This window comes from Streptomyces sp. NPDC040432, from assembly GCF_055595445.1.
In genome coordinates this window covers 508,916-564,370 of record NZ_JBVIVP010000001.1, presented here as the reverse complement: position 1 = coordinate 564,370, position 55,455 = coordinate 508,916, and the positions used below count along the sequence as shown (strand labels likewise).

General features: G+C 73.5%; 55 protein-coding genes (2 of these 55 only partly in view). 27 read left to right on the top strand and 28 right to left on the bottom strand.

All coding sequences use genetic code 11. The annotated features are described in order from the left end of the window. The 3 genes from ACZ58N_RS02575 to ACZ58N_RS02565 all read right to left on the bottom strand — a co-directional run. Positions 1-399, bottom strand: partial view of a phosphatase PAP2 family protein gene (locus ACZ58N_RS02575; protein WP_471154676.1) — the 5' portion only. The gene continues 276 nt to the left of window position 1, outside the view; only the first 399 of its 675 coding nucleotides appear in the window; the start codon lies at positions 397-399; the stop codon falls past the left edge of the window. A gap of 33 nt (positions 400-432) precedes the next feature. After that, positions 433-1,371: a M56 family metallopeptidase gene (locus tag ACZ58N_RS02570; RefSeq protein ID WP_471154673.1), complete on the bottom strand. Its 939-nt coding sequence runs from the start codon at positions 1,369-1,371 to the stop codon at positions 433-435. Between the two features lie 119 nt (positions 1,372-1,490). After that, positions 1,491-2,048: a DUF5134 domain-containing protein gene (locus ACZ58N_RS02565; RefSeq protein WP_471154671.1), complete on the bottom strand. Its 558-nt coding sequence runs from the start codon at positions 2,046-2,048 to the stop codon at positions 1,491-1,493. Between the two features lie 146 nt (positions 2,049-2,194). On the opposite strand from ACZ58N_RS02565, the gene ACZ58N_RS02560 reads away from it, so the two are divergent. Further along, a complete protein-coding gene (locus tag ACZ58N_RS02560; protein ID WP_471154668.1) occupies positions 2,195-2,734 on the top strand; it encodes a GNAT family N-acetyltransferase in 540 nt (179 codons plus the stop codon). 71 nt (positions 2,735-2,805) lie between these two features. On the opposite strand, the gene ACZ58N_RS02555 is transcribed toward ACZ58N_RS02560, so the two are convergent. Both ACZ58N_RS02555 and ACZ58N_RS02550 read right to left on the bottom strand, forming a co-directional pair. Then, complete coding sequence (locus tag ACZ58N_RS02555; protein ID WP_471154666.1) at positions 2,806-3,489, bottom strand: glycerophosphodiester phosphodiesterase; 684 nt, start codon at positions 3,487-3,489, stop codon at positions 2,806-2,808. Positions 3,490-3,740: 251 nt separating this feature from the next. After that, the gene (locus ACZ58N_RS02550; RefSeq protein WP_471154665.1) at positions 3,741-4,403 is read right to left on the bottom strand and encodes a PadR family transcriptional regulator; all 663 of its coding nucleotides are present in this window, start codon (positions 4,401-4,403) and stop codon (positions 3,741-3,743) included. Positions 4,404-4,452: 49 nt separating this feature from the next. Here ACZ58N_RS02550 and ACZ58N_RS02545 point away from each other — a divergent pair, with 49 nt between their 5' ends. The 5 genes from ACZ58N_RS02545 to ACZ58N_RS02525 all read left to right on the top strand — a co-directional run bounded on the left by ACZ58N_RS02545 (position 4,453) and on the right by ACZ58N_RS02525 (position 9,697). After that, positions 4,453-5,574, top strand: coding sequence for an LLM class flavin-dependent oxidoreductase (locus tag ACZ58N_RS02545; RefSeq protein WP_471154662.1), 1,122 nt, complete (start codon positions 4,453-4,455; stop codon positions 5,572-5,574). A gap of 197 nt (positions 5,575-5,771) precedes the next feature. After that, positions 5,772-7,178, top strand: coding sequence for a DUF6421 family protein (locus ACZ58N_RS02540; protein ID WP_471154659.1), 1,407 nt, complete (start codon positions 5,772-5,774; stop codon positions 7,176-7,178). A 26-nt stretch (positions 7,179-7,204) separates the two neighbouring features. Then, positions 7,205-7,966 (top strand): SDR family NAD(P)-dependent oxidoreductase, encoded by a 762-nt coding sequence (locus ACZ58N_RS02535; RefSeq protein WP_471154657.1) that lies wholly within the window; start codon positions 7,205-7,207, stop codon positions 7,964-7,966. 11 nt (positions 7,967-7,977) lie between these two features. Beyond that, the gene (locus ACZ58N_RS02530) at positions 7,978-9,039 is read left to right on the top strand and encodes a threonine aldolase family protein (RefSeq protein WP_471154656.1); all 1,062 of its coding nucleotides are present in this window, start codon (positions 7,978-7,980) and stop codon (positions 9,037-9,039) included. Between the two features lie 58 nt (positions 9,040-9,097). Continuing rightward, a complete protein-coding gene (locus ACZ58N_RS02525; RefSeq protein ID WP_471154654.1) occupies positions 9,098-9,697 on the top strand; it encodes a transglutaminase-like domain-containing protein in 600 nt (199 codons plus the stop codon). Here the strand turns inward: ACZ58N_RS02525 and ACZ58N_RS02520 are convergent. Next, complete coding sequence (locus ACZ58N_RS02520; protein ID WP_471154652.1) at positions 9,633-10,868, bottom strand: MFS transporter; 1,236 nt, start codon at positions 10,866-10,868, stop codon at positions 9,633-9,635. The two genes, ACZ58N_RS02525 and ACZ58N_RS02520, sit on opposite strands and share 65 nt — an antisense overlap. 96 nt (positions 10,869-10,964) lie before the next feature. Here ACZ58N_RS02520 and ACZ58N_RS02515 point away from each other — a divergent pair, with 96 nt between their 5' ends. Further along, complete coding sequence (locus ACZ58N_RS02515; RefSeq protein WP_471154650.1) at positions 10,965-11,564, top strand: CGNR zinc finger domain-containing protein; 600 nt, start codon at positions 10,965-10,967, stop codon at positions 11,562-11,564. 127 nt (positions 11,565-11,691) lie between these two features. Here the strand turns inward: ACZ58N_RS02515 and ACZ58N_RS02510 are convergent, their stop codons facing one another. From ACZ58N_RS02510 to ACZ58N_RS02500, 3 genes are all read right to left on the bottom strand, one after another. After that, complete coding sequence (locus ACZ58N_RS02510; protein WP_471154648.1) at positions 11,692-12,474, bottom strand: oxidoreductase; 783 nt, start codon at positions 12,472-12,474, stop codon at positions 11,692-11,694. Positions 12,475-12,560: 86 nt separating this feature from the next. After that, complete coding sequence (locus tag ACZ58N_RS02505; protein ID WP_471154646.1) at positions 12,561-13,139, bottom strand: TetR/AcrR family transcriptional regulator; 579 nt, start codon at positions 13,137-13,139, stop codon at positions 12,561-12,563. Between the two features lie 171 nt (positions 13,140-13,310). Next, complete coding sequence (locus tag ACZ58N_RS02500) at positions 13,311-14,033, bottom strand: lysophospholipid acyltransferase family protein (RefSeq protein WP_471154643.1); 723 nt, start codon at positions 14,031-14,033, stop codon at positions 13,311-13,313. 315 nt (positions 14,034-14,348) lie between these two features. Here ACZ58N_RS02500 and ACZ58N_RS02495 point away from each other — a divergent pair, with 315 nt between their 5' ends. The 5 genes from ACZ58N_RS02495 (at position 14,349) to ACZ58N_RS02475 (ending at position 18,901) form a co-directional block, all read left to right on the top strand. Further along, positions 14,349-14,648: a thioredoxin family protein gene (locus ACZ58N_RS02495; protein ID WP_471155207.1), complete on the top strand. Its 300-nt coding sequence runs from the start codon at positions 14,349-14,351 to the stop codon at positions 14,646-14,648. 262 nt (positions 14,649-14,910) lie between these two features. Continuing rightward, positions 14,911-15,429 (top strand): flavin reductase family protein, encoded by a 519-nt coding sequence (locus tag ACZ58N_RS02490; RefSeq protein ID WP_471155205.1) that lies wholly within the window; start codon positions 14,911-14,913, stop codon positions 15,427-15,429. Positions 15,430-15,630: 201 nt separating this feature from the next. Further along, positions 15,631-16,416 carry an electron transfer flavoprotein subunit beta/FixA family protein gene (locus tag ACZ58N_RS02485; protein WP_471154641.1) on the top strand — a complete coding sequence of 262 codons (786 nt, stop codon included), beginning with the start codon at positions 15,631-15,633 and terminating at the stop codon, positions 16,414-16,416. A gap of 59 nt (positions 16,417-16,475) precedes the next feature. Then, entirely contained in the window at positions 16,476-17,438 is a 963-nt protein-coding gene (locus tag ACZ58N_RS02480; RefSeq protein WP_471154639.1) for an electron transfer flavoprotein subunit alpha/FixB family protein, read from the top strand. Between the two features lie 164 nt (positions 17,439-17,602). Further along, positions 17,603-18,901, top strand: coding sequence for a DUF6986 family protein (locus ACZ58N_RS02475; RefSeq protein ID WP_471154636.1), 1,299 nt, complete (start codon positions 17,603-17,605; stop codon positions 18,899-18,901). Positions 18,902-18,974: 73 nt separating this feature from the next. Here ACZ58N_RS02475 and ACZ58N_RS02470 read toward each other — a convergent pair whose 3' ends face one another. Beyond that, positions 18,975-19,964: a LacI family DNA-binding transcriptional regulator gene (locus tag ACZ58N_RS02470; protein WP_471155203.1), complete on the bottom strand. Its 990-nt coding sequence runs from the start codon at positions 19,962-19,964 to the stop codon at positions 18,975-18,977. Between the two features lie 196 nt (positions 19,965-20,160). On the opposite strand from ACZ58N_RS02470, the gene ACZ58N_RS02465 reads away from it, so the two are divergent. Further along, a complete protein-coding gene (locus ACZ58N_RS02465; RefSeq protein WP_471154634.1) occupies positions 20,161-21,198 on the top strand; it encodes an NUDIX hydrolase in 1,038 nt (345 codons plus the stop codon). A 19-nt stretch (positions 21,199-21,217) separates the two neighbouring features. Here ACZ58N_RS02465 and ACZ58N_RS02460 read toward each other — a convergent pair whose 3' ends face one another. Both ACZ58N_RS02460 and ACZ58N_RS02455 read right to left on the bottom strand, forming a co-directional pair. Beyond that, positions 21,218-21,919, bottom strand: a complete 702-nt coding sequence (locus ACZ58N_RS02460; protein ID WP_471154632.1) for an MBL fold metallo-hydrolase — start codon at positions 21,917-21,919, stop codon at positions 21,218-21,220. A 169-nt stretch (positions 21,920-22,088) separates the two neighbouring features. Further along, a complete protein-coding gene (locus tag ACZ58N_RS02455) occupies positions 22,089-23,453 on the bottom strand; it encodes a M20/M25/M40 family metallo-hydrolase (RefSeq protein WP_471154629.1) in 1,365 nt (454 codons plus the stop codon). A 394-nt stretch (positions 23,454-23,847) separates the two neighbouring features. Here ACZ58N_RS02455 and ACZ58N_RS02450 point away from each other — a divergent pair, with 394 nt between their 5' ends. Beyond that, positions 23,848-25,062: a geranylgeranyl reductase family protein gene (locus tag ACZ58N_RS02450; RefSeq protein ID WP_471155200.1), complete on the top strand. Its 1,215-nt coding sequence runs from the start codon at positions 23,848-23,850 to the stop codon at positions 25,060-25,062. A 304-nt stretch (positions 25,063-25,366) separates the two neighbouring features. On the opposite strand, the gene ACZ58N_RS02445 is transcribed toward ACZ58N_RS02450, so the two are convergent. Beyond that, a complete protein-coding gene (locus ACZ58N_RS02445) occupies positions 25,367-25,825 on the bottom strand; it encodes a nitroreductase/quinone reductase family protein (protein WP_471154626.1) in 459 nt (152 codons plus the stop codon). Positions 25,826-25,975: 150 nt separating this feature from the next. Here ACZ58N_RS02445 and ACZ58N_RS02440 point away from each other — a divergent pair, with 150 nt between their 5' ends. Next, positions 25,976-26,674, top strand: coding sequence for a TetR/AcrR family transcriptional regulator (locus tag ACZ58N_RS02440; RefSeq protein ID WP_471154624.1), 699 nt, complete (start codon positions 25,976-25,978; stop codon positions 26,672-26,674). 204 nt (positions 26,675-26,878) lie between these two features. Next, the gene (locus tag ACZ58N_RS02435; RefSeq protein ID WP_471154622.1) at positions 26,879-27,886 is read left to right on the top strand and encodes a spherulation-specific family 4 protein; all 1,008 of its coding nucleotides are present in this window, start codon (positions 26,879-26,881) and stop codon (positions 27,884-27,886) included. Between the two features lie 37 nt (positions 27,887-27,923). On the opposite strand, the gene ACZ58N_RS02430 is transcribed toward ACZ58N_RS02435, so the two are convergent. Together ACZ58N_RS02430 and ACZ58N_RS02425 are read right to left on the bottom strand one after the other, a co-directional pair. After that, entirely contained in the window at positions 27,924-28,190 is a 267-nt protein-coding gene (locus tag ACZ58N_RS02430; protein WP_471154620.1) for a DUF6332 family protein, read from the bottom strand. Between the two features lie 195 nt (positions 28,191-28,385). After that, entirely contained in the window at positions 28,386-29,129 is a 744-nt protein-coding gene (locus ACZ58N_RS02425) for a maleylpyruvate isomerase family mycothiol-dependent enzyme (RefSeq protein ID WP_471154617.1), read from the bottom strand. A 37-nt stretch (positions 29,130-29,166) separates the two neighbouring features. Between ACZ58N_RS02425 and ACZ58N_RS02420 the strand changes: the two genes are divergently transcribed. Together ACZ58N_RS02420 and ACZ58N_RS02415 are read left to right on the top strand one after the other, a co-directional pair. Next, the gene (locus tag ACZ58N_RS02420; RefSeq protein WP_471154614.1) at positions 29,167-29,835 is read left to right on the top strand and encodes an alpha-ketoglutarate-dependent dioxygenase AlkB family protein; all 669 of its coding nucleotides are present in this window, start codon (positions 29,167-29,169) and stop codon (positions 29,833-29,835) included. Between the two features lie 47 nt (positions 29,836-29,882). Next, positions 29,883-31,193, top strand: coding sequence for an ROK family protein (locus tag ACZ58N_RS02415; protein WP_471154611.1), 1,311 nt, complete (start codon positions 29,883-29,885; stop codon positions 31,191-31,193). Between the two features lie 70 nt (positions 31,194-31,263). Here the strand turns inward: ACZ58N_RS02415 and ACZ58N_RS02410 are convergent, their stop codons facing one another. Then, positions 31,264-31,806: an ATP-binding protein gene (locus ACZ58N_RS02410; protein WP_471154608.1), complete on the bottom strand. Its 543-nt coding sequence runs from the start codon at positions 31,804-31,806 to the stop codon at positions 31,264-31,266. Positions 31,807-32,084: 278 nt separating this feature from the next. On the opposite strand from ACZ58N_RS02410, the gene cds1 reads away from it, so the two are divergent. Continuing rightward, complete coding sequence (gene cds1 / locus ACZ58N_RS02405) at positions 32,085-33,227, top strand: L-cysteine desulfhydrase Cds1 (protein ID WP_471154605.1); 1,143 nt, start codon at positions 32,085-32,087, stop codon at positions 33,225-33,227. A 60-nt stretch (positions 33,228-33,287) separates the two neighbouring features. Here the strand turns inward: cds1 and ACZ58N_RS02400 are convergent, their stop codons facing one another. The 6 genes from ACZ58N_RS02400 to ACZ58N_RS02375 form a co-directional block, all read right to left on the bottom strand. Then, entirely contained in the window at positions 33,288-33,836 is a 549-nt protein-coding gene (locus ACZ58N_RS02400) for an SRPBCC family protein (RefSeq protein WP_471154603.1), read from the bottom strand. Between the two features lie 171 nt (positions 33,837-34,007). Next, positions 34,008-36,458 (bottom strand): right-handed parallel beta-helix repeat-containing protein, encoded by a 2,451-nt coding sequence (locus ACZ58N_RS02395; protein ID WP_471154600.1) that lies wholly within the window; start codon positions 36,456-36,458, stop codon positions 34,008-34,010. 134 nt (positions 36,459-36,592) lie between these two features. Next, complete coding sequence (locus tag ACZ58N_RS02390) at positions 36,593-37,204, bottom strand: Rv1733c family protein (RefSeq protein WP_471154598.1); 612 nt, start codon at positions 37,202-37,204, stop codon at positions 36,593-36,595. A gap of 347 nt (positions 37,205-37,551) precedes the next feature. Further along, positions 37,552-38,376, bottom strand: coding sequence for an MOSC domain-containing protein (locus tag ACZ58N_RS02385; RefSeq protein WP_471154595.1), 825 nt, complete (start codon positions 38,374-38,376; stop codon positions 37,552-37,554). Positions 38,377-38,511: 135 nt separating this feature from the next. Continuing rightward, the gene (locus ACZ58N_RS02380) at positions 38,512-39,021 is read right to left on the bottom strand and encodes a DUF6643 family protein (RefSeq protein WP_471154592.1); all 510 of its coding nucleotides are present in this window, start codon (positions 39,019-39,021) and stop codon (positions 38,512-38,514) included. 246 nt (positions 39,022-39,267) lie between these two features. Next, a complete protein-coding gene (locus tag ACZ58N_RS02375; RefSeq protein WP_471154589.1) occupies positions 39,268-40,440 on the bottom strand; it encodes a glycosyltransferase in 1,173 nt (390 codons plus the stop codon). A gap of 298 nt (positions 40,441-40,738) precedes the next feature. Here ACZ58N_RS02375 and ACZ58N_RS02370 point away from each other — a divergent pair, with 298 nt between their 5' ends. Both ACZ58N_RS02370 and ACZ58N_RS02365 read left to right on the top strand, forming a co-directional pair. After that, positions 40,739-41,539 (top strand): glutamate racemase, encoded by an 801-nt coding sequence (locus ACZ58N_RS02370; RefSeq protein ID WP_471154587.1) that lies wholly within the window; start codon positions 40,739-40,741, stop codon positions 41,537-41,539. Between the two features lie 177 nt (positions 41,540-41,716). Continuing rightward, the gene (locus tag ACZ58N_RS02365; protein ID WP_471154584.1) at positions 41,717-43,006 is read left to right on the top strand and encodes a hypothetical protein; all 1,290 of its coding nucleotides are present in this window, start codon (positions 41,717-41,719) and stop codon (positions 43,004-43,006) included. Between the two features lie 68 nt (positions 43,007-43,074). On the opposite strand, the gene ACZ58N_RS02360 is transcribed toward ACZ58N_RS02365, so the two are convergent. Next, positions 43,075-43,995 carry an ADP-ribosylglycohydrolase family protein gene (locus ACZ58N_RS02360; protein WP_471154582.1) on the bottom strand — a complete coding sequence of 307 codons (921 nt, stop codon included), beginning with the start codon at positions 43,993-43,995 and terminating at the stop codon, positions 43,075-43,077. A 495-nt stretch (positions 43,996-44,490) separates the two neighbouring features. On the opposite strand from ACZ58N_RS02360, the gene ACZ58N_RS02355 reads away from it, so the two are divergent. The 3 genes from ACZ58N_RS02355 (at position 44,491) to ACZ58N_RS02345 (ending at position 47,240) form a co-directional block, all read left to right on the top strand. Beyond that, positions 44,491-45,006, top strand: coding sequence for a hypothetical protein (locus ACZ58N_RS02355; protein WP_471154579.1), 516 nt, complete (start codon positions 44,491-44,493; stop codon positions 45,004-45,006). A 105-nt stretch (positions 45,007-45,111) separates the two neighbouring features. After that, complete coding sequence (lnt, locus tag ACZ58N_RS02350; RefSeq protein WP_471154576.1) at positions 45,112-46,752, top strand: apolipoprotein N-acyltransferase; 1,641 nt, start codon at positions 45,112-45,114, stop codon at positions 46,750-46,752. Continuing rightward, positions 46,749-47,240 (top strand): NUDIX hydrolase, encoded by a 492-nt coding sequence (locus tag ACZ58N_RS02345; protein WP_471154573.1) that lies wholly within the window; start codon positions 46,749-46,751, stop codon positions 47,238-47,240. The genes lnt and ACZ58N_RS02345 overlap by 4 nt, the downstream gene beginning before the upstream one ends. Before the next feature lie 29 nt (positions 47,241-47,269). On the opposite strand, the gene ACZ58N_RS02340 is transcribed toward ACZ58N_RS02345, so the two are convergent. Further along, a complete protein-coding gene (locus tag ACZ58N_RS02340; protein ID WP_471154570.1) occupies positions 47,270-48,055 on the bottom strand; it encodes a trypsin-like serine peptidase in 786 nt (261 codons plus the stop codon). Positions 48,056-48,271: 216 nt separating this feature from the next. On the opposite strand from ACZ58N_RS02340, the gene ACZ58N_RS02335 reads away from it, so the two are divergent. After that, complete coding sequence (locus ACZ58N_RS02335) at positions 48,272-49,090, top strand: alpha/beta hydrolase (RefSeq protein WP_471154568.1); 819 nt, start codon at positions 48,272-48,274, stop codon at positions 49,088-49,090. Between the two features lie 15 nt (positions 49,091-49,105). On the opposite strand, the gene ACZ58N_RS02330 is transcribed toward ACZ58N_RS02335, so the two are convergent. Then, positions 49,106-50,581, bottom strand: a complete 1,476-nt coding sequence (locus tag ACZ58N_RS02330) for a glycosyltransferase family 39 protein (protein ID WP_471154566.1) — start codon at positions 50,579-50,581, stop codon at positions 49,106-49,108. Between the two features lie 159 nt (positions 50,582-50,740). On the opposite strand from ACZ58N_RS02330, the gene ACZ58N_RS02325 reads away from it, so the two are divergent. Both ACZ58N_RS02325 and ACZ58N_RS02320 read left to right on the top strand, forming a co-directional pair. Next, entirely contained in the window at positions 50,741-52,030 is a 1,290-nt protein-coding gene (locus ACZ58N_RS02325; protein ID WP_471154564.1) for an ATP-binding protein, read from the top strand. 324 nt (positions 52,031-52,354) lie between these two features. Then, positions 52,355-52,705: a DUF6191 domain-containing protein gene (locus ACZ58N_RS02320; protein WP_471154562.1), complete on the top strand. Its 351-nt coding sequence runs from the start codon at positions 52,355-52,357 to the stop codon at positions 52,703-52,705. Here the strand turns inward: ACZ58N_RS02320 and ACZ58N_RS02315 are convergent. The 3 genes from ACZ58N_RS02315 to ACZ58N_RS02305 form a co-directional block, all read right to left on the bottom strand. After that, positions 52,683-53,324: a hypothetical protein gene (locus ACZ58N_RS02315; protein WP_471154560.1), complete on the bottom strand. Its 642-nt coding sequence runs from the start codon at positions 53,322-53,324 to the stop codon at positions 52,683-52,685. The two genes, ACZ58N_RS02320 and ACZ58N_RS02315, sit on opposite strands and share 23 nt — an antisense overlap. Continuing rightward, entirely contained in the window at positions 53,321-54,958 is a 1,638-nt protein-coding gene (locus ACZ58N_RS02310) for a serine/threonine-protein kinase (protein ID WP_471154558.1), read from the bottom strand. Before ACZ58N_RS02310 ends, ACZ58N_RS02315 begins: the two co-directional genes overlap by 4 nt. A 124-nt stretch (positions 54,959-55,082) precedes the next feature. Further along, positions 55,083-55,455, bottom strand: partial view of a Tm-1-like ATP-binding domain-containing protein gene (locus ACZ58N_RS02305; protein ID WP_471155198.1) — the end only. 884 nt of this gene lie beyond the right edge of the window; the window shows 373 of its 1,257 coding nt (coding positions 885-1,257); its start codon lies beyond the right edge, outside the window; the stop codon is at positions 55,083-55,085.

Genomic DNA, 55,455 nt, shown 5'->3' with positions numbered 1-55,455 from the left:
GTGCCCCGAGGGGTAGGCCGCGTACTGCGCGGAGTCGACGGGATCCGGCCACTGCGGGCGCTCCCGGCCGACGGCGGCCTTCAGGCCCTGCTGCACCGCCGAGGCCACCAGCGTGCCCGCCGCCACGCACACGGCGCGGACGCGGTCCCCGTGCCACCACAGCCAACCGAAGGCCACCGCGGCCAGGGCCCGCATGGTCCAGGGGTCCCAGATCCAGTCGCTCAGTACCCGCATCAGGCCGGTGACCGCGGTGTGGGAGACGGCGTACGGGTGCAGCGCCCCCGCGACCTCCTCGTCGAAGCCGATGAGCGGCTGCCACCCGACCACCACCAGGCAGGTCAGTACGGCCGCGGCCGACGCGCAGGCCGCCCCCGCTTTTCCCAGCACGTTGTTCCGCATGCCCCGATCCTCGCAGCAAGCGGAACTCCTCCCTCACCTCAGCGCGCTGAGTCCCGGTACGAAGGCGACCAGCAGCGGCACCGCGGGCACCAGGGTGGCCAGCGCCGTGAGGCGCAGCCGGCGGCTCGGGGACAGCCGGGGCGAGGCCGACAGCAGCCGCCGCACGCGCTGCGGCACGTGGGCCTGCGCGGTGGGGGAGGGGCCGAAGACCCCACGGTCCTCGTTCAGGCCGACCAGCGCCAGCGCGATCGTCAGGCGCCCGTAGCGCCGTGAGGCCACGTCGTCGGCGGCCAGCTCGACCAGCCGGTGCATCTCCGCCTCGAACGCCGCGAACACCGGCACCTGCGGGAACCCCCGCGACAGCGCCCGCGAGCAGTGCAGCAGCCAGTCGTGCCGGGCCGCCGCGTGCCCCTGCTCGTGCGCCAGTACGGCGTCCAGCTGGCTGCCCTTGAGCCGGCCCAGCGCCGCCGTCGTCACCACCAGCTGCGGTACCGCACCGGGCTGCCACCAGGCTTCCGGTCGCGGCCCCTCCAGGACGACGAGCCGACCGGCCGCCGGCTCCTCGCCGGGCAGGAGCGGCGCACGGACGGACAGCTCGGCGTCCCGGGCGCGCCGCCGGGCCCGGGCCCGCAGCACCTCCCGGGTCAGCATCGCGCCGGTCCACAGGCCCCCGCACGCCAGTGCCAGGGCGGTGCCGGTGGCCCACGGGCCGCCCGCCGCCCCCAGCGCGTAGGCGTCGACGACCCCGTGCGGGGCCGCCGCGAACAGCCGACCTCGTACGGCCTGCCAGGCGGCGGCCGCGCTCAGCAGCATCGACAGGGCCAGGCACAGGAGCGTCGCGCCGACCACGCACTGCCACGCCCACAGCGCGACGACGGGTTCTCGATCGGGCCATTGGGCCCGGGCCAGGAGTCGGGGTGCGAGCACCGCGGTCAGTGCGCCGAGCAGGAGGAGAACGGCGGGGACCATCATGGCCGCCAGCCTATGAGCGCACCCCCGCCCGCCGGTACGGTCCTGGGGTATTGGTGACGCAGGACACGTCCCGGGTCGCGCCGGCACCCCGTGACCCGCGGCCCCCCGCGGCGAGGCCGTCACATCGTCAGCAGCATCGCCAACATCCCCGTACCCATGGCGAGTCGACACGCGGGGATGAGGTCCCCGGGGCCGCCCGCCGGCACGACGGACCGCTCGCCGCCGGCCGCGCCGACGGGCTCGCCGTCCCCGGCCGCCACCAGCCGGGCTCCGCCCAGCAGCACGTAACCCGCGTAGTAGAGGAGCAGGGCGCCCGTCACCGCCGGCAGTCCGGCCCGGCCGTGCCCGTGCCCGGCGGTCATCGACAGCGCCATGTAGGTCATCGCCAGCGAGCCGACCAGGTGGTGCGCGTGGTGGGCCCCGCCGCGCAGCATCCACAGGGCGTGCAGCGTCGCCCCGCCGAACACGCCGAGGAGGATCCCGGGCCCCCACGCACCTGTCCCCGAGGGCACGGCCATCGCCGCCATCCCGAAACCCATCACGGCCTCGCCGGCCGCCGGCCCGCGCTCGGGGCGTCCCGCTCTGCGCGCCCGCAGCAGACAGTACGCACCGCTCACCGCGCACAGCAGCACGAGCAACCAGGCGGACAGCGCGGAGGCGGAGGAGGAGAACGGCATGGCGGGACCGTGCACGGCGGAACCTCCCGGTTCGTCGGCGTCACGGGAAGGAATGCCCGCCCGACACCGCGCTCACGCCGCTCCGCGCTACGCTCTCCGTGCCCCACCAGGCATGTCATATGCCACCGCGTCGAACGGAGCGCCCGATGTCCACCGCACAGCCCGCCGCCCTCAGCTTCCGTGCCGCCGTGGAGGCGGACGTACCGGAACTGGTGACGCTCGTCGAATCCGCCTACCGCGGCGACGCCAGCCGGGCGGGCTGGACCACCGAGGCCGACTACCTGGACGGGCAGCGCACCGACCCGGAAGGGGTTCGCGCGATCATCGAGAACAAGGACGGCGTGCTGCTCGTCGTCGAGCGCGCGGGCGGGATCGTCGCCTGCTGCCAGCTCGAACACCGCGGGGAATACGCCTACTTCGGCATGTTCGCCGTCCGCCCGGGCCTCCAGGGCGGCGGGCTCGGCAAGGAGATCCTGGCCGAGGCGGAACGCCGCGCCCGCGAGATGTGGGGGGCCGAGGAGATGCGGATGACGGTGATCAACGTACGGGAGGAGCTCATCGCCTACTACGTGCGCCGCGGGTACGTGCGCACCGGCGAACTGAGCCCCTTCCCCTACGGCGACGCGCGCTTCGGCGAGCCGCGCCGCGACGACCTGGCCTTCGAGCTGCTGGTCAAGTCGCTCTGAGGCACTGCGGGTCCGAGCCGTCCCGTGGGCCGGCCGTTCCGTTCCACGGGCCGTGCGGTCGGGCCGTCCGGTCAGGCCGTGAAGCGGCCCGTGCTGCGGATCTCCGGGAGGCCGGTGACGGCGCCGTCCAGTTGCAGGGCGCGCGCCAGCCGTAGCCGGTCCAGGGTGTCGACCGTCCAGCCCGTCACCCGCAGTCCGGCCGCGTGCGCCGCCTCCACGGTCTCCAGGGTGACGCGGCGGATGTCGAGGTCGAGCGTCCGCGCCCCCGCGGCCAGGCCCCGATCGACGACGTCCGCCCCGTGCCGCTCCGCGTGCAGCACCGTCCGCACGCCCGGCGCGAGATGGGCCACGGTGGTGAGCACCGCTCCGTCGCGTGAGGCCACCTCCACCCGCGAGGTCAGGTCCCGGCGCACCAGGAGCTCCGCGAGCGCCGCCCCGGTGCGCTGGTCGGGCACCGAGATCCGCAGCGGGACCCCGACCGCGTCCAGCACCTCCTCCGGGAGGGGCGGGCGCTCGCCCTGCCCGGCGTCCAGGGCGCGCAGCTCGGCGAGGGTCAGGTCGGCGACGGCGCCGGTGCCGTCGGTGGTCCGGTCCACTTCCGCGTCGTGCAGGACGACGAGGGCGCCGTCCTTGCTGAGGCGCAGGTCCAGCGCGATGACGTCCATCCCGCAGCGTTCCGCGCGGACGAACGACCGCAGGGTGTTCTCCGGTTCGACACCCATGACCCCGCGATGACCGATGGTGAGGAAAGTCAAGGTTCTCTCGCTTCCGTCGACGGCGGCTCCCCGCGCGGTCGCGGTGTCCCGACCGGCCGCGCGCGGTGAGGACGCATGCTAGTGCGCCCGGCCCGCGAAGGGACCGGGCGTGCGGGGGCCCGGATCGGCCGTCCGGCCGCTTCCCGCCGGGGCCGTGCGCGCCGGGGCGGGCGCGTGCCGCTCCGCCGCGTCACCCGGGCGTGGGCGCGTCCCCGCCGGCTTGACGGACCGCCGCGCGGGGGCGGCGTAGGTCACCCCTGCGCGGCTGTTCCATCCGTCCGGGGGAGGGGTTCTCCGGGCTGCTCCGGGCCCTGCGCCGGCTGCGGGTTCCGGCCTTCACCCGGGGCCGGCGCGGCGAGGTCGGCCAGCAGGGCGCGGGCCAGGTCCAGTTCGGCCAGGTGCTGACGTTCGCTCCAGCGCAGGACCAGCGTCGGGAAGGCCCACTCCGCCACGTCCGCCGCGTGCTCCATGGCCTCCCGTACGGCGGCCAACTCCCCCCGGGTGCGCTCCATGTGGTCCGTCACCATCGCGCGCAGCCGCTCGGGCTCCGCCAGGTGCCCCAGCCAGATCCGCAGCAGCAGTCCGTGCTTGAGCACCGGCGGGCCCGCCTGCGCGGTGTCGCCCGCCCAGCCGGTGAGGGCCTCGCGGCCCGCGTCGGTGATCGCGTAGCGGCGTTTGGCGCGCGCCTCCTCGGGTCCCGAGCGCACGGAGACCGCGTACCCCAGGTCCTCCAGTCGCCTCAGTTCCGCGTAGATCTGGCTGATGGCGGGTGACCAGTAGAAGAAACGGAGGGAGGAGTCCGCCCACTTCTTCAGCTCGTACCCGGTGCGCTCGCCGGGGAACGACAGCAGACCGAGCACCGCCCACGCGGTGGGCGGGAGGTCTTGCTTCTTCGGTTCCTGACTACTAGTCATATTCCGAATCGAAGTGAGACCGGGCACGGGACGCAACCCTGGAGGCATCGTGAAATTCTCCGTGATCTTCGAAGCGCAGTTGGCCGACCCGACCGTGGAACGGGAGCACCAGGTCATCCGTGACTGCGTCGAGCAGGCGGTACTGGCCGAACGCATGGGATTCGACCGGATCTGGGCCGTTGAGCACCACTCGCTGAAGTGGTACGCCCACATGAGCGCACCTGAGATCTTCTTGACGTGGGTAGCGGCCCGGACGCACACCATACGCATCGGGCACGGAGTCGTGTGCATGCCGTTCAACTTCAACCATCCGGTCCGGGTCGCCGAGCGCGCGGCCATGCTCGACCTGCTGTCCGGGGGTCGGCTCGACCTCGGGGCCGGGCGCGGCGGGACGGAACAGGAGACCTCACTGTGCGGGGTCGACCGGGAGCGGACCACCGCCGAGGTCGAGGAGGCGCTGCGGATCATCGGACGGGCCTGGCAGGAGGAGGAGCTGGAGTACCACGGCGAGCTGCTCGACATCGCGCCGCACCCGATCCTGCCGCGTCCGGCCCAGGCCCCCCATCCGCCGCTGTTCCTGGCGTGCAGCCGGGGCGAGACCCTGGTGCGGGCGGCCGAGCTGGGGATCGGGGCGCTGGTGATGGGCTTCGCGGGGCCGGAGTCGATCGCGGGGATGCGGGCCGTCTACGACGCGGCGATCGCGGGGCGGGACGGCAGCGCCTTCGTGTCCACGGTGGTCAACGACCACTTCTCGGTGCTCTGCCCGACGATCGTGCTGGAGGACCCGGAGGAGGCCCGCCGGGTGGGGATCCGGGGCCAGCGGTTCTTCGCGCAGTCCATCGGGCACTGGTACGGGGGCGCCGGTGTCCCGGACGAGGCGGTGGAGGCGGGCGCCGACGAGGAGGCCGGGATGCGCCGGGCCGCGGAGCAGGTCGTGGCGCGGTTGCACGAGCTGGACATCCCCGTCCGGCCCACGGCGACGGCCACCTTCAACCCCGACCACGCCTACGGCGGCGCGGGCGACGCCATCGCGTACGTGGAGCGGTTGGAGGCCGCCGGCGCGGATGAGGTGATGTGTCTCATCCAAATGGGCACCGTGCCGCAGGAGGCGTGCTTGGAAACCATTCGACAGTGGGGCGAAAAGGTCATTCCACACTTCTCCGGTCGCTGAGTGCGAACAAGGGGACACGCGCTGCTGCGCGGAGCCGCGTCAAAAGATGCGGAGTGATGGCTTCCATGCTCGGTGACGGGAAGAATTCCGGTAAGGAAGGGGGTGGCGCAGGATAATTTCCTGAGTTTCCTCTTGAGTGGGAGAGCCTCCCATGCCTACCCTGTGCCGACGTGAGGTTCTCCCGTGGAGGAAGTGACATGACGGAAACTCTTGTGCCGGGTGCCGGCGGTGCCGTGATAACCGCTGGCGCGCGGGTGGTCGACCACCCGGCGTGGCCCGAGCTCAAGGCCGCCGTGGAGGAGATTCGTCCCTGGCAGAGCGCGGACGGCTCCATCGACTTCGAGGCGGAGGGGGCGCACGCCCGCGCCACCGTCATGGCCGCCGTGGAGCGCGTGATCGCCGCGGTCGAGACGCTGTCGCCGCTGCTCCCGCACGCCACCGCGTACCACGAGGCCCTCGTCGCCGACCTGCGCAAGTGGGCCGCCGACGACTTCCGCGTACCGGACTTCCTCGACTCCCTGCTGGCCTTCCAGCCGGCCGCCGAGCGCGCCGACGGGCTCCAGCACCTCGTGGTGTTCCCGATGTACACGCAGAACGGCAACCCGGACCGCAACCTGGAGGCCGTCGCGCTCAAGATGGTGTGGCCCGACTGGCTCGCCGAGCTGGAGCGCACCCGCTACGACAACCCGCTCTTCCTCGGCATCACCTTCGAGGACTTCACCCCGGGCTACGACACCAACTCCGCCGTCCTCTTCCCGGAGACCATCGCCGTCCGCGAGGCCCCCGAGCGCTTCACCTGGGGCGGCATCTTCTGTGACCGCGAGGCCGCGCGGTACCGCAAGGTGACCGCCGCCGCCGTGGACATCCTCGGCATCGAGCTGCCCGAGGACATCGCCGCCATGGTCGAGGACCAGGAGCGCTGCGAGAAGGCCTTCGTCCTGTGGGACATGGTCCACGACCGCACCCACAGCCACGGCGACCTGCCCTTCGACCCGTTCATGATCAAGCAGCGCCAGCCGTTCTGGATGTACGGCCTGGAGGAGCTGCGCTGCGACCTCACCGCCTTCAAGGAGGCCGTGAAGCTGGAGTCCGAGGGCAACGAGCACGGCCGTGACGTGCAGTACGCCGTCCTCTTCGACCGGATGTTCCGCTTCCCGGTGTCCGGCGACCGCAACCGCAACTACGACGGCCTCGGCGGCCAGCTGCTCTTCGCCTACCTCCACAAGCACGACGTCGTGCGCTGGACGGACAACAAGCTGAAGATCGACTGGATGCGCGCCCCGCAGGTCACCAACCAGCTCTGCGCGGAGATCGAGGACCTGTACCGGGCCGGCATCGACCGTCCGAAGCTCGTCCACTGGTTCAAGGCGTACGAGCTCGTCTCCACCTACCTGGCCCCCCACCCGGGATCCAAGTGGGCCAAGGGCCCCGACGCCCTCGACACGACGCAGCCGCCGCGCAAGCTCGTGGACGACGTGCTTCCGGACGAGTTTCCGCTCAGCATGTTCTACGAGGCCCTCGCCAAGAAGCTCAAGGGTGTGATCGCCTCCACCAAGGGCATCACCGCCCTGAACGCCGAGACGGCCGCCCGGGCCGCCGCATGAGCACCGCTCCGCAGGAGGATGCACAGATGAACGGCTCCGTGAACGGCAACGGCAAGCTCCACGGAGCGGTGGTCGCGGTGGCGGGCGCCGGCGGCCCCGCCGGACGCGCCACGCTGCTCCGCCTCGCCGAGGCGGGCGCGGTGGTCGTGGCCTCCGACGCCGATCCGGCGCGCCTCGCCGAGGCCGTCGACGCGGCCCGCTACGCCCACGGCGGCGCCACCATCACCGGTGACACCGTCGACCTGCTCGACCTGGACGCCACCAAGGCGTGGGCCGAGCACACCGAGAAGGAGTTCGGCCGCCTCGACGGGGTCGTCCACCTGGTCGGCGGCTGGCGCGGCAGCAAGACGTTCACCGACGTGGACCTCGCGGACTGGGACTTCCTGGAGAAGCTCCTCATCCGCACCGTCCAGCACACCTCGCTCGCCTTCCACGACGGTCTGCTGCGCAGCGACATCGGCCGGTACGTGCTGATCAGCCAGTCCGGCGCGCACAAGCCGGTCGCCAACAACGCCGCCTACAACGCCGGCAAGGCGGCCGCCGAGGCCTGGACCCTCGCCATGGCGGACTCCTTCCGCAAGGCGGGCGGCGAGGACGGCCCGCAGGCCGCGGCTGCGATCCTGGTCATCAAGGCACTGGTGCACGACGCGATGCGCGCGGAGCGCCCCACTGCGAAGTTCGCGGGCTTCACCGACGTCACGGAGCTGGCCGAGGCCATCGCGGGCGTGTGGGAGCGGCCCGCCTCCGAGGTGAACGGACAGCGTCTGTGGCTCACTCCGCAACCGTGAGGACCGATGTCGTGAAGACCGACGCGCGACGCCACCACGACCCCGCGGTGCGCGGGTTCGCGAGCGACAACTACGCCGGGGTGCACCCGGAGGTCCTCGCGGCCATCGCCCTCGCCAACGGCGGTCACCAGGTGTCGTACGGCGAGGACGAGTACACCGAGAACCTGCAGAAGGTCTTCCGCAGCCACTTCGGGCCGTACGCGGAAACCTTCCCGGTCTTCAACGGCACGGGCGCCAACGTCGTCGCCCTCCAGGCCATGACCGACCGGTGGGGCGCCGTGATCTGCGCCAAGTCCGCCCACATCAACGTGGACGAGGGCGGCGCCCCCGAGCGCATGGCCGGCCTCAAGCTGCTCACCGTTCCCACACCGGACGGCAAGCTCACCCCCGAGCTGATCGACCAGGAGGCCTGGGGCTTCGACGACGAGCACCGGGCCATGCCCCAGGTCGTCTCGATCACCCAGAACACCGAGCTCGGCACGGTCTACACGCCGGACGAGATCAAGGCGATCTGTGAGCACGCCCACGGCCTCGGCATGAAGGTGCACCTCGACGGCGCTCGCATAGCCAACGCGGCGGCCTCGCTCGACGTGCCGATGCGCACCTTCACGAACACGGTCGGCGTGGACGTGCTGTCGTACGGCGGCACCAAGAACGGCATGATGTTCGGCGAGGCCGTGGTCGTGCTGAACCCGGACGCCGTACGGAAGATGAAGCACATCCGCAAGATGTCGATGCAGCTCGCGTCCAAGATGCGCTTCGTCTCCGTCCAGCTGGAGGCGCTGCTCGCCAAGGACCTGTGGCTGCGCAACGCCCGCCACGGCAACGCCATGGCGCAGCGGCTCGCGGCCGGCGTGAGGGAGACCGACGGGGTGGAGATCCTCTACCCGGTGCAGGCCAACGCGGTGTTCGCCCGGCTTCCGCACGAGGTCACCCGGCGGCTCCAGGAGCGCTACCGCTTCTACTTCTGGGACGAGGCCGCCGGTGACGTCCGCTGGATGTGCGGTTTCGACACCCAGGAGGAGGACGTGGACGGCTTCCTCCAGGCGCTGAAGGAAGAGCTCGCGCGCTGACCTGACCCGGAAATAATCAATAGGCATGCGTCGCGACGCATAGATATGCTCCTGGATCATGGAAATGATCCAGGAGCACGCCGACCTCGCCGCCTATCTCGTGGCCGACGAGGCCGTGGACCACGAACACCCCTTCGTGCGCGAGACCGCCGACGCCCTGTGGACGGCCACCGGCGACGACCGGACCTACGCCGAAGTGGCCTACGGCTTCGTCCGCGACACCGTCGGACACTCGGCCGACACCGGTGACGAGCGCGTCGCCTGGCGGGCCTCCGACGTCCTGCGCACGCGCAACGGCATCTGCCTGGCCAAGTCCCACGCCCTCGCCGCGCTCCTGCGCGCCCGGGGCATCCCCGCGGCCCTCTGCTACCAGCGGCTCCTCGCCGACGACGGCGCCGCGCACGTCATCCACGGCCTGATCGCCCTGCGGCTGCCCGGCGCCATCCGTTGGTCCCGGCTCGACGCCCGGGGCAACAAGCCGGGCGTCGACGCCCGCTTCGACCTGGACCGGGAACGGCTCGCCTTCCCCGTGCGCCCGGAGCTCGGCGAGAGCGACTACCCCCAGCTGTACGCCGCCCCGCACCCGGCCGCCCTCAGGGCGCTCCGGGAGTCCCCCGACCGGACGCGGCTCTGGCGGGCCCTGCCGACGACCCTGTGACGACCTCCGGTCCGGGCCCGCGGGTCGCCACCAGGAGGTGCAGGGCGGCGGCCACGAGCTGGAGCACCGCGATCCCGAGCAGCAGTGTCCACGCCGGGGCGGCGGCCGTCAGCCCCACGAGGGCGGCGCCCGCCGAGGCCGCCGTCAGCTTCAGTCCCGCCCCCAGGGTGAACACCTGGGCCCGCACCCCGTCCGGCGCGTAGCGGGAACGGATCCGCAGCGTCGCCGTCAGCAGCGGACCGTCGCACACCCCCGCCACCGCGAACAGCGCGGCCGTCACGGGCACCGAAGGGGCGATCGCGGCCGCCGCCAGGGCCACGCCCGTCCCCGCCATCGCCCAACGGGCCAGCCGACCCGGCGCCACGGAGGTGATCCTGCCCAGCGTCAACGAACCGGCCAGCGCGCCCACCGCGAAGGCCGTCATCAGGACCCCGCCCGCGCCCGGAGTGCCGAGCTCCGCGGCCAGCAGCACCGACCCGGTCGTCAGCGCCCCGACACCGACGAAGGCCAGCGTCGTCGCAGAGGTGACGGCCCGCAGCTCCCGCACCCGCCACAACGCGGCGAGGCCCGCACCGAGCCCGGCCCGGGGGCCGTCCTGCGGCCGGGCCGCGCCCGGGGCCTCGTACGGGAGGGTCGCCGCCAGGAGCGCCGCCAGGGCGCCGGAGACGGTCAGCAAGGCCATCGCGGGGCCGGCCGATGCCAGTGCCGTGATCGTGCCGACGGCGGCGGGCGCCGTGACCGCCGCCGCGTTGTACGTGGACGCGTCCCAGCCGTACGCACGGTCGCGCCCCGGCCCCTCCGGCACCAACGAGGCGACGAGGCTGGACAGCCCGCCCGTCACCATCGGCCCGCAGGTTCCCCCCAGCACCGCCACGGCCAGTACGACCGGCCACGGGGCCCGCCCCAGCAGCGCGGCCAGCGCGGCCGTCGCGGCCGTGAACCCGGCCAGCGCGCCCACGTGGAACAGCCGCGGCCGCCGGGTGCGGGCGGCGGCGGCGCCCGCGAGGGGCGCCGCCAGGACGTGCGGGGCCAGCCAGGCCGTCAGGACGAACGCCCCGTGCGCCGCGCTCCCCGTGCGTTCCAGGGCCAGCAGCACCACCGCCATGCCCATGCCCTCGGATGCGAACCGCGCCGCCAGCGCCGCCCCCACGTACCTGCCGAACCCGCCCATGCCCCGGACCCCCTCCAGTACCGACCCGCACCGCGTGTAACGTGTTGTCGCAGAAAGACGTTACGTCATGTGGGTGTACGGCGAAAGGATCCGGCGATGGCGGGCGCACGGAACAGCGACGGTCCGGCGGGCGAGGGCTTCTCTGCGGTCCGGCGGCTGATCGCATGCTCGGAGGCGGTCCGCGCCGATCCCGGACTCGGGCGGGACGGTCTCGCGGCCCTCCTGGCCCGGCACGGCGAACACCCGGCCGACCTGACCCCCGAGGCCTTCGGCGAGGCGGACGCGGTCGAACTCCGGGCCGCCGCGCTCCGCATGGCCGGGGTGATCGCCGAGACGGACGAGGACCGCACCGCCGAGGCCCTCAACGTCCTGCTGGAGGAGTGCGGGACCCGGCCCCGGCTGACCCGGCACGACGGCCACCCCTGGCACCTGCACGTCGACCGCGGCGACGGGGCCCACTGGGGCGACTGGTTCCTGGCCTCCGGCGCCCTCGCCCTGGCCCAGTTGCTCACCGAGCACGGGCGCGTCGTCTGGGGGGCCTGCGCCGCCGCGGGCTGCGGCCGGCTCTTCCTCGGGGCGGGCCCCGGCAGCGTCCGCCGCTACTGCTCCTCCACCTGCTCCACACGCGCCCGCGTCGCGGCACACCGGCGCCGCAGGCGCGAGGGGGATCGGGAGGGAGGGGCGGGGGCGCCTTGAGGCGCCGACGCCCCCTACGCCGCGTACGGGACGTCCCGCCGTATCGGCGCACCGGGGGCATCGCGGGGTGTTCGGTGGGGCATCCGGTGGGGCGGGCCGAAGTGGCCCGCCCCACCCGTCGTACGGCTCACACGGTCTTGATGCCGCCGCCCTCGACCACGTAGTCGGCGCCCGTGACGCTCGCCGCGCGGTCCGAGGCGAGGAACAGGACGACGGACGCGACCTCTTCGGGCTCGACCATGCGGCCGGTGGTCATGCCCATGGACGCGGGTACGCCGGTCAGGAACTCGCGGTGCTCGACGCCGTTCGTCCGGGCGAGGAGCGCGCCGAAGCCGTCCTCGCCCTCCCATATGGCGGTGCGCGTGGGGCCGGGGGAGACCGTGTTCACGCGGACGCCCCGGGGGCCGAACTCCTCCGACAGCGACTTCCCGAAGGCGTTGAGGCCCGCCTTCGCGGCGCTGTACTCGACGGGGCCCGTGGCCGGCAGGCGGGCGCACATCGAGGAGATGTTCACGATCGACCCTCGGCGCTCCAGGATGCTCGGCAGCAGCCCGCGGGTGACGCGGACCGTGCCGAACAGGTTGACCTCGAAGCTGTGCGCCCACAGGGCGTCGTCGGTCGCGAGGAACCCGTCGAGGTTGAACTCGTCCCCACCGCCCAGGTTGTTGACCAGGATGTCCACGCCACCGAGTTCCGCGAGGGCCCGCACCGCCAGTTCCCGCGCGCCCTCCGGCGTGCTCAGGTCCACCGGGACGGGGTGGCCGCCGGTCTCCTCGAATTCGGCCGTGATCGTACGGGCCGCGCCGACCACGCGGACCCCCTCGGCGACGAGCTGCCGGGTGATCGCGAGGCCGACGCCCCGGCCGGCCCCGGTGACGACGGCGGTCTTTCCCGCGAGAGCGAGATCCATGACGGACTCCTTCAGAGTTTTTGAATTACAGGTACAAAACAAGGTCATGAAAAAGGCGGCCGCCGGGACGGCCCGTGTCGTACGTACTAGAGCGAAGCCACCGCCGCGTCCACGACCCGCTTCAACTGCGAGGCGTCCTCCGCGGTCTTCGCCAGCACCCGCATGCCGATCACGGTCGCGAGCAGCCAGGAGGCCGTTGCGGCCGCGTCGCGGCCGGTGTCGATCTCGCCGGCGCGCTGCCCCTCCTCGACGGTCGCCCGGAAGGCGCCCTCGGTGCGCGCGAACATCTTGCGCACCGTGTCGGTCGTCCAGGGGTCGGACGGCGCCGATTCGGCGGCGGTGTTGACCGCCATGCAGCCGCGCCGGTCCGGGTCGCCCAGGTCGAGCTCGACCAGGGCCTCCAGCGCGCCGCGCAGCCGGTCCTTGGCCGAACCGGGGTGGTCGAGCAGTTCCGTCAACCACGCCGCCTGCGCGTCCCGGTAGCGGGCGAGTGCCCGCTCGAACAGCGCCTGCTTGCTGCCGAAGGTGTTGTAGAGGCTGCCCTTGCCGATGCCGATCTCGTCCACGAGGTCCTGGGGTGTCGTCGCCCCGTACCCCTTGCGCCAGAACACGTCCATCGCGCGCTCCACCGCCACGTCCGGATCGAACTGCTTCGGTCTGCCCATGGCGTTACCGTAGCAGCGTTTTTGACCTTGAGGTCAAATAATGGTCCGGAGTCCGCCGGTCGAGATGATCGAATCGATCAGGGCCATCGCAGACCCGTCGAAGGATGCCGCGTCCCGGAAGGGAGCCGCCCGGGAGTGCCGGGCGGCGGGCCCTCGCGACCGGGTGGTCCCTCAGCCTGCTTCCTTGACCTGCGCGGCCGTCGGGGCCGTGCCGCCGAGGTGGGCCGGCAGCCACCACGAGTCCTCGGGACCGGCCGGCTTGGCCGGGTAGGCGCGCTGCGCCGCCTCCAGCAGCTCCTGCACCCGCTCGCGCAGCCGGCGGGTGATCGCCCCGGCGTACTGGTCGGACGGGGCCTCGATGGGCTCGCCGATCCGCATCGTCACCGGGATGTGGCTGCGCTTGAGGTTCTTCGGGCGCCCCTTGGTCCACAGCCGCTGCGTGCCCCACAGCGCCACCGGGATCAGCGGGACGCCGGCCTCCTGGGCCATCCGGGCCGCACCCGACTTGAAGCTCTTGAGCGTGAACGACTGGGAGATCGTCGCCTCCGGGAACACCCCGATGATCTCGCCGGACCGCAGGGAGTCCAGGGCGTGCTGGTAGGCGGACTCGCCCTGGGCGCGGTCCACGGGGATGTGCTTCATGGCGCGCATCAGGGGGCCGGACACCTTGTGTCGGAACACCGACTCCTTGGCCATGAAGCGCACCAGGCGCTTCTGCGGCCGCGCGGTGAGACCCGCGAAGATGAAGTCCAGGTAACCGATGTGGTTGGACACCAGGACCGCCCCGCCCTGGCGCGGGATGTTCTCGGTGCCCTTCATGTCGATGCGGATGTCCAGCGCACGGAAGAGGGTGTGCGCGGCGCCGATCACTGGGGGATAGACGAGCTCAGCCATGGTGGGGAGACCCCGCTTTCTGCCTGGGGAGGTGCTCCCGGCCGGAAGTTACGGAAGCGTAGGTACGCGACCATGTGGGGATCGTGCCCCAAACGGGGCCCGCAGGCCAGCCCAGACGGCCGCGCCCGGAGAGATTCTCGTCACGCGGGGAATGCCGCATGGCGCCCCGGCGCTGGGACAAGGGCTCCGCCGGGCAGCCGCCGGGCGGTTACGAACATACGGACAGGGTGGACGGGAGTACGCGTGCACGGGCACGGAGCGGACGACCACGGCGGCGGCGGGGGGTCTCGGACCGGCCGGGGGCGGGGCGGCCCCCTGGGCGCGGCCGAACTGGGGCGGGAGCCGGGGGAGCGGGCCAGCCTGGTCCAGTTCTCCACCGCCTTCTGCCAGCCCTGCCGGGCCACCCGGCGGATCCTCGCCGAGGTCGCGGGCCTGGTTCCCGGGGTCGCGCACATCGAGATCGACGCCGAGCGGAACCTGGACCTGGTGCGCGCCCTCGGCATCGCGAAGACCCCGACCGTGCTCGTCCTGGACGCGGCCGGCCGCGTCGTCCGCCGTGCCGAGGGGATGCCCCGCAAGGCCGATGTGATCGCCGCCCTCGGGGCGGCGGTGTGACGGGTGCGCCGGTGCGTGCGCCCGTACGGAGCGTGACGCGTCTGACATCTGACCGATCCGGCTTGACTGTGTACACGTGAGATCGTCAGGCTGACGACATGCGGTATGAACTCCTGCTTTACGGGCGGGTCCACGTGGACCTCGTCCGCCACGCGAGCGCGCGCTGTTGGGATCACTGAAGAATCCGGCCCCCCGATCCCCGACTGCGTCCGCGTTTCCCGCGGCAGAAGGAAGTCCTGCGATGACCGCCCAGACCACCCGGATGTCCTCCTCCGCGCCCGTCGGCGCCGATCGCTCCGGCCTGCCCGGCTCTCCCGACCTGCTGCGCTCCGTCTTCCGTCGCCACGCCGCCGGCGTCGCGGTGATCACCGCGGAGCTCGACGGCCGGCCCGCCGGATTCACGGCCACCTCCTTGAACTCGGTGTCCGCCGACCCGCCCCTGCTGTCCTTCACCATCGGCACGGGCTCCTCCAGCTGGCCCGCGGTGCGTGAGTCCGACCACCTCGGCGTGCACATACTCGGCGAGCACCAGAGCGAGCTGGCCGGGCTCTTCGCGACCAGCGGCGCCGACCGTTTCGGCCTGGACACCGGCTGGGTCCGGGGCCCGCACGGGGTCCCGTTGCTGGACGGCGTGCTCGCCTGGTTGGTGTGCCGGGTGGTGGCGAGGGTGCCCGCGGGCGCCCACCGTGTGATCATCGCGGAAGCGGTGGCCGGGGATCCGGCCGGGGAAGGCCGTCCGCTGCTCTACCACCAGGGGCGCTTCAACGCGTTGCGGGACTGAATCGTCCCTGTTGGGGCGGGTCGGGACGGCGTTGTCAAGGTCACAGTTCGGTGGCCTTGCACCTGGCGGGGACCCGAGGTGTACTGGCGAGTAACATTCCCATCGGAGCGCGGGCCGCCCCGACCGGGATCCGCCCGACGTGGCGCCTATGCTGCCTGCACAAGGCGGTACCAAAAAAGACGATGCGGTAGGAGAGCCGGCGTGAGCCTGAGGATCGTTGTCTGTGTGAAGTACGTGCCCGACGCCACCGGCGACCGGCAGTTCACCGAGGACCTGACCGTCAACCGTGACGACGTCGACGGCCTGCTGTCGGAGCTCGACGAGTACGCCGTCGAGCAGGCGCTGCAGATCGCCGACGAGGCGGACGACGCGGAGATCACCGTCCTGACCGTGGGTCCCGAGGACGCCAAGGACGCGCTGCGCAAGGCGCTGTCCATGGGTGCCGACAAGGCGATCCACGTCGAGGACGACGACCTGCACGGCTCCGACGTCATGGGCACCTCGCTGGTGCTGGCCAAGGCGATCGAGAAGGCCGGCTACGACCTGGTCATCGCGGGCATGGCCTCGACCGACGGCGTCATGGGCGTGCTGCCGGCCATCCTGGCCGAGCGTCTGGGCGTCCCGCAGGTCACCCTGCTCTCCGAGGTCAAGGTCGAGGACGGCGTCGTGACCGGCCGCCGCGACGGCGACTCCGCGAGCGAGCAGCTCCAGGCCTCCCTGCCCGCGCTCGTCTCGGTGACGGACCAGTCGGGTGAGGCCCGCTACCCGTCCTTCAAGGGCATCATGGCCGCCAAGAAGAAGCCGGTGGAGTCCTGGGACCTGTCGGACCTCGACCTGGAGGCCGAAGAGGTCGGCCTGGAAGGCTCCTGGACCGCGGTCGACTCCGCGACGCAGCGTCCCGCCCGCACCGCCGGCACGGTCGTCAAGGACGAGGGCGAGGGCGGCAAGCAGCTGGCCGAGTTCCTGGCCGGCCAGAAGTTCATCTGAGAACTTCGGCCATCCCCTCCCAGTCCCCAGATACTTCGCAATCGCAGGAGAGCAGTCCCATGGCTGAAGTTCTCGTCTTCGTCGACCACGCGGACGGTGCCGTCCGCAAGCCCACCCTCGAACTGCTGACGCTGGCCCGCCGCATCGGCGAGCCCGTCGCCGTCGCCCTGGGTGCCGGCGCGGCCGACACCGCCGCGGTCCTCGCCGAGCACGGCGCGGTCAAGGTCCTCACCGCCGACGCCCCCGAGTTCACCGACTACCTCGTCGTACCGAAGGTGGACGCGCTCCAGGCCGCCTACGACGCGGTCTCCCCGGTCGCCGTGCTCGTCCCGTCCTCCGCCGAGGGCAAGGAGATCGCCGCGCGCCTCGCCGTGCGCATCGGCTCCGGCATCATCACCGACGCCGTCGACCTGGAGGCGGGTGACGAGGGCCCGGTCGCGACGCAGGCCGCCTTCGCCGCGTCGTTCACCACCAAGTCCCGCGTGTCCAAGGGCACCCCGGTCATCACCGTGAAGCCGAACTCGGCCCCGGTCGAGGCCGCCCCGGCCGCCGGTGCCGTCGAGGCGCTCGCCGTCACCTTCGGCGCCCTGGCCACCGGTACCAAGGTCACCTCGCGCACCCCGCGCGAGTCCACCGGCCGTCCCGAGCTGACCGAGGCCGCGATCGTCGTCTCCGGTGGCCGCGGCGTCAACGGTGCCGAGAACTTCGGCATCATCGAGGCCCTCGCGGACTCCCTCGGTGCGGCCGTCGGCGCCTCGCGCGCCGCCGTGGACGCCGGTTGGTACCCGCACTCCAACCAGGTCGGCCAGACCGGCAAGTCGGTCTCCCCGCAGCTGTACATCGCCTCCGGCATCTCGGGCGCGATCCAGCACCGCGCGGGCATGCAGACCTCGAAGACCATCGTCGCCATCAACAAGGACGCCGAGGCCCCGATCTTCGACCTCGTCGACTACGGCGTGGTCGGCGACCTCTTCGCGGTCGTCCCCCAGCTGACCGAGCAGATCCAGGCCCGCAAGGGCTGACCTGCGGGGCAAGCAGTCTCCGGGGCCGTGTGGTGTTTGTCACCACACGGCCCCGAGTCGTTTCCGGCTCCGGGCGGAGGGACCATTGACGGAGCGGAACCCCGTGATTAAATTCTGCTATGCGGATCTAAGATTCCGTGAAGCGGAAAAGAGGAGAGTGCACGATGGGTCAGCAGGAGAAGGTGGCGACGAGCCTCGCAGGCGCGGTCAGCGAGGGCATCAGCGCCTCCCTCGCGCCGGTGGACGCGGAACTCGCGCGCCACTACCCGGGCGACCCCGGCACCCGTCAGCCCATCCACACCGTCTACGTGCCCGGTGACGTCTTCGCCGCCGACACCATCCGTTCCTGGGGCGACCAGGCCCTCGCCGCCCTCGACGAGCACGCCCCGGACGCCGCCACCTTCGCCAAGGTGCTGGGCATCTCCGACGAGCTCGCCGTACCGGTCTACGACCGCGTCCGCGCCAAGCTGGCGAGCGAGCCGATCGAGGACCTCCGCGTCGACTTCGAGGACGGCTTCGGCGTCCGCTCCGACGAGGAGGAGGACCAGGCCGCGGCCCGCGCCGCCCGCCTCGTCTCGGAGGCCTACGCCAACGGCACCAACGCCCCGTACATGGGCGTCCGCATGAAGTGCATGGAATCCAACGTCCGCGACCGCGGCATCCGCACCACCGACATCTTCCTGTCCGGGCTGCTCGCCCACGGCGGTCTGCCCGAGGGCCTCGTCCTGACCCTGCCCAAGGTCACCTACGCCGAGCAGGTCAGCGCGTTCGTCAAGCTGCTGGAGGCCTTCGAGATCACCCGGGGCCTGCGCCCGGGCCGGATCGGCTTCGAGATCCAGATCGAGACCAGCCAGTCGATCGTCGCCTCCGACGGCACCGCCACCGTGGCCCGGATGATCGAGGCCGCCAAGGGCCGCGCCACCGGTCTGCACTACGGCACCTTCGACTACAGCGCCTGCGTCGGCGTCTCCGCCGCCTACCAGTCCAGCGACCACCCCGCGGCCGACCACGCCAAGGCGATCATGCAGGTCGCGGCCGCCGGCACCGGCGTGCGCGTCTCGGACGGCTCGACGAACGTCCTGCCCATCGGCACCACCGAGCACGTCCACGAGGCCTGGAAGCTCCACTACGGCCTCACCCGCCGCGCCCTGGCCCGCGCCTACTACCAGGGCTGGGACATGCACCCGGCGCACCTGCCGACCCGCTACGCGGCCGTGTTCACCTTCTACCGGGAGGGCCTGGAGGCCGCGGCGGCCCGTCTGAAGGCGTACGTCGCCAAGATCGAGGGCGACGTCATGGACGAGCCCGCGACCGCCAAGGCCCTCGCCGGCTACCTCGTGCGCGGCCTCGACTGCGGCGCCGTCGGCACCGAGGAGGTCACGGCGCTGACCGGCCTGACCCGCGCCGAACTGGACGCCTTCGCCATTCCGCGCCGCTCGGCGACGCTGACGGCGACCGCCTGATCCGCGACACGCTACGAAGTACGGCCCGGTCGGGGATCCCTGACCGGGCCGTACGTCGTACCGTGCGCCGGGTTCAGCAGCCCGCCGGGGGCAGCTCGCCCGAGCCCCGGGGGATCAGACGGGTCGGCAGCTCGATGCGGGCCGGCGGGAGGCCCGCGCCCGCCAGTCGCCGGAACAGCCGGTCCGTGGCCACCCGGCCCAGGGCGGCCGCGTCCTGGGCGACCACCGTGATGCCGGGATCCAACAGGTCGGCCAGTTCGAAGTCGTCGAAGCCCACCAGGGCCACCGGGCCCGGCCGGGCCGCGAGGACCCGTACGAGCGTGACGGTCACCCGGTTGTTCCCCGCGAAGAGGGCGGTGACCGGGTCGGGGCCGCTCAGCATCGCCCCGGCGGCGGCCGTCACCCGCTCCGGGGCGGTCGAACCGAGGGAGACCCAGGAGGCGGGCACCGGAAGGCCCGCCCGGTCCATGGCCTCGTGGTAGCCGCGCAGCCGCTCCGTGGCGGTGTGGATGCGGGGGTGGTCGCCGATGAACCCGATCCGGCGGTGCCCGCCCGCGATCAGGTGGGCCACGCCGTCCCGGGCACCGCCGAAGCTGTCCGACAGCACGACGTCGGCGTCGATCCGGCCGGCCGGCCGGTCCACGAACACCGTCGCCACGCCCGCCCGGATCTCCGGCTCCAGGTACCGGTGGTCGTCACCGGCCGGGATCACGATCAGCCCGTCCACCCGGCGGGCGCACAGCGCGAGCGCCAACTCCCTCTCACGGTCCGGGTCCTCGGCGCTGGAACCGTTGATGAGGAGCGCGCCGTGCGTGCGGGCCACCTCCTCGACGGCCCGGTTGAGGGGACCGTAGAACGGGTCGGCGAGGTCTTCGAGGACCAGGCCGACGGTCGCCGTACGGCCCTTGCGGAGCACCCGCGCACTGTCGTTGCGGCGGAAACCCAGCGCCTCGATGGCCTCCTGGACCCGCCTCTCGGTGTCGGGAGTCACCCCGGGCTCGCCGTTGACGACCCGTGAGACCGTCTTCAGGCCCACGCCCGCCCGGGCCGCCACGTCCTTCATGGTCGGCCGGTTGCCGTAGCGGGGCCCGGAGGGGTGACGGGTGTGGGGCACGGTGGGGAAACCTCCGGATGCGGGCGGGCTGACAGGGCTCTGACCTTGAGGATAAGCACTCCGGCGACGAGCGGGTTTCCATGGCAGGGTGGGGCGGGCAAGCCACTGGGGGCTACGCAGGGGAGCCAAGGGGAGAGGGGTAGACGTGATCGTCTGGATCAACGGCTCGTTCGGTGCCGGAAAGACCAGCACGGCCCGCGAACTGGCCGGACTGCTGCCGGACAGCACCCTGTTCGACCCGGAGCTCATCGGGACGGCGCTGAACCGGCTCCTGCCGCGCGAACGCCTCGCGGAGGTGAACGACTACCAGGACCTGCCGAGTTGGCGGAGGCTGGTCGTCGACACGGCCGCCGCGATGCTCGCCGAGCTCGGGGGCGTGCTGGTGGCGCCGATGACGCTGCTCCGCCAGGACCATCGCGACGAGATCTTCGGGGCCCTGGCGGCCCGGCGCATTCCCGTGCGCCACATCCTGCTCGCCCCGGAGGAAACGATCCTGCGCGAGCGGATCGCGACCCGCCGGGAGCCCGGCGACCCGGAGGTCGTGGACGCACGCGTCCGGCAATGGGCGTACGACCACATCCCCGCCTACCGGGAGGCGCTGGGCTGGCTGGCGACCGACGCCCACGTCATCGACAACGGGCGGCTGACCGTACGGGAGACGGCCGAGCGGATCGCCGAGGCCGTGCGCACGGAAGCGGCCGGGATCTGCGACATCGTGCAGACCCCCGAACCGACCCGCGAGACCGTGGCGGCCGGGGTCCTGCTCTTCGACGACGAGGACCGGGTCCTGCTCGTCGACCCGACCTACAAGCCGGGCTGGGAGTTCCCCGGCGGAGTCGTCGAACCCGGCGAGGCGCCCGGCCGCGCGGGCGTGCGGGAGGTCGCCGAGGAACTCGGCCTGGAACTCGACCACGCCCCGCCGCTGCTCGTCATCGACTGGGAACCGCCCCTGCGTCCCGCGTACGGGGGGTTGCGGCTGCTCTTCGACGGCGGATCGCTGACCCCGTCGCAGATCAAGGCGTTGCGCCTGCCCGGCCCCGAACTGCGGGCCTGGCGCTTCGTCACCGAACCGGAGGCCGCCGGGCTGCTGCCACCGCAGCGCTACGAGCGGCTGCGCTGGGCACTGAGGGCCCGCGAGGGCGCCCGCCCGCTGTACCTGGAGGCGGGCCGTCCGACGCCGTGAGAGGTGTCCCGCCGGCCTGTCAGCCCTTGACGGGAACGGCCTCGGCCGCGGTCCGCAGCGCCGACGCCGTGTCCGTCACGATCGGCTCGCCGTGACCGAAGCAGGCCACGGTCGGGGTCAGCGCGGCGAGCCGCCGGAACGAGGAAACGGCCTGCTCCCGATCGACGTTGAAGACCCCGAGCATCACCTGCCCCACCCCCGCGACGCAGTCACCCGTGAACAGCACCCCGTGCTCGGGCAGGTGGACGCCGATGCTGCCCGGGGTGTGGCCGGGGCAGTGGACGACGACCGCCCCGCCGCCGAAGGGCAACACCTCGCCGTCCTCCAGCTCCCGGTCGACCGGGGTCGGCGGCGCCTCGGGGACGGTCAGGCCATGGGCGTGGAGCGGCAGTTCCCAGTCCAGCAGGACCGGTTCCGGGACCGGCCGCTCGCCGCGGATCACGGGGGCGTCCAGCCGGTGCGCGAGGACCTCGGCCCCCCAACGGGCGGCGAGTTCACCGGCCGCGCCGACGTGGTCCCGATGGCAGTGGGTCAGTACGATCCGCTCCAGCCGCTGGGGCAGCAGGCCGAGGGAACGTATCGCCTCCTCGATCGAGGAGGCCGAATCGACATGGCCCGCGTCGATCAGGGTGAGGGCTTCGCCGTCCTGCCAGAGGTAGGCCTGACCGATCGGGAAGCGGAGCATGTGGAGCCGGTCCGGGAGCACTTGTACGAGGTCCATGCGGCAGAACGTAGGCACCGGACGCAGCGCGCGGCACCCGGATTCGCCCGGAGCGGAGTACGCCCGGGGCACATTCCGCCCCGGCCGTACGGGTGTCGGTCCGCCGGTCGGTCGACCCGCCGGCCCGGCTCGGCACGGCGGTCCGACCACCGTGCCGAGCCGCTCGGCCTCAGCCGCGCTTGGACTCGGCGTAGTTCACCAGGAACAGGGCCTCCGCCACCGACAGGCGTTCCAGCTCGTCCGGGGAGACGCTCTCGTTCACGGCGTGGATCTGGGCCTCCGGCTCGCTCAGACCGATCAGCAGCATTTCCGCCCCCGGGTACAGCGAGGTCAGCGTGTTGCACAGCGGGATGGACCCGCCCATGCCGCTGATCTGCATTTCCTGCCCGGGGTACGCCACCCGCATGGCCGCCGCCATCGACGCGTAGGCCGGGCTGTTCGTGTCGGCCTGGAAGGGCTGGCCTTGGCCCACGACCTCGATCTCCAGGCGGGCGCTCCACGGCGTGTGCGCCACCAGGTGCGCCTCCAGCAGCTTGATGGCCCGCGTGGTGTCCACGCCCGGCGGTACGCGCAGGCTGATCAGGGCGCCCGCGCTCGCGTGCACCGAGGGGGTCGCGCCGATCACCGGCGGGCAGTCGATGCCGAGCACGGTGACGGCCGGGCGGGCCCACAGGCGGTCCGCGATCGTGCCCTCGCCGATCAGCTCGACCCCGTCCAGCACCTTCGCGTCGGAACGGAAGTCGGCCTCCGGGTATTGCAGGCCCTCCCACACCGCGTCGGAGGCCAGTCCGTCCACGGTCGTCGAACCGTCCGCCGCGCGCAGCGAGGCCAGCGTCTGGATGAGTGCGGCCAGGGCGTCGGGCGCGACGCCGCCGAACATGCCGGAGTGCAGGTTGCCGCCCAGGGTGTCGATCTTGACCTTGAGGAGGGTCATTCCGCGCAGGGTGGCGGTCACCGTCGGCAGGCCGGTACGGAAGTTGCCCGCGTCACCGATGACGATGGTGTCGGCGGCCAGCAGCTCCGGATTCGCCTCGGCGTACTGCTGGAGGCCTCCGGTGCCCTGCTCCTCGGAGCCCTCGACGATCACCTTGACGCCGACCGGTACGCCGCCGTTCGCCTTCAGCGCGCGCAGCGCCAGCAGGTGCATGATGAACCCGCCCTTGCAGTCCGCCGCACCGCGCCCGTACCAGCGGCCGTCGCGCTCGGTGAGCTCGAAGGCGGGCGAGATCCAGGCGGCCTCGTCCAGCGGCGGCTGCACGTCGTAGTGCGCGTACAGCAGGACGGTCGGGGCTCCCTCGGGGCCGGGCAGGTACCCGTACACCGACTGGGTGCCGTCGGGGGTGTCGAGCAGCGCGACGTCCTGGAAGCCCTCGACGCGCAGGGCCTCGGCCACCCAGTTCGCGGCGGCCTCGCTCTCGCTCCTCGGGAACTGCGCCCAGTCCGCCACCGACTGGAAGGCCACCAACTCCGTCAGCTCCGTCTTGGCGCGGGGCATCAGCGAGGCGATGGTCTCGGCGATCGGATTCTGGGACATGGGCACGCTCCTCGTGGGTGCGACGTTGTGACAAGTGCCGGGTTACGGCGAATGCAAGGCAAGAGACGGTTCCGATCCTCGCACAAAGGGCCGGGCGGACTCGCGCCGTAGGATTTCCACGGCATCCGAGCAACAGCGTGATCAGGAGCAGCAGCACATCGTGAGCAGCGACGACGACGTAAACGGCGCAAGCGCAGGGCAGGCCGCCGCTCAGGGGGCGGACGAAGGAACGGCGCACGGGCCGGCGGACGGACCGGCGAACGCCCCGGGCGAGGACACGGCCGGGGCGGGGCACGCGAGCACGGACACGGGTGGTGAGGCGGGCGTGGACACGGACGACGACGTCGGCGGGGACCGGGACGAGGAGACGGCGGAGCGGGAGTCGGAGGGCGTCGTGGCGTCCGGTGGCACGGGCGAGGTCTGGGACGTCGTCGTGGTCGGTGCCGGGCCCGCCGGTGCCTCGGCGGCGTACGCCGCGGCGACCGCCGGCCGGAGCGTCCTGCTGCTGGAGAAGGCCGAACTCCCGCGCTACAAGACGTGCGGTGGCGGCATCATCGGCCCCTCGCGCGACGCCCTGCCGCCGGGCTTCGTGCTGCCGTTCAAGGACCGCATCCACGCGGTCACCTTCTCGATGAACGGGAAGCTGACCCGGACCCGCCGCTCGAAGGGGATGCTCTTCGGGCTCATCAACCGGCCCGAGTTCGACGCGGCCCTGGTCGCGGAGGCCGAGAAGGCCGGCGCGACCGTCCGCACGGGTACGGCGGTGGCCCGGGTCGAGCAGCACGGCACGGCCGTCCCCGACCGGCGCACGGTCGCCGTGGTCCTGGCCGACGGCGAGACCGTGCTGGCCAGGGCGGTGGTCGGCGCCGACGGCAGCGCGAGCCGGATCGGCGCGCACGTCGGGGTGGAGATGGACCAGGTCGACCTCGGCCTGGAGGCGGAGATCCCCGTACCGCGGACGGTCGCGGAGGACTGGAAGGGCCGGGTGCTCATCGACTGGGGTCCGCTGCCCGGCAGTTACGGCTGGGTCTTCCCCAAGGGCGACACCCTCACCGTCGGCGTGATCTCGGCGAAGGGCGAGGGCGCCGCCACCAAGCGGTACCTGGACGACTTCATCGCCCGGCTGGGACTGGCGGGCTTCGAACCGGCCGTTTCCTCCGGGCACCTGACGCGTTGCCGCAAGCCCGATTCGCCGTTGTCGCGAGGCCGGGTCCTCGTGGCGGGCGACGCCGCCGGGCTGCTGGAGCCGTGGACGCGGGAGGGCATCTCGTTCGCCCTGCGCTCGGGCCGGCTGGCGGGGGAGTGGGCCGTGAAGATCTCCGAGGCGCAGGACGCGGTGGACGCGCGGCGCCAGGCGCTGAACTACGCCTTCGCGGTCAAGGCCGGGCTGGGCGTGGAGATGGGCGTCGGCAAGCGCATGCTGACCGTTTTCGAGGCCCGCCCGGGGATCCTGCACGCGGCGATCACGGGGTTCCGGCCCGCGTGGCTCGCCTTCGCGCGGATCACCCGGGGCTCGATGACGCTGGCCGACATGGTGCGTACGTACCCGCTGGCGCGCAAGGCCCTGCACCTGGTGGACGCCCGCCAGGCGCGCGACAGTCGGGGCTGATCCCCGCCCGGTCGTCGGCGCCCCGCCCGGGGCGCCGGGGTCCGCCCGACGGCGGCGCGGGCGTCGGTCCCGGCGGTCCGGGGGTCGGTCCCGGCGGTCCGGGCGTCGGTCCCGGCGGTCCGGGAGTCGCCCGGCCGGTGACGGACGCGGTACTCGCGCGGGTCCGGCCGTCCGGCGGTCGCCCGCCGGGTGAGGAAGCGGGCGGAGGGGTTCGTCGAGCCCGCGGCGCCGGACGCCGCGGGCCGCGACCTTCGGGCGTCCGACGCCACTTTCACCACATGCCCTGGTTCGCCCCGTCACCCGGTTACCTCGTTACGGTGATGCGGAAGACGGGGTGGTCGGCGGCGGCGGCCCGCAGGTCGGCGTCCGAGGACTTTGCGGTGACGCCCTGGAAGAACCGGTTGACCTCCCAGCCCCACTTCTCCAGATAGGCGCGCAGCACGGCCGCCTTCTCCACGGGGTCCGTGAGCTCCGTGACCGTGAAGGCCCGCACCTTGCGACCGACACGGAGTTCCCCGCCGCCCGCGACGCGCATGTTGCGGACCCACTGGGAGTGGCCCCGGGCGGAGACCAGGTACTGGGCGCCCTCGTAGCGGTGAGGGTTGACCGGGATCCGCTGCATCCGGCCCGAGGTGCGACCGGGGACCGACAGCTCGGCCGTGCCGGCGAGGCTGATGCCGAGGCGGGCGAGCTTCCCGAGGAGCGCGTTGAAGCGGATGCCGAACGGGCTGCCTTGGACGTAGTAGGGGGCGGGCGCGTTCACGGGGGCCTCCGGCGGGATCTGAGAGAGCGGTGCTCTCGCTCGACACCAGTCTGCGCCGGAACGGTGCACCAGGGCAAGAGCAGTGCTCTCGAAAATGTTCGGTGCTCTGTTTTCTGGGCACTGCTCCCGGCGCATGCCACACTGATCCGCATGAGTACCGTCCGAGGAGCCAGAGAACGGGCCCGCGCCGAGGTGACCGCCGCCATCAAGGACGAGGCGCGCCGCAGCCTCGCGGCCGAGGGCGCCGCAAAACTCTCACTGCGCGCCGTCGCCCGCGAACTCGGTATGGTCTCGTCCGCCCTCTACCGCTACTTCCCCAGCCGTGACGAGCTCCTCACCGCGCTGATCATCGACGCCTACGACAGCCTGGGCGCCGCCGCGGAGGAAGCCGACCGCGCCGCACTCGCCGCCGGCGCCCCGCCCCGTGCGCGTTGGATCGCCGTCTGCGAGGCCGTGCGCGGCTGGGCCCTCGCGCACCCCCACGAGTACGCCCTCGTGTACGGCTCCCCGGTCCCCGGCTACAGCGCCCCGCAGGACACCATCGGCCCCGCCTCCCGCGTCGCCAACACCTTCATCGGGATCCTCCGCTCCGCGCACGCGGGCCACGGGCTCGCCCTGCCGCCGCTGCCCGCCGCCCTGCGCGGCGAAGCCGACCGGATGACCGCGGAGTTCGCCGACGGCCTGCCGCCCGCGGTGACGGCCGCCCTGGTCGCGGCCTGGGCGCAGCTCGTCGGGCTGGTCTCCTTCGAGTTGTTCGGCCAGTACGAGCGCGTCGTCGAGGACCGCACCGCGTTCTTCGCGCACGCCGCGGGCCGGCTCGCCCACGACGTCGGACTGCCCGCGGCGTGATCGGGCCGGGCGGAGCAAACCGGGCCTTCGTCAACGGAACCGTCGTGAACGGGACTGTCAGGAACGTCGCCTGACGGAGATTCACATGATGGAGTGACAGATAGCTTTTCTGTTCCTCACATCAAAGTGGGTGGTTCGCCCGTCACCGACTTGCCGCGCGCCTAGTGTTCGTCGGGTCGCGCCCCTGCAGTCGGAGGAACAGTCATGGCCACCGTCCGAGCCGTGCCGGCCCTGTACGCCGTACTCCTGGCCGTATTGCTCGCGGCGGCGGCGGCCGTCGTGAAGGCCGCCGCCGACGGCACGCACACCAACCGCCGGGCGGCGGGAACAGCGACGTCCTCCCCGTCGGCGAAGACGATTCCGCCGCCCGCCCCGCGGGTCACCCCCACGCCCCGGTTGCCCGGGGTGCGGGGGTTGGACATCGCGGTCCCCGCCTACGTCTGGTCCGACGACCACATGCTGACCGACCTCACCGCCACCGGGCCGGCCGCCTCCGTAGTCGTCCTCAACCCCGGCAACGGCGACTCCCCCTTCGACGGGCCCTGGCGGGCCCGCGCCGACGCCCTGCGCGCCGGGGTCACCGCCACCGGTGAGCGCACCAAGGTCCTCGGCTACGTCCACACCGACCACGGCAACCGGGACATCGCCGCCGCGAAGGCCTCCGTCGACAACTACCTGAGACCCGCCGACGGCGGCGACGGCCGCCTCCACGTCGACGGAATCTTCTTCGACGTCGTCAGCCGGGACTGCGGCCCCGGCAACGCCACCCGCGACTACTACGCCGAACTGCGCCGCCACGTCGAGGAGTCGATGCACGCCGTCGACCCGAACGCGCCGGACCTGGTGGTCAACAATCCGGGCACGCCGATCGCCGACTGCTACCTGGAACCGGGCCACCGCACCGCCGACACGTTCGTGACCTACGAGGACACCTACGCGGAGTACACCTCCGGCGGCTGGCTCGGCGGCAACGTGTTCAACGCGAGCACCGGGTACCGGGGCGGCTCCGAGTACGACCCGAGCGGCACCGCGTTCTGGCACCTCGTGCACGACGTCCCGGACGAGGCGACGATGAAGGACACCCTGCGCACGGCCTTCGATCGGGGTGCCGGCTACGCCTACGCGACGGACACGGTCATGCCCAACCCCTGGAACACGGGCCCTTCCTGGAGGTACCGCAGCCAGACCGAACACGCCGCGACCCTCGGCTGAGCGATCCCGCCGCGGCCCCGAACGCCGGCGCCCGGGCTCATGATCCGGAAGGCTCCTGCCCGCCTTCCGGCCGGCGGCGGCCGAAGCGCCACAGCACGTGGGTCACGCGCATCAGGAACACCACCGAGGCCAGCACCCCGGCCACCACGGCCAGCGTGCGGTGCGCGGCGGGCGAGAGCCCCAGGGCCGGCGCCACCCCGTACACCGCCCCGAACACCAGGACGGCCGCGAAGCACGCGGTGGTGAAGGCGTAGCCGATCTCGACGGTGACCGCGTCCCGTTCCGCCTGTGTGCGATGGCCCATACGCGCAGTTTCACAGCGTGCACCGCGGGTGACAAGGGTGCCTCAAGGGGTGTCCGCGCGGAACTTTCCGTCCGAGCCGCTCACCGTCGTGCGGGACGGGACGGCCGGGGTCCGCACCCCGCACCCCGCACGCCGTCGCGCCCGGGGCGAGGGCCGGCGGGCCGCGCCGTGGCCCGGGCCGTCGCGGCGGGCGGCTCAGATCCCGGCGGTGTCGCTCCAGAGCCGGGCCAGCGACACGTCGCCGGTCACCCCCGGGCCCGTCAGCGGGAGCCGGTTCCACAGGGCCGCGTACAGCCACGCCGCCTCGCCGGTCACCTCGCCGTCCACCCGGTCCGCGGTGTCGCCCCGTACCGCGCGGGCCGGCTCGCGCGACAGGTGGACCGTCCACACCGCAGCGGTGTCGACCGCCCTGATCCGCAGCACCCGGGGTTCGTCGGTCCGCACGCGGCTGCGCGGCCGGGCGTGGAAGCCGGTCAGCAGCTCGTCGACCCCGTCCTCCGCGAACTCGGGCGTCACCGGGGAGAACGCGATGCCCCGCGCGGCCTCCGCGTCGAAACGGTGCACGGTCGTCTCGTGCGCCTGGCGCCGCGCCCAGAACGCCAACGCCGACGGCGGCGCCGTCGGCAGGAACGTCCAGCACACGACGTCGTCCGGGGCGTGCGTCAGCGCGTCCACCAGCGTCCCGTGTCCCTCGCGGAACCAGTGGATGAGCTCCTGGCCGGCCAGTTCGGGTGCCTCCGGGAACGGCTGTGGCTCCACCTGCGCATCGGTGACGTACCCGGTCGCCCAGCGGTGCACCGCCCCGGTGTGCCGCAGCAGGTCGGTGACCCGCCACGACGGACAGGTCGGAACCGGTGCTTCCGTACCCGCCTGCTCGGCCGTCGCGGCGAGCAGTTCGCCCTCCCGGGCCAGCGTTTCGACGTACTCGCTGATCTTCATGCCCCGGAGTCTGCCGGCAGGTCGCACCATGGGGTACATGGACGCAGAACTCTTCCCGCGCGAGCGCGCCGAGATCGCCCCGGGCGCCGTCCACCTGCCGGACTGGCTCGGCCCGCGGGAACAGGGGGAGTTGCTCGCGGCCTGCCGGGAATGGGCCCGGCCGCCCGCGGGGCTGCGAACCGTGCGCACTCCCGGCGGCGGGACGATGAGCGCCCGGCAGGTGTGCCTCGGGCTGCACTGGTACCCCTACGGCTACGCCCGCACCGCCGTCGACGGGGACGGGACGCCCGTGAAGCCGATGCCGCGGTGGCTGGCCGCACTCGGCCGGCGTGCGGTGTCGGACGCCTACGGGACGCCCCCGGACCGCTCGGAGGAGCCGGACCGGTCGGAGGAGTACGACATCGCCCTGATCAACTTCTACACCGGTGACTCACGCATGGGCATGCACCGCGACGCCGAGGAGAAGTCGCAGGCCCCGGTCGTCTCGCTCAGCCTCGGTGATTCCTGCCTCTTCCGCTTCGGCACCCCTGCCTCGCGCGGACGTCCGTTCCGGGACGTTCAGCTGCGCAGCGGGGACCTGTTCGTCTTCGGCGGACCGAGCCGACTGGCCTACCACGGGGTGCCGAAGGTCCTGCCCGGCACCGCGCCGCCCGGCCTCGGCCTCGACGGGCGGCTGAACATCACACTGCGGGTCGGCGGCCTCTGACCGTGGACGGGCGTCCGGTACCTCCCGATCATGCGAGGATCCATGTCATGAACGGCAACGGGGCCCCGCCGCGGGTGGGGGATGCGACCACGGTGACCGCGGTGTCCAGGGAGCCTGCGACCTCCACGACCTCGACGGCCTCGGCGGCTTCCACGAGGACCAAACTGGAGCGGGGCCGCAGCGCCCTCGGCCCGGCGCTGGAACTCGTCCACACCGGCCGAGCCCCGACGCGGGCCGTCCTGACGGCCGAGCTCGGGGTCACCCGCGCCACCGCCGGCGCGGTCGCCGCCGAACTGGAGGCCCTCGGTCTGATCCGGGTCGACTCCCGCCCCGGCGGCGCCGGTGGCGCCCAGGGCCGGCCCTCGCACCGGCTGGCGGTCGACGAGAACGGCCCCGTGGCGCTGGCCGCCCAGGTGCACCCGGACGGTTTCCGGGCCGCGCTGGTCGGTCTCGGCGGGCGGATCGTGGCCACCGCCCCCGGCAAGGTCATCGTCTCCGCGGACCCGGCGCAGGTCCTCGGCGCGGTCGTCGAGGCGGGCGCCGCACTGCTGGACGAGTCCGGGCGGCGCTGCGTCGGCGCGGGCCTCGCCGTGCCCTCGGCGGTCGCCGAACCCGACGGAACGGCGCTCAATCCGCTCCACCTGGCCTGGCCGGCGGGTTCTCCCGTACGGGCCATCTTCGCCGAGTGCGTGAAGGCCGCCGGGATCGACGGACCGGCCCTGACCGGCAACGACGTCAACCTCGCCGCGCTCGCCGAGCACCGGCACGGCGCGGGCCGCAGCGCACAGCACCTGCTGTGCGTCGCCACCGGACACCGGGGCGTGGGCGGGGCGCTGGTCCTCGACGGCCGGTTGCACAGCGGCAGCGCGGGACTCGCCCTGGAGGTCGGCCACCTGACGGTGAACCCGGAAGGACGGGCCTGCCACTGCGGCAGCCGCGGCTGCCTGGACGTGGAGGCCGACCCGCTCGCCTTCCTCACGGCTGCGGGCCGCACGCCCGGCCCGGAGGTGTCGCTGCTCCAGCAGGCCCGTGACCTGCTGCGCGCCGAGTACGCGGACCCTGCGGTCCGGGCGGCCTCGGAGGAGCTGATCGACCGGCTCGGTCTCGGGCTGGCGGGTTTGGTCAACATCCTGAACCCGGACCGGATCATCCTGGGCGGACTGCACCGGGAACTGCTCCACGCCGACCCCGAAAGGCTGCGCGCGGTCGTCGCCGACCGCAGCCTGTGGGGCCGGAGCGGGGGCGTGCCGATCCTGCCGTGCACCCTCGACCACAACAGCCTGGTCGGGGCGGCGGAGCTCGCGTGGCAGCCGGTGCTGGACGACCCCCTCGGCACCCTGGGCGCCCCGGCGGCCTGATCTCCCGCCCGACCCCGGGCCGACCGCCCGGCTTCCGCCGGCCCGGCCGTCGCGGGTGCGGCGGTGGTGGTCAGCCCGGCCCGGCGCCGGCCGGGACCGATACCGGCGGGCCGCTCGCCACGGCCTGCGCGTCCACGGCGAAGAGCACCGGGCGTGCGAGCTCCCGTACGTTCCCGGTGCTGATGACGACCGTCGCCTGCGGGGCCGCCGGCGCGGGGGCGGCCCGTAGCGAGAACCAGACCATTTTTCCGGAGCCGCCCGGTTGCGGCCGGGCGCCCCAGGCCTCGCTGACCGCCTCGACGAGGGCGAGCCCCCGACCGCAGGTCTCCAGCGTCTCTGCCGCCCGCAGGACGGGCAGTCGCGGATCGCTGTCGAAGACCGCGACGGTGAGTCGCCCGAGCCGGAGCTCGATCTCGACGGCGCACGTCTTGTCGGGCTGCGCATGGCGGTGGACGTTGCTGAGCAGTTCCGTCACGCCGAGCGCAGCCCGGTCTATGAGCGGATCGAGCTGCCAGTGGCGCAATTGCGCGGCAACGATGCGGCGGACCTGACCGATCCGCGCCGGCAGGGCCTGCAGTTCGACGACGCAGTGCCTGCGGGAATGACTGATCACGGCTGCGACTCCCCGACAAGTGAGTTACGGGTGCTGCGCCCTCGGTGCTGCGGTGTTCCTGTGCTGCGGTGTTCCTGTGCTGCGGTGTTCCTGTGGTGCGGTGTTCCTGCGGTGCGGTGGAACGGGTGAAACACCACCAGCGTCACCTACCGTGCCCCGCTCTGCAACTGAATGCGACCGAAAGCGATCGGTATGGAAACCCAAAGTAACCGTTTGCGCAGGTGAGGGGGGTACATTTCGAAAGCGGGGGCCACGGAACGGACAAAGGAGCAAGGCGCATGAGTACCACCGGTACCACCGGCAGGACGCCCGTGACGACGACCGTCGACGTCGACCGCAGCGACGCGGACTACCGGGCCTGGCTCAAGGAGGCCGTCCGCAAGGTCCAGGCCGACGCCAACCGCTCCGCCGACACGCACCTGCTGCGCTTCCCGCTCCCCGAGGCCTGGGGCATCGACCTCTACCTCAAGGACGAGTCCACGCACCCGACGGGCTCACTGAAGCACCGCCTCGCCCGCTCCCTCTTCCTCTACGCCCTGTGCAACGGCTGGATCCACCCCGGCCGCCCGGTCATCGAGGCCTCCAGCGGTTCGACGGCCGTCTCCGAGGCCTACTTCGCCAAGCTGATCGGCGTCCCGTTCATCGCGGTCATGCCGCGGACGACGAGCCCCGAGAAGTGCCGGCTCATCGAATTCCACGGCGGGGAATGCCACTTCGTCGACGACTCGATGAAGATGTACGAGGAATCGGCCGATCTCGCGGCCCGCACCGGCGGCCACTACATGGACCAGTTCACCTACGCCGAGCGCGCGACGGACTGGCGCGGCAACAACAACATCGCCGAGTCGATGTACCAGCAACTGCGCCTGGAGCGGTACCCGGAGCCGACCTGGATCGTGGCGACGGCCGGAACCGGGGGCACCTCCGCGACCATCGCGCGCTACGTGCACTACATGCAGCACGACACCCGCATCTGCGTCCCCGACCCGGAGAACTCCTGTTTCTTCGACGGCTGGACCAACAACGACCCGCACGCCACCAGTGACTGCGGCTCGCGCATCGAGGGCATCGGCCGGCCCCGGATGGAGCCGAGCTTCGTACCCGGAGCCATCGACCGCATGATGCGCGTCCCGGACGCCGCGAGCGTCGCCGCGTGCCGGGCCCTGGAGCACGCCATAGGGCGCAAGGCGGGCGGCTCGACGGGTACCGGCCTGTGGAGCGCACTGAAGATCGTCTCGGAGATGGTGGCCGAGGGCCGTACCGGCAGCGTCGTGACGCTGCTGTGCGACCCGGGCGACCGGTACCTCGACAAGTACTACTCGGACGACTGGCTGACCGCGCAGGGCCTGGACATCAGCCCCTACGCGAAGACCATCGACACCCTGCTGGACACGGGTGAGTGGCGGGAACCGGCCGCCTGAGGGCCCGCGGCGCCACGGCTCCCGCGGCCGCGGCGCCGCGGCCCCGACCGGACGGGTCCGTCAGCGGGTGGGCGGCCGGGCCGTGAGGCGGGCGTCCAGGGCGCGGACCGCCGTGCGGAACGAGTGGCCCAGGCCGGGCCGGGCAGCGGACAGGGCCAGCCGGAGGGGCGCCGGCCCGTCGGCGGCGAACGTCCAACGGACCAGCGTGCCGGTGACACCGTCACCGGAGCCGGTGGCGCCGGTCCCGCCGGTCGTCGCGCCGTCGGCGGTCGCGGGGCCGACCGCGGTGAGCTGCCATTCCTCCAACAGGGCGCGCAGGCCCGGAGCGTTGGTCTCGTCGACCCGGTAGGCGTAGCGCCGCCCCGGGTCCGCCGCCATGACCGTCTCCTGGAAGCGGATCCCACCGACCAGCCCGATCTCCCGGCCCTCGCCGTCCCGCGTCGGCCGGGCCAACGTGACCGCCCCGAACCACTGGGGCCAGCCCGTCACCTCCTGAGCCAGCGCCCGGTACACGGCCTCGGGCGGGGCCGTGGCCCGGGCGACGAAGACCAGGCGTACCGGGGCGGTCTCGGTGAAGTCCAGCCCCACGGGGCGGAGTCGACGGGCCATGGTGTTACCCCCTACGACACGATGCGGTGCGGTCGGTACGCTCCGGGCGGTGCGTGCCGCGTCACCATAACCGGCCGCCCGCCGGATGTCCGCACCGCTGCGCGGCTCCCACGCCGTACCCCGCGCCGCACCCTCGCGCCGTACCCGAGGACCCGCGGCCCGGCCTCCCGTTCAGCAGGGCGCCGACAGGGTCGGCAGGTCGTCCGGGAACAGCAGGGTGAGGTCGTCCGTGCTGGGCTCGGCCAGCTGCGCGACCCGCCCCGCGTGCCGCTCCACCATCGACTCGAACGTCTGGCGCGCGGTGCGGCCGTTACCGAAGGCGGGTCCCTTCGGCAGTTCCGTGAAGTACGCGAGCAGCGCCTTCGTGGTGCCCTCGCCGAGCCGGTACTCGTGCTCCTCCGCCTGCTGTTCGACGATCCGCAGCAGCTCCTCCGGACCGTAGTCGCCGAAGGTGATGGTGCGGGAGAAGCGGGAGGCGACGCCCGGATTGACGGTCAGGAACCGCTCCATCTCCGCCGTGTACCCGGCGACGATCACCACCACGGCCTCCCGGTGGTCCTCCATCAGCTTCACCAGGGTGTCGATCGCCTCACGGCCGAAGTCCCGCCCCGAATCCTCCGGTGCCAGCGCGTACGCCTCGTCGATGAACAGGACCCCGCCGCGCGCCCGGTCGAACGCCTCCTGGGTGCGGATCGCCGTCGATCCGATGTGCTCGCCGACCAGGTCCACCCGCGACACCTCGACCAGGTGGCCCCGCTCCAGCACGCCCAGGGAGGCGAGGATCTCCCCGTACAGCCGGGCGACGGTGGTCTTGCCGGTGCCGGGGGAGCCCGTGAAGACCAGGTGGCGGCGGACCGAGGCCGCCTTGAGCCCCGCCTGCTGCCGTCGGCGTCCCACCTCGATCATGTCGGTGAGGGCACGTACCTCGCGCTTGACGCTGTCCAGCCCCACCAACGCGTCGAGCTGCCCCAGCACCTCGCCCGACCCGCGTGACGGAACCACGGGGGCCGCCGCCTCCGGCAGGTCGGCGGGCCGCGCGGCGGGCACCGAGCCCGCCGGCGCCGCCGGCTCCTGCGCCGCCGTCACCGTGCGGATCCCCGGCTGCACCCCGGAAGGGGCACCGCCGGCAGCGGACCGGGCGGCCGGCCGCGACCCCGACTCGTCGCTGGTGCACCCCTCGGCCTGCGGGCCGTCCTCCGCGAACTCGTAGCCCCCGCGCGCACAGCGCTCGGTGTGGCAGGCCGTGAGCGTGGTGCGGCAGCCGTCGATGACGTGGAAGCCGAAGCCGGAACTGCCCGTCACCCGGCACGACCGGAACGTGCCCCGGCCGCCCGCCGACACGTAGAACCCGGACTCGGTCGCATGGGTGACCGTGCACCGCTCCAGAGACGGGTCGGCGCCCTTCGTGACGATCACGCCCGTCTGCACGCCGTCGATCGTGCAGTTGGCGAGGGTGCCGCCGCTGCCGTGGTCGCGGAACCACGCCCCGGTGCCCGCCTCGCGGATCCGGCAGTCGTCGACCTGCGCGGTGGCGCCGTCGCTCACCGAGACCGCCGTGTTGCGCACCTGCGACAGATCGCTGTCGACCACGTCGACCCGCGAGCCCCTGTCCAGTACGAACAGGGCGTCGGGTACGTCGTGGACCCGGCAGGAATCCAGGGAGGCGGTGGCCCCGTCACTGACCCACACCGCCGGGTAGTCGCCCGTGCTGTCGTGGATCTCGCAGGACTCGGCGTCGACCCGGGTCCCCGGGTCCCACACGGACAGGCCGTTGCGCCCGAACCGGCGGACCGTGGTGCGGCTGAGCGTCAGCACCGACCGGGACCGCAGGTCGACGGCGTTCTCCGGGATGTCGTGGATGTCGCAGCCGGCCAGGGTGAGGACGGCGTCGGTGTCGAGGGTGACCCCGTCGGCCGAGGTGCGGTGCACCGCGCAGTCGGTGAGCCGGGCCGCGGCCCGGGAAGCGATCTGCACACCGGCGCCCTTGATCTCGTACACCTCGCAGCCCAACGCCTCCAGGCCCGAGCCCTCACCGGTGACCCCGATGCCCGCGCCCGTCGCGTGGTGGATCCGGCAGCGCTCCAGGCGGGGGTGCCCACCGCCGCGCACCGAGACCCCGGCCTGACCGGCCGCGACGACCTCGCACTCCTCGAACACCCCGCCGCCGCCGTCCAGTACGGAGATGCCGACACCGGTCGGGTTCTCCACGGTGCACCTGCGCACCAGCGGACGCGCCCCGCCGCGCACCTCGATCCCCGCGGCGGAGCGGGTGCTCACGCGCAGGTCGGTGAGCTCGGGGGAGCCGTCCTCGACGAGGACCGCGGGCGCCGCCCGGTCCGCGCCCTCCACGTACAGGTCCTGGATCACGGCCGAGGCGCGCACCGTCAGCGCGACCCCGTCGAGCGGGGCGATCCGCACCGAGCCGATCGCGCTCCCCTCGTACCCGCGCAGCGTGACGGCGTGGTGGAGGACCAGGTTCTCCCGGTAGGTGCCGGGGGCGATCGACAGCACGTCGCCGTCGCCCGCGACGGCGAGGGCGGCGCTCAGCGTCGGATACTCGCCCGAGCGGCGCCGCCACCGCGAGGCCCCGCCGTGCGTCACCTGGACCGTGCCCTGAGCCATGGTGCTGTCGTGCCCCCACCCTCGTATTCGCGCCGCCGGAGCGGCCGAAGTGATTGAAGCCGTTCGAAGTGGCTGAAGCGATCCGATCCGGCTCCGCCCCACCGTAGCGCGCGCGGGGCCGGCGAGTTGCCAGGTCAGCTGCCCGCCCCCGCCCGGCCCCAGTCCGGGCCGGCCGCCGCCCACGCACGGTCCAGACGCAGGTACCGCCGATGCATGAGCCGGCGTACGACCAACCGTCGGACCGTCTCCACCAGTGCGCCCGCCGTGAGCGCGGCCGCGAGCCCGGCCAGACCGGCGTGGAATGAGGCGGCGGACGGGTCGAGCGGCTGCCCCACCAGCCGGCCCCGCATGTCCGTCCATATGCGGAACCGCTCGCCGGGGACCGGAGGTTCCTCGGCGGCCGGGACCGTCCCCTCGTGGCTGCTGCCGTCCGGTGCGGTCCACACGGCCACGATCCGGCTGCGCTCCGGGGACTGCCGCTGCGCCGACGGATCGGTCGACGCTCCGGCGGGCGGCTCCGCCGCGGGCCGGACCACCACGGCCGGGACCAGATAGCGCTCGTGGCGCTGCTCCAGGGCGGCCCGCTGGAGCGTGCCGTCCACCCGCAGGCCCGCGACCCAGCCGACGGCCGGGGCCACCAGCAGGACGCACACCAGCGCGGCGAACGCCACCCACGCCTCGAAGAGATCGGTCGGCCTGCGCAGCGGATTGCGCCGCCAGCGCCACACACCCATTGCTGTCCGCACGGTCCGGCTCCCCCCGTTTCCGCCAGCTTCCGACTGCTTGCGCGTCCCAGCCTGGCGCATGTCCCGAGGACGCGCATTCCGGGACGCGCGAGACCCGTGTCATCCGATCCGGTGGTCGTTTCCGGAGGGCTGTCACACGTCCCGAAGTCACCAACGGCGCCGCGCGGCCCGTTGGTTCCGGAGAGGGACCCGAGCCCCTCGAAGGTGTTGTTCCGTCGCCTGACTGACGGGAGCGGTCCGCCCGGTCCGCGATCCCCGGCCCCTGCGCCCCTGTTCCCTGCGTCCCTGTTCCCGGCGCCCCGGTCGCGGGTCCGCCCCGGGCGCCGGGAGCCCCGCAGGGCCGCGCCTCACTCCAGGATCCGGACCTCGTCGCCGACGCGCACGGTGCCGAGGACGACCGGCACCATGTGCCGTCCGAACGCCAGGGACTTCCCGATCCGACGGTGCCGGGCCAGGGTCTTCAGCGGCTCCCGGCCGCGTTCCGCGGTCCGCTGGTCGGTCGTCGTCACGACGCACCGGCCGCACTCGCGGACCCCGCGGAAGACGGCCCCGCCCACCGCCACGCGCCGCCAGCCGTCCTCGGCCCAGGCGTCGCCACCGGCGACCACCAGGTTGGGACGGAACCGGTCCATCGGCAACGGACCCTCCTGCGGGTGGTCGCCGCGGGCGATCAGCTCGTTGAGGGCGTCGAGGGAAGCGCTGGTGGTGGCCAGCAACGGGTAGGCGTCGGCGAGGCTCACCGTCTCGCCCGGCAGCGCGTAGTCGGGGTCCACGGGTCGGCGCACATCCGGGTCGTCCATGTACACGAGCCGGGCGTCACGACCGAGGAAGGTGGTGAACCAGTCGGCCGCGGACCGGGCCGCGACCAACGTGTCGATCTTGTTGCCGAAGTGCACGGAGGGCTCGCGCGGGCCCGGATCCGGAACCTCCACGACCAGCTCCGGCATGCCCGGCGCCGACAGCGCCACCCGCCCTCCCGCCAGCGGGCGCGCGGCGGCCAGGGCCATGCGGGCCTCCTGGCGCTGGCTGATGACCGTGCCCTCGATGTCGACCACGGCCCAGCGCCGGTCCCCGGACAGCCCCCAGGGCTCCACGACCACCTCGTCGGGAGAGGTCCCCGCCACGGATTTGACGGGGTGGACGTGCAGCGACTGGACGTACAAGTTCGACATGGGGGCATTTTGCCGGCCTCCCCCCATTCGGGCACCGCGGTTATGGCGCGGTTCGAACGACCTGCGACCCGGCCGGGGCCGGGTGTGCCCCGGCCCGCCGGTCCCCGCGCACCGCGCTCCGCGAGCGGCGGCCCCTCAGTAGCCGCGCCCCTGGTACGGACGGCCGTACGGGTCCTCGTACGAGGGGACCTGTGCGGGGCCCTGGACCGGGCGGGGAGCCGCCGGGCGCATCGCCTCGTACCCGGTGGCCGCGGCCATCGGACGGGGCTGCTGCGGCTGCTGCTGCGGGACGTATCCCGCCAGGGCCGCCACCGGCTGCTGCTGCGGGATGTACGGCGCGGGCGCGTGCTGGAGCGGCACGGGCATCTGCTGCACGGGTGCCGCCTGCTGCTGGTACGGGTACCCGTAGCCCGGGGCCTGCTGCTGGGGCATGGCCGGCGGCAGGGCGGGCATGGAGGAGGCGAGGGCCGGCAGGTAACCACCGCTTGAGTAACCGGCACTGGGCGACTCGTAGGCGGCCGGAACGCGGATCGGGGCGATCTGCGGAGTGCCGCGTTCGGCGACGAGGGAGTCGTAGATGGGGGTGTCCGTGAAGGAGGGCGCGGAGTAGTAACCGCCGCCATAAGTGGAGCGGGGGGAGGTCATGGGACCTAAGTTAAGCCCACGACTTCACCGGGTCCATAGCGAGGTGTCGTCAACCCCGCCCTGACCTGCATATTCGCAGGTCAGGGCCACAGCTTTCACTTCACGTCCACGTGCACGATTCGTCACTTCCGCCCCGCCTTGTTCGCACTCGTACTCACTGGTTGACCCTTGCACCTATGTGGTGCTGACGCAGCGTCACAATGCGATGACCTCGGATGACGCCCCTTCAGGGAGTGCCGTCCGGGTTCACGCGTCACCGGGTCGGGCGTAAGTTCGACCCTTCCAGGCGGCTCCGCGACCCCGGTAGTGCTGCACGGCGGAGTCGACGGTCATCAGCAGGTAGAGCAGCGCGGTGAACGGCAGCAGCGGCGCGAGGACGACCGGCTGCCGGTAGTGGCGCAGCATCGGCAGGTAGGTGCCGGCCATCAGCAGCCAGGCGAGCCCGCCCGCCCAGGCGACCGCGGGCCGCCCGGCCGCGAGCCCCGCGACGAGCGCGACCGGCGGGACCAGGTAGACGAGCGCCAGCCCCGCCACCGTGCCGACCAGCAGCACCGGCTGGTGGCGCAGTTGGGCGTAGGCGCTGCGCGACACCATCCGCCGGAGGTCCCCGAGCGTCGGGTACGGGCGCACGCTCTCCACCCGCTCCGCCAGACCGAGCCAGATCCGGCCGCCCGACGCCCGGACCGCGCGGGCCAGCGAGACGTCGTCGATCACCGCCTGCCGGATGGAATCGGGCACCCCGGCGCGCACCGCCGCCCCGGTCCGCAGCAGTACGCAGCCCCCGGCCGCGGCGGTGGTCCGGCCGTCGGGACGGTTGATCCGACGGAACGGGTACAGCTGCGCGAAGAAGTACACGAAGGCCGGCACGACGAGCCGCTCCCAGCCGCTCACCACGCGCAGCCGGGCCATCTGGGAGACCAGGTCGAGCCGGGCGCTGGTCGCGGCCGCGACCAGTTCGCGCAGGCTGTCCGGCGCGTGGGCGATGTCGGCGTCGGTCAGCAGGAGGTACTCGGGCTCGGCGGCGCCACCGCTGCGGGCGTGGGCGATGCCGTGCCGCAGGGCCCACAGCTTGCCGGTCCACCCCGGCGCGGGATCGCCGGGGGACACCACCGTCAGGGGGAGGCCCGGGTGCTCGGCCGCGAGCCGCCGGGCGAGGGCGGCGGTTCCGTCCGTGCTGCCGTCGTCGACCAGGATCACCTCGGCGGCGCCGGGATAGTCCTGGGCCAGCAGTGACGGCAGGCTGTGGGGGAGGACCTCGGCCTCGTCCCGGGCGGGGACCACGATCGCCACGGACGGCCAGCGGGCGGGGGCGGTGCGCGGCGGGAGTCGGACGTCGGTGCGCCAGAACATGCCCTGGGCGAGCGTGAGCCAGAGCCAGGCGGCGAGCGAGGCGCAGGCGGCGATCAGGAGGAGGCCCATGCCCCGCAGTCTGCCGAAGCCCGCCGCCGTTGTCCCGCGTCCGGGCCGCGGGGCGGGTGCGCGGTGTGCGCCCCCGGCCCTCCGGCGTCGGGGCTCCCCGGAAGGCGCCGACCCCGACGCCCGGACACCTCCGTCGGGCGCCCGCCGGCCGGGCGGGACGACGCCCGGCGGGACCGCGGCGGGGGCGTCGACCAGGGGTGGAGGCGGCCGTCGGGCGGGGTCGGCCGAGCGGGTCGGCGGACCCGGCGCGGGGGCGGCCGAGCGGGGCCCGGGACGGGGGGTCGACTAAGGTGGCCGGGTGAAGATCGCTCTCATGGACTCGGGAATCGGCCTCCTTGCGGCGGCCGCCGCGACGCGTCGGCTGCGGCCGGACGCCGATCTGGTGCTGTCCTGCGACCCCGACGGCATGCCCTGGGGACCGCGCACCCCGGCCGACCTGACCGAGCGTGCCCGTGCCGTCGCCCGTGCCGCCGCCGCGCACCGTCCGGACGCGCTGATCGTGGCCTGCAACACCGCCTCCGTGCACAGCCTGCCCACCCTGCGGGGCGACCTGGAACCCGCCATCCCCGTCATCGGGACCGTCCCGGCGATCAAGCCCGCCGCGGCCGCCGGGGGGCGCGTCGCGATCTGGGCCACCCCCGCCACCACCGGCAGCCCCTACCAGCGCGGCCTGATCCGTGACTTCGCCGCCGGCGCCGAGGTGACCGAGGTGCCCTGCCCGGGTCTCGCCGACGCGGTCGAGGCGGCGGACGAGGCCGCCGTCGTACGGGCCGTCGCCGCCGCCGCCGCGCTGACCCCTTCCGACGTCACCGACGTCGTTCTCGGCTGCACCCACTACGAGCTCGTCGAGGAGCTGATCCGGGCCGCCGTCGACGCGCGCACCGGCGGCACCCCCTTCGCCTTCCACGGGTCCGCCGAGGCCGTCGCCCTCCAGGCGTTGCGCCGCGTGGGCGTCGAGCCCCGGCCGGGTCTGCCGCGCACCGGTGGACTGACGGTGCTGCTCAGTGGCCGTCCCGGCGACCTTCCGCGCGCCGCGTTCGGCTACGCGGAGGGTCGACTGCTCGCCGAGCCGGCGCGGAACGCCTCCGTCGGAGGATGACCCCGGACGGGGACGGCCCGTCCGGCGCCCCGGCCGGTCGCCGGCCACGACGCGGCCGATGAGGTCGGTCGACCGTTGCCGGACCCGCCAACTCCCCGCCCTGCGGGCCCCGTTCGGTCACCGGACGTTCCGCCGCCGACCGTTTCGCGACGCCGGGGGCGCTCGCATACTGGGGCCGTGACTGCCTACGCCAAGCACGTGCCGAGCGGGGTGATACCCGCGACCGGGTTGCGTACATGGGGTGTTCCGGCCGCCGAGCACTGGCTCAAGGAGCGGGTGCCGCTCTTCTTCGCTCCGGGTGCCGGGAGTTGGGCGCTCGGCCTGCTCGTCCTCGTCTCCTTCCTGCCGATCGTACGGACCGGGGCGCCGGCCGGGGCGGTCGGGACGGACTGGCGGGCCTACCCGACGACCCTCCTCCTGGCGGCCCTGCCCGTCTGGTTCCGGTACCTGCCGGGCGCGGCCGCCGTGTCGGCCACGCTGATCGCGGGGGAGTCGGCCGCGGCCCTCGTCGTACGGGGCACCGGCGCCGTGCGCACCCGGTTCGGCCTCTGCCTCGTCTGCGTCGCCGCGCTGTGGGCGCTGGTCGGTGCGCTGCTGCGGCTGAGGGCGCGCCGTCGGCAGCGGGCACGGGCCTTGGCGGCGGCCGGCCCGGCCCGCTTCCCCGTGCCGGGGCCGCTGCCCGCCGGGCACGGCCGGCGCGGCATCCCGGCGATGCTGTGCGGGGTGTTCCTCTGCATCGTGGGCGGGGCCGTCCTCCTCGACGGGCTCGGACTGGACTTCGACGCCCACGGGGGGACCGTTCCGTACGACGCCGTCGGCCAACAGTGGACCGCCTTGCCGTTGCTGGTGCTCGGCAGCACCCTCCTCGGCCGCGGCGCGAGCGCCGACCGGGCCGCGCGGCGGGTGCGCGACGTCGACCTGCCGGCCATGGTCGTCGGCGTCCGGATCGCCCGGTCGGGGCACCACTGGCTGTACCCGGACGCCGACGCGACGGCGGGGCGGCCCCTGATCGCCTTCAGGGTCCGTGGCGTCGACACGCGTGCGGAGGTGAGGATGTTGGCCGCGGGCCCGACGGCGGAGAACCTGCGCGGATCGCACGACATCGACGCCCGCGACGAGCCCTTCGAGGCGGTGCTCTACGGGGTGCCCCGAGAGGGCGCCGAGGTCGTCCTGGAGTACGCGGTGCACGACGACGGCGGGCCCCGCATCAGCTCCCACCTGACCGCGGCCGTGCTGCTGCCGCGCCGCCGGCACGGGCTCGACCGGTGGGTTCCCGCGGGCGTGTCGCACCGGGAGAGCGTGCGGCGGATGCGGGCCCGTGCGGAAGAACGCCGCCGCGAGCGGGCGCGGCTGCGCGCGGAGGAGGACGAGGCGAAGCGGGACGGGCGGGCCGCCGGGGCCGCCGGCGGCTGTGGCGGGACCGGCTGCGGTGGGGACGGGGGTTGCGGAGGGTGCGGCTGCGGCTGACCGGCAGCGCCCGAGCGAGGCCCGCCGCGGTCCGCCGCTCGGCCGGTGGTGCCCCGCCGCACGCCCGCTCAGTCGGTCGTCGCGAGGCGTACGGCCAGGGCGCGCAGGGCCGCCGCGTCCAGCACCCGGTCGCCGAAGCCGGGCAGCGGCACGTGGAGCGGGTCCGTCCATTCGGCCGGGATCGCCGCCCCGCCGTGGACCGCGCCGGCCAGGATGCCCGTGACGGCGGCGACGGTGTCGGTGTCCCCGCCCAGGTCGACCGCCGCCCGTACGGCTCCGGCGAAGTCGGTGGTGGTCCGCAGGGCCCACACCGCCGAGCCGAGGCAGGGCCACACCGCACCGTTGAACTCGGTGGCGAGGTCCGGGTGCCAGTCCGGGTCGAGCACGCGGGCGTACCGCTCGCGGTGGTTCGCGTGCACCGCGTCGAGGACGCCGGGCAGCGCGGCCGGCGGATCGTCCCCGTCCAGGGCGACGCGCACGAGCTCGTGCAGGATGGCCGTGCCCTCCCAGGCGGCCCGGTCGCCGTGGGTGAGGGCCGCGATCCGTCGGGCGGCGTCCATGGTGGCCTCCCGTCCGGCGGCGGCGAAGTACACGGCCGACGTCGAGGCCCGCATCAGGGAACCGTTGCCCGCCGCCCGCGCGTTGATCCGGAAGTGCAGGGCGGCGGCCAGGTCCCAGGCCTCGCCGTTGGTCAGCACGTCCTCGGTCTGGAGACCGATGTCCTTGGGACTGCCGGCGGCCCACCGCTGGAACCGGGCGAAGACGTCGGGCAGGTCGAGGCCGCCGTTTCCCAGCAGGGACTCGCCGACCAGCACCGCCATCTGGGTGTCGTCGGTCGCCTCGCCCGGGTCCCAGCCGCCACCGCCGCGCATCTCCTTTCCCTGCGCGCTCAGTTGGCCCGCCGGGCCGAACTCGTAGGGCGCGCCGAGGGCGTCGCCCGCCGCCGAACCGAGTACGGCGCCCACGGCGCGGTCGAGTCGGCTGGTCACGGGGTCTCCTCGGGGGCACACGGTGGTCGGCAGGCGGCGCGCGAAGACGTCCGGGGCGTCGAGGCCGGCCGCCGCCGGGTCGCGGCGCCATCGACGGCCCGGTGCGCCGACCCGAGCCCGCCCGATCCGCCCAGGACGGGCATGGCCGCGTCGCGCGGCCGGTCCCTCCGCTCCTTGTTCACGCCGCCAGGGTAGTCACGCCCGTGGTGCCACGGATGGGCTACGGAACGGGGTGGTGCGAGCGGGGTGTCGCGCCCGCGGCATCCCGGGCCCGGGCCCACGCGGTCCGGGCGGGCGGATGCGGAACCCCCGGCCGCCGAACTCGAACGACGACGTGGCCCCTGCACCCGGGCCCGGCCCGGCCGGCCGGGTTTCCGGGGTGGGCGTGCGGGCAGGCGCACCACACGCCCCACGGGCACGCGCGAGCCACGGGCCCGTCGACCGACCGGGCGAGAGGCGGTGGCGTACATGCGGAACGTGAGTACGCTGCTACACATGACGGGTCACCCCCCGGGGCCGCTCTGGACGGGCCGAGCCTCCAACCGCGTGCAGTGGATCCTTGCCGCCGCCGGTGCCGCGTGCCTGGCGCTCGGGATCGAGCTCGCCGTCGACGGCTCCTGGACCGCCGGGATCGCCCCGCTCCTCATGTCCGTGGTCGGCTGCCTCGCCGCCGGGCTGTTGATCCTCTACGGCACCCTGGCGTTCGTGCACGTCGCCGTCACCGTCGACTCCCAGGTCCTGGAGGTCCGCTGCGGCCACGTGGGGCTCCCGCGCCGCAGGATCCCGCTCTCCGAGGTCACCTCCGCCGAGTTCGTGCCCCGCATCACCCCGCAACAGTGGGGCGGCTGGGGATACCGCTGGCGTCCGGAGCAGGGCACCGCCATCATCGTCCGGCGCGGCGAGGGCGTGGAACTGCGGCTCGGGGACGGCAAGCTGTTCACGGTCACCGTCGACGACGCCGAGAACGCCGTCCGCGTCATCCGCGCACACCTGCGCGCCCTGGCCCGCTGACGCCGCCCCCGCCGCCGAGGCGGCGGGGAGCACCGCATCGCCCGTCAGGGCCCCCGGCCCCGGGTCTTACCAGCCTTTGGCATGCGGGGACGTACACTCCGCCAGATGAGCAGCAGTGTCACCCGCGACGCCGGGAACGACCCCTCCCCGTCGCCCCCCGCAGCACCCGGAGCAGCATCCGACGCGCACGCCGCCGACGCGGGCGAGCCCGGAACCCGCGCGTTGCCGCGCCGGGCGGCACGGGCGGCGCGCCCCGTACTCGCCGTACTCGCCGGAGTGCTGCTCTACCTCAGCTTCCCGCCGCGCCCGCTGTGGTGGCTGGCTCCCCTGGCCCTCGCCCTGCTGGCCGGGTGCCTGCGCGGTCGCCGGGCCCGGGCGGGGTTCGGGCTCGGCTTCCTCTTCGGGCTGGGTTACCTGCTGCCGCTCCTCGTATGGACCAGCGAGGGCGTCGGCCCGGTGCCGTGGCTCGCCCTCGTCACCCTCGAAGCCCTCTTCATCGGGCTCGGCGGCCTCGGCATCGCCCTCGTCGGCAAGCTGCCCGGATGGCCGCTCTGGGCGGCCGCCGTCTGGGTCGCGGACGAGGCCCTGCGGGCCCGCGCCCCCTTCGGCGGTTTCCCCTGGGGCAAGCTCGCCTTCGGGCAGGCCGACGGGATCTTCGTCCCGCTCGCGGCCCTCGGCGGGACCCCGCTGCTCTCCTTCGGCGTCGCGCTGTGCGGCTTCGGCCTCTACGAGGTCCTGCGCACCACCCGTGAACACCCCCGGCAGACCACCGCGGCGCTCGCCGCGCTGGCCGTCGCCGCTCCCGTCGGGGCGGCCCTCCTCGCCCGCCCCCTGGTCTCCGACGCCGCCGAGGACGGGACGGCCGTGGCCGCCGTCGTCCAGGGCAACGTCCCGCGCCTCGGCTTCGACTTCAACGCCCAGCGCCGCCAGGTCCTGGACAACCACGCGAACCGTACGATCCGGCTCGCCGAGGACGTCAAGGCCGGCCGGGTGCCCAAGCCCGACTTCGTCCTGTGGCCGGAGAACTCCTCCGACATCGACCCCTACACCCAGCCCGACGCCTACGCGGTCATCGACAACGCGGTGAAGACCATCGGGGTGCCCGTCGCGATCGGTTCCGTACTGGCCCCCGAGACGGGCCCGCTGCGCAACACGATGATCCTGTGGGACCCGGTCAAGGGCCCCGTGGACACCTACGACAAGCGCAAGATCCAGCCCTTCGGCGAGCGCATTCCCATGCGGTCCTTCGTTCGCCTCTTCAGCGCCGACGTGGACCGCGTCCGCCGGGACTTCGGGCCCGGCAAGGAGCCCGGGGTGTTCGACATGAACGGCAGCGGGGTCGGCATGGTCACCTGCTACGAGGCCGCCTTCGACGACGCGGTGCGCTCCACCGTCCGGGCCGGCGCCCAGGTCATCGCCGTGCCCAGCAACAACGCCACCTTCGGCCGGAGCCAGATGACCTACCAGCAGCTCGCCATGGACCAGATCCGCGCTGTCGAGCACAGCCGGACGGTACTGGTGCCCGTCACCAGCGGAGTCAGCGCCGTCATCCGGCCCGACGGATCGATCAGCGAGCGGACGAAGCTCTTCACCGCGGACGCGCTGGTCGCCGAGATCCCGCTGCGCTCCACCGAGACCCCCGCCACCCGGTTCGGGCCGCTGCCCGAGTACGCGCTGCTCCTGATCGCCGCGGGCGGGCTCGCCACGGTCCTGGCCCGTCGGATCCGCGCCGGGAGGGCCGCGTGAGCACACCCGAGTTCATCAAGGCGATCCGCGCCGGCGCCGGGCAGCAACTGCTCCTGCTGCCCGGGGTCACCGCCGTGGTCGTCGACGACGCGGACCGGGTCCTCCTGGGCCGCCGGGCCGACACCGGGCGGTGGTCGGTGATCGGCGGGATCGCCGAACCCGGCGAACAGCCCGCCACGACGGCCGTCCGCGAGGTGTACGAGGAGACGGCCGTGCGGTGCGTGCCCGAGCGGGTCGTCCTCGTCGAGATGCTCGCGCCGATCGTCTACCCCAACGGGGACGTCTGCCAGTTCCAGGACATCACCTTCCGTTGCCGCCCGACCGGCGGCGAGGCCCGCGCCCACGACGGAGAACTGCTGGAAGTCGCCTGGTTCGGGATGTCGGAGCTGCCGCCGCTGGAGCGGTTCGCCGTGGAACGCGTCCGACGCGCCCTCCTCGACGAATCGACCTGGTTCGAGCCGGCGGCTGTCGCCGACGGCAACGGATGACACCCACCGGGACCGTCACCGCCTGACGCTCACCCGGAGGCGGGCGCGACCAGGGCGAAGGCCCCCGGGGCGGACGCCTCCCGGTACAGCGCGAGGGCCCGCTCGCCCATCACCGCGCTGTACGAGACCTCCGGTACCGTGCCCCCGCCCTCGTAACCGCCGAGCACACCGGCCAGCTCCCCGTCCACGAGCCAGGGACTGCCGCTGGTGCCGCCGCTGAGGTCGGGGCAGTCGATGCGACGCTGCGTCCCGGAGAACAGCTCGGTCGTGTTGGTGCAGCTCAGCGGGGTTTCGCTGGTGCTGGGGTAGCCGAGGATCGTGACGGGCACTTCGTCCGGCTGCCGCCCGGCCACGGGAAACCCGCCGACGACGTCCTCGATCCGGGCGCCGTCCAACGGGGCGAGCGTCGCGAAGGCGATGTCGGCGTCCGGGTCCTCGCCGTCCCGCCAACCGGGAGCCGTGTACACGTCGGTCAGCCGCCACACTCCGTACGGGGCCTCGCCGTCCCGGTAGCCCGGCGCGAAGACCGCGGTGTCCGGGTCGTCCAGGCAGTGCGCGGCCGTCGCGATCAGGTCGTGGCCCTCGCTGCGCACCACTGCGGCGGTGCAGAAGTGGCCACCGTCCAGCCCTCCCGCGAACAGCGCCCCCACCCGGTCCGCCGCCGCCCCGGGGCGGGCGCCGACGGTGAAGCCCAGGGGCGGCGCGGCCGGCGGGTCGGGGACGTCCACGCCCAGCAGGGCCGCCGTCGCGCTCAGGGCGAGCAGGATCCGGGAGGCGCGCCGGGCGCGGGGTCGGCCGGCCTGTCGGGGAAACATGCCATGGATCATGTTCTGAGCCTCCCCGTCGAAACCCTGTGCGGAGCCAGAAATTCCATATGAATCAGCTGTGAATCCGGGAAGGGAGGCCACGCGCGGGGCCGGCACAGGTCGGCGGCCGGCCCCGAAAAGCGCCGCGCAGGCGGTACCCGGCCCGCGGGGCGAGACTGGCAGAGGTGCTGTCCAGGGGGGCCGAGGCCTTCAGGAGGTCCCGTCATGACCACACGGCGCACACCCGTGATCTTCATCCACGGCCTGTGGCTGCACTCGACGAGCTGGCAGGGCTGGGCCGACAGCTTCCACGACGCCGGCTACGAACCGCTGATGCCGGAGTGGCCGGGCGTACCCGACACCGTCACGGGGGCCCGCCGGCTGCCCGACGCGCAGGCCGGCGTCGGTCTGGCCGAGATAGCGGAGGCGTACACCCGGGTCATCCGTACGCTGCCCGCGCCGCCGGTGCTGGTCGGGCATTCCGTCGGCGGTTTCATCGCGCAGCACCTGCTCGGCGAGGGCCTCGCCTCCGCCGCCGTGGCCATCTCCCCGGGCCAGATCAAGGGGGTGAAGGCACTCGCACCGGCCCAGGCCAAGTCGGCGTTCGCCTTCCTTCGCGACCCCGGCAACATCCACCGCGCGGTCTCGCTCAACCGGGAGCAGTTCCGCTACGCCTTCGCCAACGTCGTCCCCGAACCGGACGCGGAGGCGCTCTTCGACGCGTGGACCATTCCGAGCCCCGCCCGACCGCTGTTCCAACTCGCCCTCGGCAACTTCACCCCGCACTCCGCGGCCCGGGTGAACACCGACAACGCCTCACGCGGTCCGCTGCTCCTGATGTCCGGCAAGCAGGACCACACCGTGCCCGACGTGCTGACCCGGTCCACGTACAAGCAGTACCGGCACTCCCCGGCCGTCACCGAGTACCAGTGCTTCGAGGACCGGGGTCACTCCCTGATCGTCGACCGGGGCTGGCCCGACCTCGCCGCCTCCTCCCTGACCTGGCTCGGCACCCACGCCCGCCCGATGGCGGGGGCCCGCTGAACGGTGCCGGCGCGCTCAGGTACGGCGTTCGTAGAGGGTGACGCGACGGCCGCGGAGCTGATGGTCCTCGACCACCGTGAAGTACTCGCGCAGGACGGCCACCTTCGTCCGGTCCCGCTCGGCGCCCGGCGGACGGGCGACCCGGGCGGCGTCCGTGACCAACAGGACGCGGCGCCGCGCCAGCAGGGCCGCGCGGATGCGGGGCGGGTCGAGCTCCTCGCCCTTCAGGGTGGCGGAGGCCGCCGGGCTCTCGGCCAGTGCCACGTCCGTCAGGTCCCGGAAGGCGCCGGGGGAGACGAGCGCGGTGTCGCGACGGGCGGCCGGCACGAAGAGCACCGCGTCCCCGGCGCGCCCCAGCCGGTCCACCTCCCCGGCCACGGCCAGCACGTCGTCGATCCGGCTGGCCGGGGCCCGCCTGCCGAGTTCCACGGGCAGCAGGACCAGCACCGCCACCCCCGCCACGGCCGGGACGAGTACCGTCGATGCCCTCGGCAGCCTCGGTGCCAGGGCCCCGGCGCCCGCGCCCAGCGCGGCGCCGATCAGCAGGGCCAGACCCAGCATGCCGAACAAGATGTAGCGGTCCAGGAACAGGGGCTGCACCAGGGACAGCCCGACCAGGGCGAGCTGCGGCACCGCCAGCAGGGGCAGTCCCACGGCGGCGACCGACAGCCGACCACGGGCCGGGCGGTCCGTCCACGCCCCGAACGCCCCGACGGCCAGGAGGATGCCCGGCCCGATCAACATGTTCCAGGTCAGCGGTGGTATCCACGACACCTGGTCGGACTGGCCCCGGCTGAACAGGATCAACGGCAGGGCCCCCGTCACGGCGCACGCCCCGGCCCCCAGCCAGCGCAGCCACACCCCGCGCCCGGCCCGCACCCACCACAGGGTCACCGCGTGCGCGGGCAACGCGAGGAGCGACAGCCAGTTCAGCAGGGCGCAGACCAGCACGAGGAGCCCGTACGCCGTCCAGCGCGGCCACGTCCGTCGCCCGGTCCGTCCCGGCCCGTCCCCGACGAGGGACACCAGGAGCAGCGCCGACAGGGCGGAGCCGGCGGCGACCAGTGCGTAGGGCCGGCCCTCCTGGAGGTGGAACTGCACGGCGGGCAGCAGCCCGAGGGCCAGCCCGGCGGCCAGACCGGTCGCCGGCCCGGACAACCGGTTCCCGATCAGGGCCACACAACCGGCGGCCACGGCCACCGCGAGGACGGACGGCAACCGCAGGGTCGTCGTGCCGGCGCCGAACACCTCGAAGAGACCGTGCATGAGGAGGTAGTACAGGCCGTGCACCGCGTCCACGTTGCCGAGCATCGCCCAGATCTCGCCCGTCGACCGTCCGGCGACCTGCCAGGTCGCCGCCTCGTCGCGCCACACGCTGTCCTGCCGGGAGAGCCCCCACACACCGAGCGCCACGGTCCACAGGACCGGCACCGACCACACGAGGAACGAGCGACTGCGGGCCGGTGCGGCGCCGGGTATGTGGGATGTCATGAAGGCGTGCTGGTCCTCGGTGCGGGTCGTCGGCGGAAGACACCAGTCTATGGACGACACGGACGGTTTCCCGACACGGTGTTGTGCACGACGGAGCGTGAGTACCCGGCCCACCACCCCTAGCCTCGCCGCAGGAGCACGAACGAGGGGCGGTACCCGGTGAACTGGCTCATCCACGACTACCGCGAGAGCGATCTCGCAGCGGTGGTCCACCTGATCGACACCACGGCCGAACTCGGCCAGGAGTCCGTCTTCTCCCTGGCCGAGTGCATCAGCGCCCTCACCGACCGGCAGCCCTGCGTGGTCGCCGTCCACCAGGGCGTACCGATCGGCGCCGCGCTCGCCTGCGTCACCGGGGAGCGGGCCTGGGTCATGCGCATCGCGATCGCCTCGGGCTGGCGCGGCCGGGGACTGGCCAGCGCCCTCCTCGTCGAACTCGAACGCAGGCTCATAGCGGCCCGCGTCGGCCGGATCGCGTACGTCCTGCCCGAGGAGGACATGCTCGGCGAGGGCCTCCTCAACGCCGGCTACACCCGGCAGCCCGCCGTCGCCTACTTCGAGAAGACCGAGCCGCTGCACGGGCCGGCCGCGGGCCTCCTCGACGACCTCGGCGGCCGGTTCCTCCCGAGCGACCTGTGGGACAAGGTCGCCGGGATGGAGAAGGAGAAGGACCTCATCGAGCGGCGCGTGGTGCTGCCCCTCGCCGAACCCGAACGGGCCGCCTCGCACGGGGTGCGACCGCCGCGCGCCATCACCCTCTTCGGCCCGCCCGGCACCGGCAAGACCACGTTCGCGCGGGCGATCGCGTCCCGGCTCGGCTGGCCGTTCGTGGAACTGCTGCCCTCCCGCCTCGCCGACGAGGGCAACCTCGCGGCGGCGCTGCGCGACGCCTTCGCCCGGATCGCCGAACTGGAGCGGGTGCTCGTCTTCATCGACGAGGTCGAGGAGATCGCACCGGTACGCACCGAGCCCGCCCAGCCGGGCGGGATCCACGGCGTCACGAACGAGCTGCTCAAGCTGATACCCGGCTTCCGGGAGGGCGACGAACGGCTGCTGGTCTGCGCGACGAACTCCGTCCGCTCGCTCGACCCGGCGTTCCTGCGGCCGGGCCGCTTCGACTACCTGATCCCCATCGGCACCCCGGACGCCGGGGCCCGCGCCGCGATCTGGTCCCGGTACACGGCGGGCCGCGCCGACGTGGACGTGGCTGCGCTGGTGGAGGCGACCGAACTGTTCACCCCGGCCGACATCGAGCACGCGGCGCGGATCGCGGCCCAGGTGTCCTTCGAGCGGGACCTGGAGGCGGTGGGTGCGCGGGGCGCGGCGGCAGCCCAGCTCGGCGCGGTCACGCGGGACTACCTGGCGGCGGTCGCCCAGTGCCGGCCGACGGTGACGCCGGCGATGACGGGCGAGTTCGAGGCGGACATCACCGCCCACGCCCGGTTCTGAACCCCGTCCCCCCGGTTGCGGCGGGGGGACGGAAACGAAGCGGCCCGCAGCCACTCCCCAAAGCGGCTGCGGGCCTCCCCGCGCGGACTTGGCATCCGCGCGGGACGGCCACGTTCCGGTTGGGGTGTCGACGGCTGGAACGTGGCACGCAGCGGTGCCCGAGGGCGTCCTGCACGCCCTCGTCAACACTCTCCGAGTCAACCAGCGCACGGGGTGGTCGCGCTTCGGCCGGACGGTCGCGCCCGGCCGGCCGGAAGTACGGCCCCCGGCAACGGATCCGGGGCCGGACGGCCGAACGGGGGCCGTCCGGGTTACGGTCGGGCCATGGCCTTCGTCGTATTCATGACCCTGCCGGGGATGGCGATCGTCCTCACCGTCGTGGCATTCCTGGACCTGGCGCTGCTCCGCGCCGGTCGGGCCGGGCTGCTGCCCTGGCGTCGGGGCGGCCGGCAGGGACAGATCTCCTCCACCGGGTTCGAGCAGCTCCACGCGAGCTTCTCGCCGGGCAAACAGAACGAGTTGGAGGAACGCCGCAGCGCCCTCGTCATGCGCGACGACGAGGAGGACGGCGCCCCGCCGCGCTCCCGCGTGGATCTCGACGGGGGCCGCGCCGTGATCAGGGTGCCCGCCCGGCGGCCCGCCGGGCCCGCCGTCACGGGCGGCAGCGGTAGGTGAACTCCACCGACGCGGTGCGCTTCACGGGCTCGATCAGCTGGAGTTCGGCCTTCGCGGGATGGGTTCCCGTGCCGTGGAACGTCCACAGCAGGTGCAGTGTGGCCTGCTCGCGGCCACCGGGCACCCGCTCCGTGAGTTCCTCGGAGCGGGTCCCGTCGCTGCGGACCCAGCGGTAGACGAGGGTGCCGGGCCGGCCGTTCGTCGACACGAAGGCCACCACGTCGGCGGCGGCGTCGCAGCCGGGCCCCTGCGGATCGGTGCTGACCCGGACGTCACGGACCTCGACGGACGGCCCGAACCGCTGCCAGCCCAGGTATCCGAGGACGAGCGCCAGGACGACGACGGCGAGGGTGTACCGCCGCCAGCCGCCGCCCCGGCGCGCGGGCGCCGCAACCGGCGCCGCGACCAGCGGGAACGGGGCCGGCATGGCCGCCGTGACTCCGGGCCCGAACCGCATGACGGATCCCTCGACCCGGTCGGGGACGGCCTCCGCGGGCGGCGGGGGACCGGTGAACCAGTGGCTGCCGAGGACGGTGGCGCTGTAGTCGTCGGTGGCGTCGACGGGTTCGGCGCGGCCGTGGTCGCCGTCGCCGGTCCGGGGTGCGCGGGGCTCGTTCATCGCGGGGGCTCCGGCTGTCGGCAGCGGCTCAGCAACTGCGAGTCGGACGCCGAGGAGTTCCCGGCGGCGGGCTTGGTGGTGACGCGCACGCCGCCGTAGCAGCCGTTGCCACGGCTGAAGGTGTGCGACCGGACCACCTGGGCGGTGGAACCGGCCGGCACGACGAACGTCTCGCTGCCGTCGGCCGTGGTGAACGCGCCCGGCGCGTCGCCGAGGAACCACTCCACGACCACGGTGACCGTGCCGGCGCCCTGCGTCGCGACCGACACCGTGGCGTCGCCGCGGTAGATGCCGGGCTGCAAGGACACGCCGACCTTCGTCACCCGCAGGGTCGGGGTGGGAGTCGGCGTCGGCGTCGGCGTGGGTGTCGGGGTCACCGTCGGCTTGGTGGTCGAGTGGTCGGGGCTCGGCGTGTGGGAGGCCGAGTACGAGGGGGACGGCGTCGCGGACGACGAGGGCGACGGCGAGGGCGAGGCCGACGCGGACGCGCTGGGGGACGTCGAAGGGCTCGGCCCGGCGGACACCGTCGCCGACGGAGCCGGGTGCGGGGAGGCGCCGCCCGGCGAGGACGGGCTCGTGGTGGCGAAGTCGCTCAGCGCGGACGTCCCCGGCGGGGTGCCACCGATCGCGTCGGTCGTCAGGACCAGCAGGGCACCCAGCACCAGCGCCAGGCCCGTCGCCAGCCAGCCGCCTCGCCCCGGAGCCCATACCGACGGCCCGCCGACCGAAGTGGTCGCCACGGCGGTGGTACCCGCCGCGGCGCCCGCGGACGGGAACAGCAACGGCAGCAGGGCGGCCAGCGCCGCCAACTTGCGCTGCCCGCGCTCCTCCCACTGAGGCCCGTACGCCGCCAGGGCTACCTCCTCCAACTCGGCGACGAAGGCCTCGGCGTTCTCCGGACGCTGCTCGGGCAGCTTGGCCAGACCGCGCCGGATCAGCGGGCGCACCGGCTCCGGGGCCTCGGTCTCCGGCACCGGCGCCTCGATGTGCTGGACGGCGAGCTCCGCGAAGTTCTCCCCGTCGTAGGGCTTGCGCCCCGTCAGGCACTCGAAGAAGGTCGCCGTCGCCGCGTACACGTCGGCCGGCGGCGAGGCGGGGCGCCCCTGCCACTGCTCGGGTGCCATGTAGGCGGGCGTGCCCGCCACCCCGGGCGTCGTGCCGCGCCCGGCCGCGATCCCGAAGTCCACGAGCTTGGAGGAGCCGTCCGCGGCGACCAGTACGTTCTCCGGCTTGTAGTCGCGGTGCACGACGCCGGCCCGGTGCGCGGCGGCCAACCCCAGCAGCGAGCCCTTCAGCACCACCAGCGCGGCCTCCGGCTCGGACCGCCCGGACTGCTTGAGCAGGGCGCGCAGGGAGATCCCGTCGACCAGTTCCATCACGATCGCGGCGCCGCCCGGCGCCTCGACGTACTCGTACAGACCCACGACGTACGGGGAGCCGAGACCGCCGAGGAGCCGCGCCTCCGCCCGGAACTCACGGACGAAGGCGGGGTCGTCGCGCAGGCGGTCGCTCAGGTACTTCACGGCGACCGCGGTGCCCGTGCCGTCGTGGACCGCGAGCACCACCCGCCCGCTGCCGCCCGCCCCGAGCTCCCGTACCTCGCTGTATCCCGGTACCGTCCACTCACCGCTCATCGTCGCCCCCCGTCCGTGGCATCGCCGCATCCCTCACCCGTCGTACCCGACCGGCCACCACCAGGGACACGTTTCCGCCACGGCTGGTTCCCAACCGGGAGGGGCGTCTCGAAGCGGTGTGCGGTCAGGCCGCCGCCGCGAGCGCGCCGATCATGGCGTGCAACCTGTCGGCCGCGGCCCGGCCGAAGGACGGGTCGTTGATGTGGGTGTCGTAATCGTGGATCCGGGCCGCACTGCCCCGCAATCCGTCGCGCAGTGCCGAGAACAGGGCCCGGTCCGCGCCGGGGTCATGGTAGGGCCCGCCGGGCGCGCCGAGCGTCGACAGTCCGCGCAGTGGGACGCAGACCTCCGTCGGCCCCGTCGAGCCCCGCAGTTTGGCGGCGACCCGCCGGCCGAGCTCCGCGCACTCGGACTCGGTCGTCCGGATCACCGTGATCGACGGGTTGTGGACGCGGACCCGGCGGTAGCGGGCCCGTTCCGGCAGGCTCTCCAACGGC

Excerpts from the sequence above, each read along its gene's own strand:
- ACZ58N_RS02570 (WP_471154673.1), bottom strand. The coding sequence starts at position 1,371 with ATGATGGTCCCCGCCGTTCTCCTCCTGCTCGGCGCACTGACCGCGGTG.
- ACZ58N_RS02565 (WP_471154671.1), bottom strand. The coding sequence starts at position 2,048 with ATGCCGTTCTCCTCCTCCGCCTCCGCGCTGTCCGCCTGGTTGCTCGTG.
- ACZ58N_RS02560 (WP_471154668.1), top strand. The coding sequence starts at position 2,195 with ATGTCCACCGCACAGCCCGCCGCCCTCAGCTTCCGTGCCGCCGTGGAG.
- ACZ58N_RS02550 (WP_471154665.1), bottom strand. The coding sequence starts at position 4,403 with ATGACTAGTAGTCAGGAACCGAAGAAGCAAGACCTCCCGCCCACCGCG.
- ACZ58N_RS02540 (WP_471154659.1), top strand. The coding sequence starts at position 5,772 with ATGACGGAAACTCTTGTGCCGGGTGCCGGCGGTGCCGTGATAACCGCT.
- ACZ58N_RS02535 (WP_471154657.1), top strand. The coding sequence starts at position 7,205 with ATGAACGGCTCCGTGAACGGCAACGGCAAGCTCCACGGAGCGGTGGTC.
- ACZ58N_RS02525 (WP_471154654.1), top strand. The coding sequence starts at position 9,098 with ATGGAAATGATCCAGGAGCACGCCGACCTCGCCGCCTATCTCGTGGCC.
- ACZ58N_RS02520 (WP_471154652.1), bottom strand. The coding sequence starts at position 10,868 with ATGGGCGGGTTCGGCAGGTACGTGGGGGCGGCGCTGGCGGCGCGGTTC.
- ACZ58N_RS02515 (WP_471154650.1), top strand. The coding sequence starts at position 10,965 with ATGGCGGGCGCACGGAACAGCGACGGTCCGGCGGGCGAGGGCTTCTCT.
- ACZ58N_RS02510 (WP_471154648.1), bottom strand. The coding sequence starts at position 12,474 with ATGGATCTCGCTCTCGCGGGAAAGACCGCCGTCGTCACCGGGGCCGGC.
- ACZ58N_RS02505 (WP_471154646.1), bottom strand. The coding sequence starts at position 13,139 with ATGGGCAGACCGAAGCAGTTCGATCCGGACGTGGCGGTGGAGCGCGCG.
- ACZ58N_RS02500 (WP_471154643.1), bottom strand. The coding sequence starts at position 14,033 with ATGGCTGAGCTCGTCTATCCCCCAGTGATCGGCGCCGCGCACACCCTC.
- ACZ58N_RS02490 (WP_471155205.1), top strand. The coding sequence starts at position 14,911 with ATGTCCTCCTCCGCGCCCGTCGGCGCCGATCGCTCCGGCCTGCCCGGC.
- ACZ58N_RS02480 (WP_471154639.1), top strand. The coding sequence starts at position 16,476 with ATGGCTGAAGTTCTCGTCTTCGTCGACCACGCGGACGGTGCCGTCCGC.
- ACZ58N_RS02475 (WP_471154636.1), top strand. The coding sequence starts at position 17,603 with ATGGGTCAGCAGGAGAAGGTGGCGACGAGCCTCGCAGGCGCGGTCAGC.
- ACZ58N_RS02470 (WP_471155203.1), bottom strand. The coding sequence starts at position 19,964 with ATGAAGGACGTGGCGGCCCGGGCGGGCGTGGGCCTGAAGACGGTCTCA.
- ACZ58N_RS02460 (WP_471154632.1), bottom strand. The coding sequence starts at position 21,919 with ATGGACCTCGTACAAGTGCTCCCGGACCGGCTCCACATGCTCCGCTTC.
- ACZ58N_RS02455 (WP_471154629.1), bottom strand. The coding sequence starts at position 23,453 with ATGTCCCAGAATCCGATCGCCGAGACCATCGCCTCGCTGATGCCCCGC.
- ACZ58N_RS02440 (WP_471154624.1), top strand. The coding sequence starts at position 25,976 with ATGAGTACCGTCCGAGGAGCCAGAGAACGGGCCCGCGCCGAGGTGACC.
- ACZ58N_RS02435 (WP_471154622.1), top strand. The coding sequence starts at position 26,879 with ATGGCCACCGTCCGAGCCGTGCCGGCCCTGTACGCCGTACTCCTGGCC.
- ACZ58N_RS02430 (WP_471154620.1), bottom strand. The coding sequence starts at position 28,190 with ATGGGCCATCGCACACAGGCGGAACGGGACGCGGTCACCGTCGAGATC.
- ACZ58N_RS02425 (WP_471154617.1), bottom strand. The coding sequence starts at position 29,129 with ATGAAGATCAGCGAGTACGTCGAAACGCTGGCCCGGGAGGGCGAACTG.
- ACZ58N_RS02420 (WP_471154614.1), top strand. The coding sequence starts at position 29,167 with ATGGACGCAGAACTCTTCCCGCGCGAGCGCGCCGAGATCGCCCCGGGC.
- ACZ58N_RS02415 (WP_471154611.1), top strand. The coding sequence starts at position 29,883 with ATGAACGGCAACGGGGCCCCGCCGCGGGTGGGGGATGCGACCACGGTG.
- cds1 (WP_471154605.1), top strand. The coding sequence starts at position 32,085 with ATGAGTACCACCGGTACCACCGGCAGGACGCCCGTGACGACGACCGTC.
- ACZ58N_RS02400 (WP_471154603.1), bottom strand. The coding sequence starts at position 33,836 with ATGGCCCGTCGACTCCGCCCCGTGGGGCTGGACTTCACCGAGACCGCC.
- ACZ58N_RS02395 (WP_471154600.1), bottom strand. The coding sequence starts at position 36,458 with ATGGCTCAGGGCACGGTCCAGGTGACGCACGGCGGGGCCTCGCGGTGG.
- ACZ58N_RS02385 (WP_471154595.1), bottom strand. The coding sequence starts at position 38,376 with ATGTCGAACTTGTACGTCCAGTCGCTGCACGTCCACCCCGTCAAATCC.
- ACZ58N_RS02380 (WP_471154592.1), bottom strand. The coding sequence starts at position 39,021 with ATGACCTCCCCCCGCTCCACTTATGGCGGCGGTTACTACTCCGCGCCC.
- ACZ58N_RS02375 (WP_471154589.1), bottom strand. The coding sequence starts at position 40,440 with ATGGGCCTCCTCCTGATCGCCGCCTGCGCCTCGCTCGCCGCCTGGCTC.
- ACZ58N_RS02355 (WP_471154579.1), top strand. The coding sequence starts at position 44,491 with ATGACGGGTCACCCCCCGGGGCCGCTCTGGACGGGCCGAGCCTCCAAC.
- lnt (WP_471154576.1), top strand. The coding sequence starts at position 45,112 with ATGAGCAGCAGTGTCACCCGCGACGCCGGGAACGACCCCTCCCCGTCG.
- ACZ58N_RS02340 (WP_471154570.1), bottom strand. The coding sequence starts at position 48,055 with ATGTTTCCCCGACAGGCCGGCCGACCCCGCGCCCGGCGCGCCTCCCGG.
- ACZ58N_RS02335 (WP_471154568.1), top strand. The coding sequence starts at position 48,272 with ATGACCACACGGCGCACACCCGTGATCTTCATCCACGGCCTGTGGCTG.
- ACZ58N_RS02330 (WP_471154566.1), bottom strand. The coding sequence starts at position 50,581 with ATGACATCCCACATACCCGGCGCCGCACCGGCCCGCAGTCGCTCGTTC.
- ACZ58N_RS02320 (WP_471154562.1), top strand. The coding sequence starts at position 52,355 with ATGGCCTTCGTCGTATTCATGACCCTGCCGGGGATGGCGATCGTCCTC.
- ACZ58N_RS02315 (WP_471154560.1), bottom strand. The coding sequence starts at position 53,324 with ATGAACGAGCCCCGCGCACCCCGGACCGGCGACGGCGACCACGGCCGC.
- ACZ58N_RS02310 (WP_471154558.1), bottom strand. The coding sequence starts at position 54,958 with ATGAGCGGTGAGTGGACGGTACCGGGATACAGCGAGGTACGGGAGCTC.